Origin of the sequence: Rhodosalinus halophilus, assembly GCF_003298775.1 — a bacterium.
Classification (GTDB): Bacteria; Pseudomonadota; Alphaproteobacteria; order Rhodobacterales; family Rhodobacteraceae; genus Rhodosalinus; species Rhodosalinus halophilus.
Genome location: NZ_QNTQ01000009.1, coordinates 1 through 46,718, shown reverse-complemented (window position 1 = coordinate 46,718; position 46,718 = coordinate 1). Strand labels below are relative to the sequence as shown.

The 46,718-nt window shown below is 68.6% G+C and carries 44 protein-coding genes; 31 read left to right on the top strand and 13 right to left on the bottom strand.

The genetic code is table 11. The annotated features are described in order from the left end of the window. The 6 genes from DRV85_RS11215 to DRV85_RS11190 form a co-directional block, all read left to right on the top strand. On the top strand, window positions 1–854 hold an 854-nt coding region (locus DRV85_RS11215; protein WP_113289563.1), incomplete at its 5' end, for an aminotransferase class III-fold pyridoxal phosphate-dependent enzyme. A gap of 180 nt (window positions 855–1,034) precedes the next feature. Beyond that, complete coding sequence (locus DRV85_RS11210) at window positions 1,035–2,135, top strand: ABC transporter ATP-binding protein (protein ID WP_233495479.1); 1,101 nt, start codon at window positions 1,035–1,037, stop codon at window positions 2,133–2,135. Window positions 2,136–2,277: 142 nt separating this feature from the next. Next, on the top strand, window positions 2,278–3,417 hold the full coding sequence (locus DRV85_RS11205; protein WP_113289558.1) for an extracellular solute-binding protein: 1,140 nt from the start codon (window positions 2,278–2,280) through the stop codon (window positions 3,415–3,417). Between the two features lie 220 nt (window positions 3,418–3,637). Then, complete coding sequence (locus DRV85_RS11200; protein ID WP_113289557.1) at window positions 3,638–5,476, top strand: ABC transporter permease; 1,839 nt, start codon at window positions 3,638–3,640, stop codon at window positions 5,474–5,476. Window positions 5,477–5,479: 3 nt separating this feature from the next. Further along, window positions 5,480–6,673 carry an ABC transporter permease gene (locus DRV85_RS11195; protein WP_113289556.1) on the top strand — a complete coding sequence of 398 codons (1,194 nt, stop codon included), beginning with the start codon at window positions 5,480–5,482 and terminating at the stop codon, window positions 6,671–6,673. A gap of 4 nt (window positions 6,674–6,677) precedes the next feature. Further along, window positions 6,678–7,274, top strand: a complete 597-nt coding sequence (locus tag DRV85_RS11190; RefSeq protein ID WP_113289555.1) for a 2-hydroxychromene-2-carboxylate isomerase — start codon at window positions 6,678–6,680, stop codon at window positions 7,272–7,274. Between the two features lie 79 nt (window positions 7,275–7,353). Here the strand turns inward: DRV85_RS11190 and DRV85_RS11185 are convergent, their stop codons facing one another. Next, window positions 7,354–7,731, bottom strand: a complete 378-nt coding sequence (locus DRV85_RS11185) for a hypothetical protein (RefSeq protein ID WP_113289554.1) — start codon at window positions 7,729–7,731, stop codon at window positions 7,354–7,356. Window positions 7,732–7,829: 98 nt separating this feature from the next. Here DRV85_RS11185 and hemF point away from each other — a divergent pair, with 98 nt between their 5' ends. Continuing rightward, a complete protein-coding gene (gene hemF, locus DRV85_RS11180) occupies window positions 7,830–8,720 on the top strand; it encodes an oxygen-dependent coproporphyrinogen oxidase (RefSeq protein WP_113289553.1) in 891 nt (296 codons plus the stop codon). Window positions 8,721–8,724: 4 nt separating this feature from the next. Here hemF and DRV85_RS11175 read toward each other — a convergent pair whose 3' ends face one another. Both DRV85_RS11175 and DRV85_RS11170 read right to left on the bottom strand, forming a co-directional pair. Next, entirely contained in the window at window positions 8,725–9,336 is a 612-nt protein-coding gene (locus tag DRV85_RS11175; RefSeq protein WP_113289552.1) for an exopolysaccharide biosynthesis protein, read from the bottom strand. A 75-nt stretch (window positions 9,337–9,411) separates the two neighbouring features. Further along, window positions 9,412–10,584, bottom strand: coding sequence for a lytic murein transglycosylase (locus tag DRV85_RS11170; RefSeq protein ID WP_113289551.1), 1,173 nt, complete (start codon window positions 10,582–10,584; stop codon window positions 9,412–9,414). A 223-nt stretch (window positions 10,585–10,807) separates the two neighbouring features. Here DRV85_RS11170 and DRV85_RS11165 point away from each other — a divergent pair, with 223 nt between their 5' ends. Beyond that, entirely contained in the window at window positions 10,808–11,176 is a 369-nt protein-coding gene (locus tag DRV85_RS11165) for a response regulator (protein WP_113289550.1), read from the top strand. A gap of 4 nt (window positions 11,177–11,180) precedes the next feature. On the opposite strand, the gene DRV85_RS11160 is transcribed toward DRV85_RS11165, so the two are convergent. Then, window positions 11,181–12,155 carry a glutathione S-transferase family protein gene (locus DRV85_RS11160; protein WP_113289549.1) on the bottom strand — a complete coding sequence of 325 codons (975 nt, stop codon included), beginning with the start codon at window positions 12,153–12,155 and terminating at the stop codon, window positions 11,181–11,183. Between the two features lie 231 nt (window positions 12,156–12,386). On the opposite strand from DRV85_RS11160, the gene DRV85_RS11155 reads away from it, so the two are divergent. Beyond that, window positions 12,387–12,734: a hypothetical protein gene (locus DRV85_RS11155; protein WP_113289548.1), complete on the top strand. Its 348-nt coding sequence runs from the start codon at window positions 12,387–12,389 to the stop codon at window positions 12,732–12,734. Between the two features lie 12 nt (window positions 12,735–12,746). Here DRV85_RS11155 and DRV85_RS11150 read toward each other — a convergent pair whose 3' ends face one another. Then, window positions 12,747–13,928 (bottom strand): MalY/PatB family protein, encoded by a 1,182-nt coding sequence (locus DRV85_RS11150; RefSeq protein WP_113289547.1) that lies wholly within the window; start codon window positions 13,926–13,928, stop codon window positions 12,747–12,749. A gap of 222 nt (window positions 13,929–14,150) precedes the next feature. Between DRV85_RS11150 and DRV85_RS11145 the strand changes: the two genes are divergently transcribed. From DRV85_RS11145 to DRV85_RS18995, 6 genes are all read left to right on the top strand, one after another. Continuing rightward, window positions 14,151–14,675 (top strand): DUF1643 domain-containing protein, encoded by a 525-nt coding sequence (locus DRV85_RS11145; protein ID WP_113289562.1) that lies wholly within the window; start codon window positions 14,151–14,153, stop codon window positions 14,673–14,675. Next, window positions 14,668–14,979 carry a DUF5665 domain-containing protein gene (locus tag DRV85_RS11140; RefSeq protein ID WP_113289546.1) on the top strand — a complete coding sequence of 104 codons (312 nt, stop codon included), beginning with the start codon at window positions 14,668–14,670 and terminating at the stop codon, window positions 14,977–14,979. Before DRV85_RS11145 ends, DRV85_RS11140 begins: the two co-directional genes overlap by 8 nt. Before the next feature lie 80 nt (window positions 14,980–15,059). After that, complete coding sequence (locus tag DRV85_RS11135) at window positions 15,060–16,205, top strand: calcium-binding protein (protein ID WP_113289545.1); 1,146 nt, start codon at window positions 15,060–15,062, stop codon at window positions 16,203–16,205. A gap of 144 nt (window positions 16,206–16,349) precedes the next feature. After that, window positions 16,350–16,619, top strand: a complete 270-nt coding sequence (gene rpsO / locus DRV85_RS11130) for a 30S ribosomal protein S15 (protein WP_113289544.1) — start codon at window positions 16,350–16,352, stop codon at window positions 16,617–16,619. 196 nt (window positions 16,620–16,815) lie between these two features. Then, the gene (pnp, locus tag DRV85_RS11125) at window positions 16,816–18,951 is read left to right on the top strand and encodes a polyribonucleotide nucleotidyltransferase (RefSeq protein ID WP_113289543.1); all 2,136 of its coding nucleotides are present in this window, start codon (window positions 16,816–16,818) and stop codon (window positions 18,949–18,951) included. 137 nt (window positions 18,952–19,088) lie between these two features. Further along, on the top strand, window positions 19,089–20,057 hold the full coding sequence (locus DRV85_RS18995; RefSeq protein ID WP_147238832.1) for a hypothetical protein: 969 nt from the start codon (window positions 19,089–19,091) through the stop codon (window positions 20,055–20,057). A 97-nt stretch (window positions 20,058–20,154) separates the two neighbouring features. Here the strand turns inward: DRV85_RS18995 and DRV85_RS11120 are convergent, their stop codons facing one another. The 4 genes from DRV85_RS11120 to DRV85_RS11105 all read right to left on the bottom strand — a co-directional run bounded on the left by DRV85_RS11120 (window position 20,155) and on the right by DRV85_RS11105 (window position 24,716). Further along, window positions 20,155–20,943, bottom strand: a complete 789-nt coding sequence (locus DRV85_RS11120) for an exodeoxyribonuclease III (protein ID WP_113289542.1) — start codon at window positions 20,941–20,943, stop codon at window positions 20,155–20,157. Between the two features lie 30 nt (window positions 20,944–20,973). Further along, complete coding sequence (locus tag DRV85_RS11115) at window positions 20,974–21,759, bottom strand: inositol monophosphatase family protein (RefSeq protein ID WP_113289541.1); 786 nt, start codon at window positions 21,757–21,759, stop codon at window positions 20,974–20,976. Next, the gene (locus tag DRV85_RS11110; protein ID WP_113289540.1) at window positions 21,746–23,095 is read right to left on the bottom strand and encodes a TldD/PmbA family protein; all 1,350 of its coding nucleotides are present in this window, start codon (window positions 23,093–23,095) and stop codon (window positions 21,746–21,748) included. Before DRV85_RS11110 ends, DRV85_RS11115 begins: the two co-directional genes overlap by 14 nt. A gap of 97 nt (window positions 23,096–23,192) precedes the next feature. Further along, complete coding sequence (locus DRV85_RS11105) at window positions 23,193–24,716, bottom strand: DUF2125 domain-containing protein (RefSeq protein ID WP_147238831.1); 1,524 nt, start codon at window positions 24,714–24,716, stop codon at window positions 23,193–23,195. Window positions 24,717–24,850: 134 nt separating this feature from the next. Between DRV85_RS11105 and DRV85_RS11100 the strand changes: the two genes are divergently transcribed. From DRV85_RS11100 to DRV85_RS11090, 3 genes are read left to right on the top strand one after another with little or no spacing between them, the layout of a single operon-like run. After that, on the top strand, window positions 24,851–25,600 hold the full coding sequence (locus tag DRV85_RS11100) for an SDR family oxidoreductase (RefSeq protein ID WP_113289538.1): 750 nt from the start codon (window positions 24,851–24,853) through the stop codon (window positions 25,598–25,600). Beyond that, window positions 25,600–26,214: an enoyl-CoA hydratase/isomerase family protein gene (locus tag DRV85_RS11095; protein ID WP_113289537.1), complete on the top strand. Its 615-nt coding sequence runs from the start codon at window positions 25,600–25,602 to the stop codon at window positions 26,212–26,214. Before DRV85_RS11100 ends, DRV85_RS11095 begins: the two co-directional genes overlap by 1 nt. Before the next feature lie 13 nt (window positions 26,215–26,227). Continuing rightward, a complete protein-coding gene (locus tag DRV85_RS11090) occupies window positions 26,228–26,923 on the top strand; it encodes a cysteine hydrolase family protein (RefSeq protein WP_158540146.1) in 696 nt (231 codons plus the stop codon). On the opposite strand, the gene DRV85_RS11085 is transcribed toward DRV85_RS11090, so the two are convergent. Beyond that, complete coding sequence (locus DRV85_RS11085; protein WP_113289535.1) at window positions 26,920–27,225, bottom strand: HNH endonuclease family protein; 306 nt, start codon at window positions 27,223–27,225, stop codon at window positions 26,920–26,922. The genes DRV85_RS11090 and DRV85_RS11085 overlap by 4 nt on opposite strands. A 41-nt stretch (window positions 27,226–27,266) precedes the next feature. Here DRV85_RS11085 and DRV85_RS11080 point away from each other — a divergent pair, with 41 nt between their 5' ends. Then, window positions 27,267–28,469 (top strand): TIGR03862 family flavoprotein, encoded by a 1,203-nt coding sequence (locus DRV85_RS11080; protein WP_113289534.1) that lies wholly within the window; start codon window positions 27,267–27,269, stop codon window positions 28,467–28,469. Window positions 28,470–28,488: 19 nt separating this feature from the next. Further along, window positions 28,489–28,944 carry a GAF domain-containing protein gene (locus tag DRV85_RS11075; RefSeq protein ID WP_113289533.1) on the top strand — a complete coding sequence of 152 codons (456 nt, stop codon included), beginning with the start codon at window positions 28,489–28,491 and terminating at the stop codon, window positions 28,942–28,944. A 78-nt stretch (window positions 28,945–29,022) separates the two neighbouring features. On the opposite strand, the gene DRV85_RS11070 is transcribed toward DRV85_RS11075, so the two are convergent. Then, the gene (locus DRV85_RS11070; RefSeq protein ID WP_113289561.1) at window positions 29,023–29,775 is read right to left on the bottom strand and encodes a phosphate ABC transporter ATP-binding protein; all 753 of its coding nucleotides are present in this window, start codon (window positions 29,773–29,775) and stop codon (window positions 29,023–29,025) included. 215 nt (window positions 29,776–29,990) lie between these two features. Further along, window positions 29,991–30,809 (bottom strand): sulfotransferase family protein, encoded by an 819-nt coding sequence (locus DRV85_RS11065; protein WP_113289532.1) that lies wholly within the window; start codon window positions 30,807–30,809, stop codon window positions 29,991–29,993. Between the two features lie 170 nt (window positions 30,810–30,979). On the opposite strand from DRV85_RS11065, the gene DRV85_RS11060 reads away from it, so the two are divergent. Continuing rightward, the gene (locus DRV85_RS11060; protein WP_113289531.1) at window positions 30,980–32,557 is read left to right on the top strand and encodes a DUF5928 domain-containing protein; all 1,578 of its coding nucleotides are present in this window, start codon (window positions 30,980–30,982) and stop codon (window positions 32,555–32,557) included. An 11-nt stretch (window positions 32,558–32,568) separates the two neighbouring features. Further along, on the top strand, window positions 32,569–32,952 hold the full coding sequence (locus DRV85_RS11055; RefSeq protein WP_113289530.1) for a histidine triad nucleotide-binding protein: 384 nt from the start codon (window positions 32,569–32,571) through the stop codon (window positions 32,950–32,952). 425 nt (window positions 32,953–33,377) lie between these two features. Here DRV85_RS11055 and DRV85_RS11050 read toward each other — a convergent pair whose 3' ends face one another. Beyond that, entirely contained in the window at window positions 33,378–35,000 is a 1,623-nt protein-coding gene (locus DRV85_RS11050) for an ABC transporter substrate-binding protein (protein ID WP_113289529.1), read from the bottom strand. Window positions 35,001–35,181: 181 nt separating this feature from the next. Between DRV85_RS11050 and DRV85_RS11045 the strand changes: the two genes are divergently transcribed. The 9 genes from DRV85_RS11045 to msrQ all read left to right on the top strand — a co-directional run bounded on the left by DRV85_RS11045 (window position 35,182) and on the right by msrQ (window position 46,455). Then, window positions 35,182–37,590, top strand: a complete 2,409-nt coding sequence (locus tag DRV85_RS11045; RefSeq protein ID WP_113289528.1) for a GcvT family protein — start codon at window positions 35,182–35,184, stop codon at window positions 37,588–37,590. Continuing rightward, window positions 37,587–39,140 carry a trimethylamine methyltransferase family protein gene (locus tag DRV85_RS11040; protein ID WP_113289527.1) on the top strand — a complete coding sequence of 518 codons (1,554 nt, stop codon included), beginning with the start codon at window positions 37,587–37,589 and terminating at the stop codon, window positions 39,138–39,140. The genes DRV85_RS11045 and DRV85_RS11040 overlap by 4 nt, the downstream gene beginning before the upstream one ends. Before the next feature lies 1 nt (window position 39,141). Next, window positions 39,142–39,810: a TetR/AcrR family transcriptional regulator gene (locus DRV85_RS11035; protein ID WP_113289526.1), complete on the top strand. Its 669-nt coding sequence runs from the start codon at window positions 39,142–39,144 to the stop codon at window positions 39,808–39,810. Further along, complete coding sequence (locus DRV85_RS11030; protein ID WP_199525902.1) at window positions 39,810–41,060, top strand: sarcosine oxidase subunit beta family protein; 1,251 nt, start codon at window positions 39,810–39,812, stop codon at window positions 41,058–41,060. Before DRV85_RS11035 ends, DRV85_RS11030 begins: the two co-directional genes overlap by 1 nt. A 12-nt stretch (window positions 41,061–41,072) precedes the next feature. Then, window positions 41,073–41,339, top strand: a complete 267-nt coding sequence (locus DRV85_RS11025) for a sarcosine oxidase subunit delta (RefSeq protein WP_113289525.1) — start codon at window positions 41,073–41,075, stop codon at window positions 41,337–41,339. A gap of 25 nt (window positions 41,340–41,364) precedes the next feature. Then, complete coding sequence (locus DRV85_RS11020; RefSeq protein WP_113289524.1) at window positions 41,365–44,205, top strand: 2Fe-2S iron-sulfur cluster-binding protein; 2,841 nt, start codon at window positions 41,365–41,367, stop codon at window positions 44,203–44,205. Next, window positions 44,198–44,722: a hypothetical protein gene (locus DRV85_RS11015; RefSeq protein WP_147238830.1), complete on the top strand. Its 525-nt coding sequence runs from the start codon at window positions 44,198–44,200 to the stop codon at window positions 44,720–44,722. Before DRV85_RS11020 ends, DRV85_RS11015 begins: the two co-directional genes overlap by 8 nt. Before the next feature lie 228 nt (window positions 44,723–44,950). Next, on the top strand, window positions 44,951–45,853 hold the full coding sequence (gene msrP, locus DRV85_RS11010) for a protein-methionine-sulfoxide reductase catalytic subunit MsrP (protein WP_113289522.1): 903 nt from the start codon (window positions 44,951–44,953) through the stop codon (window positions 45,851–45,853). After that, a complete protein-coding gene (gene msrQ / locus DRV85_RS11005) occupies window positions 45,853–46,455 on the top strand; it encodes a protein-methionine-sulfoxide reductase heme-binding subunit MsrQ (RefSeq protein ID WP_113289521.1) in 603 nt (200 codons plus the stop codon). The genes msrP and msrQ overlap by 1 nt, the downstream gene beginning before the upstream one ends. Window positions 46,456–46,718 lie beyond the last annotated feature (263 nt).

Here is a 46,718-nt window from a genome sequence, read left to right as displayed (position 1 = left end):
ACCTGCCATTGGTGCAGGTGCTGCACACCGAGGCGCCCTACTACTACCGCCGCTCCGACGTCTCGATGAGCGAGGAGCAGTTCGTCGCGCACTGCGCCGCAGAGCTCGAGGCGCTGATCGAGCGCGAGGGCGCGGACACCATCGCCGCCTTCTGGGCCGAGCCGGTGCTGGGCACCGGAGGGATCGTGCCGCCGCCCAAAGGCTACTGGGAGGCGATCCAGCCCATCCTCAAGAAGCACGACATCCTCCTGGTGGCCGACGAGGTGGTGACCGGCTTCGGCCGGCTCGGCACCATGTTCGGCTCGACCCATTACGGGCTGGAGCCCGATCTCATCACCATCGCAAAGGGGCTGACCTCGGCCTATGCGCCCCTTTCTGGCTCGATCGTATCGGAGGGCGTCTGGAAGGTGCTGGAGCAGGGGACCGACGCGCTGGGCCCCATCGGGCATGGCTGGACCTATTCCGCGCATCCCGTCGGCGCCGCCGCAGGCATCGCCAACCTCGAGCTCATCGACAAGCTCGCGCTGGTCAAGGCGGCGGGCGAGACGGGCGCCTACTTCAACAAGGTTCTGGGCGAGGCGCTGGCCGGGCATCCGCATGTCGGCGAAGTTCGGGGCGAGGGGATGCTGGCCGCCGTCGAGTTCGTCGAGGACCGCGAGACGCGGACCTTCTTCGACCCCGCCCGCAAGGTGGGGCCGGCGATCGCGGCGGCGCTGCTGGAGCGCGGCGTGATCGGGCGCGCCATGCCGCAGGGCGACATCCTGGGCTTCGCGCCGCCCTTCTGCCTGACGCGGTCAGAGGCCGACGAGATCGCGGCCAGGACGGCCGATGCGGTCGCCGCCGTGCTCGATTGACCCCGCAACAGCCGGGCCGGCTGCGTGAGGCAAGGTGAAATTTGCCTTCGCTTTCAGCCGACTTAGGTCTTGATTGAACCTGATCTGGGCGTTTCTGTTGCAACGAGCCGCCGGAACGGCTTTAGTCGGGGGCGAAATAAAAGCGGGAAAAGACCCGCGTCGATGAACAGGGAGCCTGATTTGGCTGCAACGGACACGCAGGAAGCGTTCGTCGCGTTCGAGCGCGTTCAGAAGAGCTACGACGGCGAGACGCTCGTCGTCAAAGACCTCAACCTCGACATGCCGAAGGGCGAGTTCCTGACGATGCTCGGCCCGTCCGGCTCTGGCAAGACCACCTGCCTGATGATGCTCGCCGGCTTCGAGACCGCGACGCACGGCGAGATCAAGCTCGGCGGCAAGCCGATCAACAACATCCCTCCGCACAAGCGTGGCATCGGGATGGTCTTCCAGAACTACGCGCTCTTCCCGCACATGACCGTGGCGGAGAACCTGTCCTTCCCGCTGGAGGTGCGCAAGATCTCCAAGTCGGAGCGCGAGGAGAAGATCCGCCGCGCGCTCGACATGGTCCAGATGGGCGAGTTCGGCGGCCGCCGTCCCGCGCAGCTTTCGGGCGGCCAGCAGCAGCGCATCGCGCTCGCCCGCGCGCTGGTGTTCGAGCCCGAGCTGGTGCTGATGGACGAGCCGCTCGGTGCGCTCGACAAGCAGCTGCGCGAGCATATGCAGTTCGAGATCACCAATCTCGCGCATGAGCTCGGCATCACGGTGGTCTACGTCACGCACGACCAGACCGAAGCGCTGACCATGTCCGACCGTGTCGCCGTGTTCAACGACGGCAAGATCCAGCAGCTCGCGGCGCCGGACGTGCTCTACGAAAGCCCGGAAAACAGCTTCGTCGCCCAGTTCATCGGCGAGAACAACACGCTGCTCGGCACCATCAAGGAGATCCGCAACGAATACGCGGTGGTGGAGCTGGACGACGGCGAGTTGATCGACTGCAAGCCGGTGAACGTGAGCAAGCCGGGGGAGCGCACGCTGATCTCGATCCGCCCCGAGCGGGTCGAGTTCAACAAGGAGCGCCTGCAGGAGGGCGCGCACACCCTCAAGGCCGAAGTGCTCGAGTTCATCTACATGGGCGACATCTTCCGGACACGACTGCGCGTGGCGGGCAAGGACGACTTCATCATCAAGACGCGCAACGCCCCGGACCAGCGTCGCCTCAAGCCCGGGGAGCAGATCGAGATCGGCTGGCTCCCCGACGATTGCCGCGCGCTCGACGCCTGAGCCGCGCACGAATCCGGCTGTCCTGCCTGCGGTGGGGCTGTCGTATCGCGCCGGGTCTGGCGCGGACAACAAGAGGGCCGGGCCGTTCCGCCCGTGACACCGGCCCCTTTCGATCAGGACGGGCGTGACAAGGGAGTATGACATGAACCTTGCCAAGACCCTTCTGGCCTCGACGGCGCTGACCGTCGCCGCCGGCGCCGTCGCCGCGCAGGACATGGAGAGCCCGGTCGCCGGCGAGCCGATGGCCGACAGCATGACGCTGGTGTCCTGGGGCGGTGCCTACCAGGCGTCCCAGCAGAATGCCTACGTCGAGCCCTATCTCGAGATGAACCCCGGCGTCTCGGCGACCTGGGACGAGAGCTCGAACGAGGCCGTCGCCAAGCTGCGCGCCATGAACGAGGCCGGCAACATCACCTGGGATCTCGTGGACGTGGTGGCCGCCGACGCCATCCGCCTCTGCGACGAGGGCCTGGCGATGGAAGTGGATCACGACGAGATCCTCAAGCCCGCGCCCGACGGCACCGACGCCTCCGACGACTTCGGCGATCTGATCGTCTCCGACTGCTACATCCCGCAAATCGTCTACTCCACGACCTTCGGCTACCGCACCGACATGGTGCCCGAGGGTGTGAGCGCGCCCGATGACGTCTGTGACGTCTGGGATCTGGAGACCTATCCCGGCAAGCGCAGCCTCGAGCGTCGCCCGATCAACAACATGGAGTGGGCGCTCTACTGCGACGGCGTGGCCAAGGACGAGATCTACGACGTTCTCGCCACCGAGGAAGGCCAGGACCGCGCGCTCGCCAAGCTGGACGAGATCAAGGACGAGGTGATCTGGTGGTCGGCCGGCGCCGACACGCCGCAGCTTCTGGCGGACGGCGAGATCTTCATGGGCTCGACCTACAACGGCCGCCTCTTCTCGGTCATCGAGGAGCAGGACCAGCCGGTGGGCATGATGTGGGACATGCAGGTCTTCGACCTTGACGGCTGGATCATTCCGGAAGGTCTGGAGGAGGAAGAGCTGAACCGCGTGCTCGACTTCCTTTGGTTCGCAACGGACACCCAGCGCCTCGCCGATCAGGCGAAGTACATCTCCTACGGCCCGGCGCGCGAGTCCTCGGCGCCGCTCGTGGACAAGCATGCCGAGCTGGGCATCGAGATGGGGCCGCACATGCCGACCGATCCGGATAACGCCGAGAACACTCTGCTGTACAACTACGAGTTCTGGGCGGACTACCGCGACGACATCGACGCCAAGTTCCAGGCTTGGCTGGCGCAGTAATCGCGCTGCACGGCGGGCGGGCTTCGGCCTGTCCCGCCGACGGACCGGCAGGGCGGGCGCGCCTCGCCCTGCCGCCCATGACGGGAGCACCGCGCCATGCCGGAGGCCCGGACTGCATGCCGCAAACCAGTGCCGCGCCCGATGAGGCTGCGCGGCGCGAACGGACCCGGCATCGACCCTCGCGCGCTGCCCGCAGCACCAGCCTCGTGGAGATTACCGCATGAGCAGGCTCAGTAGTTCCGGACCGCAGACCGCGGACGCGCCGACGCCGGAGGACGCGTTTCACGAAACTGCGGCCCTCTCGGACCGCGATCGCGAACCGCGGCACGGTGCGGCCGCCGACGGGCCGATGCTGGCCGCCGACGGCACGCCGCTGAAGAAGAGCCTCGCCCGGGCGCTGCGCGCGCAAAAGCTCCGGGCGCTCGCGCTCATCGCGCCTCTGCTGATCTTCGTGCTGGTCACCTTCATCGCGCCGATCGCGGACATGCTGTTCCGCTCGATCGAGAACCAGATCGTCCAGGACACGCTGCCCCGGACCACCGCGGTGGTTCAGGACTGGAACCCCGATACCGGCGAGCCGCCTTCCGAGGCGGTCTACGAGGCGCTCTACCGCGATCTCTTCCTCGCGGCCGAGGCCCGCCGCCACACGCGCCTGGGCCAGCGCCTGAACTACGAGGAAACGGGCATGTCCTCGCTCTTCCGCGGCACGGGGCGGGACGTTGACGACTTCGGCGAGGCCAATGTCGAGACGCTCGAGGATCTGGACGACCGCTGGGAGGAGGCGGCGTTCTGGGTCGAGCTGACGTCGGGCGAAGGTGGTGAAGGCGTGGTGGACGCCGCCCGCGAGCGCTACATGCGGCTCGCCGATCTGTCCTCGCGGAGTCCGCTGGGCGACGTCTGGTGCGCCGTCAAGGGCGTCTTCGCCGAAACCTGCGACGTGGCGCCGGAGGACGTCGACCTTGGCTTCTCGCTGTCGGGCACCTTCGCCGAGACCTTCCCGCGCACTGCCGAGGCCTACGCCGAGTTCGCCGTATTCATGGCGCTCGAAGAAGGCGAGACCGTCGCCGACGACGAGCCCTGGGAAGCCGTCTACGTCGCGCTCGATCAGGATCTGCGCGCCCTTTCGCCCGAAGAGCTCGCGGCCTACGACGGCCCGAATGCAGACGCGCTGCGCGCCGCACAGGAGGCGCTGGCCGAGGTGCCGCCCGTCGATTTCCGGGCCGCGTTCCTGAACTCTGACGAGGACTGGGCCGATATCGACAACTGGCGCACGATCCAGACCTACTCGCCGCCCTACACCACGGGGTATTTCCTCAACGCGGTGGACATGCAGAAGACGCCCGAAGGCCCGGCGCTGCGCGACGCGGACGAGCGCATCTACGGGCTGCTCTTCCAGCGCACCATGTTCATGAGCCTGGTGATCACCTTCTCCTGCATCCTGCTGGGCTATCCGGTCGCCTGGATTCTGGCGAACCTGCCGATGCGGCAAGCCAACCTGCTGCTGATTCTCGTTCTGCTGCCGTTCTGGACGTCGCTTCTGGTCCGAACAAGCGCCTGGAAGGTGATGCTGCAGCAACAGGGGGTGATCAACGACGTGCTCGTATGGCTAGGGCTGGTGGCCGACGAGTCCAGACTCATCATGATCAACAACCAGTTCGGCACCATCGTAGCGATGACGCATATCCTGTTGCCCTTCATGATCCTGCCGCTCTACTCGGTGATGCAGACCATCCCGCCGAGTTACCTGCGGGCGGCGAAATCGCTGGGCGCCACGAACTGGACGGCCTTCTGGCGGGTCTATTTCCCGCAGACGGTGCCAGGCATCGGGGCGGGCTCGATCCTCGTCTTCATCCTCGCCATCGGCTACTACATCACGCCAGAGATCGTCGGCGGGACCACGGGCACCTTCATCTCGAACCGGATCGCCTATCACATATCCAGTTCGCTCAACTGGGGCCTCGCCGCCGCCTTGGGGACGATCCTGCTGGTCGTGGTGCTGGTGCTCTACTGGGCCTACGACAAGATCGTCGGCATCGACAACGTGAAGCTGGGGGGCTGAGGCATGTCCGACGCGGTCGTCATCACCGAGACCAAGACCCTCCCCTTTTCCTTCACGCTGCCGGTCGTCGCTGCGGCCGGGGCGTTCTTCGGGCTCTTCGTGGGCACGGCGCAGGGTTCCACCCTGCTCGGCATCGTCGGCGGCGCGGTGATCTGCGCCGCGCTCGCCTACGTGGCGCTCGCCATGGCGGGCGTGGACCAGGAGCGGACCTTCAAGTGGGCCGTGATCGCGCTGTTCATCGTTGCGGGCTTCGTCGTGGGCCGGATCGCCGGTGCCGTCGTGGGCGGGCTCTTCGGCTGGTTCCTGGGCTGGTTCATCTACTGGATCGGGCGTGGCCGCTACCGCATGTTCCTGCCCCCCTACCTGACCTCGGGCCAGGTGCTCTGGCACTACACCTTCCGGGTGATCTGCGGCGCGGTCTTCGTCTTTCTCATCACCCCGATCCTCGTGGTGATGCCGCTCAGCTTCAACGCCGAGAATTTCTTCACCTTCACGCCCGAGATGCTGTCCTTCGACCCCGAGGGCTACAGCCTCAAGCACTACCGCGACTTCTTCACCTCCGCCGACTGGCAGCAGGCGCTTCGCAACTCGGTCCTGATCGCGCCAGTGGCGACGCTGCTGGCGGTAAGCTTCGGCACCCTCGCCGCGATCGGCCTGTCGTCCGAACACGTGCCGTTCCGGCAGGCGATCATGGCGATCCTGATCTCGCCGATGATCGTGCCGCTCATCATCTCGGCGGCCGGGATGTACTTCTTCTATTCGCGGATCGGGCTTCAGGGCACCTATCTGGGCGTGGTGCTCGCGCATGCCGCCTTGGGCATCCCCTTCGTCATCATCACCGTGACCGCGACGCTCGTGGGCTTCGACCGCTCGCTGACCCGCGCGTCGGCGAACCTCGGCGCGAACCCGGTGACCACCTTCATGCGCGTGCAGATGCCGCTAATCCTGCCCGGCGTGATCTCGGGCGGGCTCTTCGCCTTCATCACCAGCTTCGACGAGGTGGTCGTGGTGATCTTCGTGGGCTCGGCCAATCAGCAGACGCTGCCCTGGCAGATGTTCACCGGCCTGCGTGAACAGATCTCGCCCACCATCCTCGCCGTCGCGACGATCCTCGTGTGCATCTCCATCGCGCTGCTGACCACGGTCGAACTGCTGCGCCGCCGTTCCGAGCGGCTGCGCGGCATGTCGCCGGGCTGAGCCGATGCCCCCGCTCGAGGTCTGGCTCGGTGTCGGCAGCACCTACAGCTATCTGACGGTGATGCGCGCGCCCGCGCTGGCGGCAAAGGCGGGCGTGACACTCGACTGGCGCCCCTTCAGCGTCCGCGCCATCATGCAGGAGATGGACAACATCCCCTTCGCCACCAAGCCGGTGAAGGCCGCCTACATGTGGCGCGACATCGAGCGCCGCGCCGCGGGCTTCGACCTCCCGGTGCGGGTGCCCGCGCCTTATCCGCTGCACGATTTCGACCGCGCGAACCGCATCGCCGTCGCCGCGCGGAGCGAAGGGTGGTGCGAGGACTACCTTCGCGAAAGCTATCGGCTATGGTTTCAGGAGGGCGTGCCGGCCGGGTCGGACGACAGCCTGACTCGTGTCCTGCCGGCATGCGGGCAGGACATTGGCCGCGTGCTGTCCGTCGCCGGCAGCGCGGAGACGCAAGAGGCCTACGATGCAGCGACAGACGCCGCCCGCGGGCGGGGCATCTTCGGCGCGCCCAGCTTCGTGACGAGCGACGGCGAACTCTTCTGGGGCGACGATCGCCTCGAAGAAGCGATAGCCTGGCACAAGACCGCCGGCTAAGCCCGCGGCCCGTCATGCCGAACGCCGGAAAAGGTCGCACGCCACCGCGCAGCGGCAGACACTCTGCCGCGCGCGGGTCTCAGCGTGAGGGATAGCGCGCCTCGCAGGCGCGGATGCGCGCGGCGGCGCGCTGCGCCTCTTCCGCGCGCCGCGCCTCGAGCTGCGCGAGCTTGCGGCGCTCCTCCGCGATGTCGACGGTGACGGGCCGCCGTTCGGTCCGCGTGACCGTGATCCAGCAGGGGCGCTGGTTGCCTTCTGAATCGCGGCAGCGGGTGAAAACCTCGTCCGGCACCGTGCGCTCCTCGATCGCGTAGCCGCGCGCGATCGTTGAGCGCGTCTCGGCGATCAGCGCATCGAGCGTGCGCAGCTCGGCGCGGGCCTGCGAGATGCACAGGTCGCGGGCCGAACAAGCCGAGAGCGCGACGAGCGCGAGAAGGGCCAGGGTGCGGAGGGGCATGGCGGAGCTCCGGTCTTCTGCGCCAGTCTAGCGCGGCTTCTGGTCAAGGCGAAAGCCGGTTGCTACCAATCTTCCGACATCGGAGGGAAGGCCCGGCCATGACCGAAATGCTGCAAGAGGAACGCGCCCGCGCCGCCGACTGGTTCCGCGCCCTGCGGGACGAGATCGTCGCCGCCTTCGAAGCGCTCGAGGATGCGCAGACCGAGGGGCCGCTCGCAGACCGCGCGCCGGGCCGCTTCGAAGTGACCGAGACCAAGCGTTCCTCCGATGACGGCTCGGACGCGGGCGGCGGGCTGATGAGCGTGATGCGCGGCGGGCGCGTCTTCGAGAAGGTGGGCGTCAACGTCTCGACCGTCTACGGCACGCTGGGCGAGGCCGCGCAGAAGGCCATGGCGCAGCGCGGCGTGCCGGGGATGGACAGCGATCCGCGCTTCTGGGCCTCCGGCATCAGCCTTGTCGCGCACATGCAGAACCCGCATGTCCCGGCCGTGCACATGAACACGCGGATGTTCTGGACGCCGAACGCCTGGTGGTTCGGCGGCGGCTCCGACCTCAATCCCTGCATCGAATACGAGGACGACACCGCGCATTTCCACGCCACGCAGAAGGCGCATCTCGACCCGCACGGCCCGGACCTCTACCCCGAGCTGAAGGCTTGGGCGGACGAGTATTTCTACATCCCGCACCGCAAGCGGGCGCGCGGGGTGGGCGGCATCTTCATGGACGATCGCAACACCGGCGACTGGGAGGCGGATTTCGCGCTGACACAGGACATCGGCCGCGCCTTCCTGCCGGCCTTCGTGCCGCTCGTGGAGCGGCGGCGGCAGACACCCTGGACCGAGGCCGACAGGGACGTCCAGCTCATCCATCGCGGCATCTACGCGGAATATAACCTCGTCTACGACCGCGGCACGAAGTTCGGTCTCGCCACGGGGCACGACCCCGACGCGGTTCTGATGAGCCTGCCGCCGCTGGCGAAGTGGGTCTGACGGCTCAGACCAGTCCCATCCAGATCAGCAGCGGAATCATCGGCGCGACAGCGAAGACGCCGAGTCCGGCCAGGGCGTAGAGCCCGTCGCGCGTCAGGAAAGCCGAAGAGATCAGCACCACCGAAAGCCCGAGGATCGAGGAGGAGAACGGCACCAGCTCTAGGAAAGGCATCGCGAGGCCGGCGCAGAGGCAGACCAGGGTGAAGAGGCTCGCCATCGGCTGGGCTGTCAGCAGGTGCAGCCGGTTGCCGGTGTTGCGGTCGATCCAGTGGCCGGCGCGCGCCATGTGCGAGAGCCCGGCTTGCAGTCGCGGCCCGCTCAGTCCCCGCTCCCGCAGCACGCTCGGCAGCCAGATATGCCGCCGGCGCACCAGCATCTGCGCGGAGACGGCCGCGATGGTCAGTCCGCAGATCGACGAGAAAAGCGGAATGCCCGAGAGCGGCGAGAACACCAGCAGCCCGGGCAGCATCAGCGCCGGCACGAAGCTCGCCTGCCCGAAGCTCGCAAGGATGTCGCCTAGCGTGACGTGCTCGCGGTCCGAGAGCGCTTCGAGGCGCGCAATGATCTCGCTGATGGTGACCGGACCGGGGTCCGGCGAAGGCTCGGGGTCAGCCATGCGGCCTCTGGAAAGAACGCGCCCATGCGAACGCAACAGTGAGATAGGAAGCGCGTTGCGCAGCGGCAATCCACTTCAGAGGCGATTCAGCAAGCCCGGCGTGGGCCAGCCGTCGGGCGGGAGGCCGAACTCTTCCTGCACGGCGCGGACAGCCGCGCGCGTCTTGGCGCCGAGGATGCCGTCGATACCACCAACATCATGGCCCATGTCGGCGAGACGCTGTTGCAGCCTCTTCATCTGCGCGTCGGAAAGACCCGGCTCCGGGTCGCCCGCGTCGAAGACCGGCGCGCCCTCGAGACGGGTGCCGAAATAGGCCGCCGTCATCACGTAGACGAAGCTCTGGTTCCACTCGAAGAGCACGCGGAAATTGGGATAGACGAGAAAGGTCGGCCCAAGGTGCCCCTGCGGCGCCACCACCGAGGCGGACAACTCCGCCGGCCCTAGGTCGCCGCTGCGCGCGGTCACGCCCAGCGCGGCCCAGTCTGCAACGGGCTTCTCCACCGGCAGGCCGGACAGCGACCAGTCGAAATCCGCCGGCACGTCGATCTCGGTCATCCAGGGCTCGTTCGCGCGCCAGCCCAGATCGACCAGCATCTTGGCCCCTGACATGAGCGCGTCGGGCGGGGAGGTCTTCAGCGAGACATGCCCGTCCCCGTCGCCGTCCACGCCGTTGGTCAGGATGTCCTCCGGCAGCATCTGCACCATGCCGATCTCGCCCGCCCAGGCGCCGGTCGTGGTCTGCGGGTCGAGATCGCCCCGCGCGTGCAGCTCGATCGCGGCGAAGACCTGCGGGCGGAAGATCTCGGGGCGGCGGCAGTCATGCGCGAGCGTCACCAGCGCGTCGCGTGTGTTGTAGTCGCCCTGCACCGCGCCGTAGTCGGTCTCGAAGGCCCAGAAGGATAGCAGGATCCCGCGCGAGACGCCGTATTCCGCCTCGATCCGGTCGAAGACGGAGTCCCAGCGCTCGGCGTTGCGGCGGCCGTTGCGGATGCGGTTTTCGCTGATGAGCCGGCGGGCGAAGTCCACGAAGGGCAACTGAAAGACTCCCTGACGGCGATCCGCCCGCAGCACGCTCTGGTCCTGCCGCACGCCTCGAAAGAAGCTTTCGACGACCGAGGGCGCATGCCCGCGCGCGAGCGCCTCCTCCCGAAGATCGGCGACGAAGCCTCCGAAACTGCCGCCGCAGGGCGTGCTGGGAGCCGCCGGTGTCGCCGCCGCAAGGAGGCAAATCAGGGTGAATTCGCGCATGAGCTCTCCGTCCGCTTCGCGTGGGTTCGTCGCAGGCTAGACTCGCGACGCGCGGATACAAGGGCGATCCCATCGGCGGAGGGCCGCTCATGATTGGCGGCAGATTGCCGAACAACCGGGGGTTATGACCGCGGCTGCGGTTTCTTGTCGCGTCGCAGGGACAAGTACCGTATCCTCTCCGTGCATGCGGTTCGCCGTGTGGCCTTGCGATGCCCCGGATCCGATGCGTGTTCTGATCGTCGAAAGCAAACGCGAACTGGCCGAGCTATGGCAGCGGCACCTCGAGCGCGTGGGCGCCGAGGTGAGGCTGGCGTTCGTCCAGGAGCAGGCGGCGCGCGAAATCCTCATGGGATCGTTCGAGGTAATCGTGATGAATGCGGTTCTCGAGAACGGCAGCGCCTTCGCGATCGCGGATCTCGCCGGCTATCGCCGGCCCGAGGCGCGGGTGATCTTCGTCTCGGGCACGCAGTTCTTCTCGAACGGCTCGCTCTTCGATATCTGCCCCAATGCCTGCGCTATCGTGCAGCCAAGCGTGCCGCCCGAGGATCTGGTCGCGCTCGTGCAGTACCACGGGCAGGCGCTGGAAACCTGACCCCTCAATCCCGCCCGTGCGGCGCGTCGAGGTCCAACGCGGGGCCGATCGGCACGATCCTGTAGGGATTTATGCTCTCGTGGCTGTAGTGATAGTGGCGGCGGATGTGCTCGAGGTCCACGGTCTCGCGCACGCCGGGCCACTGATAGAGTTCGCGGGTGTAGCCCCAGAGGTTCGGGTAATCGACGATCCGGCGCCGGTTGCACTTGAAATGGCCGTGATAGACGGTGTCGAAGCGGATCAGCGTGGTGAAGAGCCGCCAGTCGGCCTCCGTGATCCGGTCGCCCGTCAGGTAGCGGTTTTCCGACAGGCGCGCTTCGACCCAGTCGAGCGTTTCGAAGAGTGGCCGCACCGCCTGCTCGTAGGCCGCCTGCGTGGTGGCGAAGCCGGACTTGTAGACGCCATTGTTGACGGTGTCGTAGATGCGCGCGTTCACAGGTTCGATCGTCTCGCGCAGCTCCTTCGGCCAGTAGTCGTCTGTATTGCCGGTAATCCCGTCGAAGGCGGAGTTGAACATGCGGATGATTTCGGCGCTTTCGTTCGAGACGATCGTCTCGCGTTCGCGGTCCCAGAGCACCGGCACCGTCACGCGCGTCGTGGCCGAGGGCTCGGCCTTGATATAGATGTCGCGCATGAAGGGCAGGCCGTAGAGCCTGTCGCCCGTCGCGCCGGGAAAATCGGTATCGAAGGTCCAGCCGTCAGACAGCATGTCGGGATGCACGACGGAGACGCCGACATGGTCCTCGAGCCCCTTGAGGCGACGGAAGATCAGCGTGCGGTGCGCCCAGGGGCAGGCGAGGCTGACGTAGAGGTGATAGCGCCCGCTTTCCGCGGCGAAGCCGCCCTCGCCGCTCGGGCCGGGCGCACCGTCCGGCGTCACCCAGTTGCGGAACACCGATTCGGCGCGCTGGAAGGCGCCGTCGTCCGAAGTGTCCACCAGCGCCCGGTCACGCCATTCGCCGTCGATCAGCAGTCCCATGTCGAGCTCCCTTCGATTCGACACTTGACCTAGGCGCCGCGCGGCATGTGCGAAACCGTTGCCGGCGCGCAACGCGCCCTGCACCTGCGCACATCCCGGTTGGGGGCACGCGGCTGGCGGCCGCTAGATATGGATGCCCGCGCTTTCCGCGAAAGATGACGGCCGGAGAATCGCTTGCTTTCAGGAGCGTTGCAGGCAGTTTGGCCTCGGGGGTCTGCAAGGAAACGGCCGATGTCTACCTACCTTCCGCCCGATCTGCAGGCCGGGCTCGCGTCGCGCGGAGATGCGCCGCGCCGACGCTCGGGTCTGCGGCTGGTGGCCGACGGCACGAGCCACCCCGTTCTGCGGCTGTGGAGCGACGGCTTCGCCATGTCCCGCGACGAGCCCCGCCTGCGGGGCTTCGTGGATCTGTACGATGGCGCGCGCCATATCGGGCGCTGCCTCGTGATCGCCACTGCCGAGGAGGAAGACGAGCGCCGATTCGAGTTCAAGCGCGCGCCGAGATCCGGCCTCGCGCCGCCGGCCGATTACGCGCCCGACCCCGAGACGCCGGCGACCCCGACTGACGCCGCGGACTGAGGCGCCACGTTCCTACTGCAGGTCCGAAAAGGCCTCGGCCAGTCGCGCCACGGCCGCTACCACCCGCGCACGCGGCGTGGCGATGTTGAACCGCAGCCAGCTCTCGCCGCCCTTGCCGAAGGTCGGCCCGTGGTTGACCGCGATCTTCGCATCGCGCTCGACGCGGGCCGTGAATTCCGCGCGCGACATGCCCGTGCCGGAGAAATCCACCCAGGAGAGGTAGGTCGCCTCGAGCGGCATGGAGCGCAGGCCGGGAATCGCCGCGATGCCCGCGTCGAAGACCCGCCGGTTTTCCTCGAGATAGGCCATCAGCGCATCGACCCAGGCTGCCCCCTCGGGCGAATAGGCCGCTGTCGCCATGTGCATCCCGAAGGCGTTGGGGCTGATCCCCATCGCCAGCATGCGCTGCGCGAAGTCGGCGCGCAGCCGCTCGTCCGGCACGACGACGTTGCCCAGATGCGCGCCCGCGATGTTGAAGGTCTTGGTGGTCGCGTTCATCACCACCATGCGGTCAAGCGCCTCCGGCGCGGCCAGCGGCAGCGGAACGTGCCGCGGGCCGCCCGGAAAGACGAGATCCTGATGGATCTCGTCCGAGACGAGCAAGAGGTCGTGACGCTCGGCGAAGGCCGCCACGCCGCGCAGCTCCTCCCGCGTCCAGACCCGGCCGCCGGGGTTGTGCGGCGAGCACAGGATTACCATGCGCTCGCGGCCGGTCATCTGCGCATCCCAGGTCTCGAAGTCGAGCGTGTGGCGACCGTCCACCACCGGCATCTCGCATTCGACGACCTCGCGCCCGGCGGCGCGGATCACCTTGGCGAAGGCGTGATAGACCGGCGTGAAGAGCACCACGCCGTCGCCCGGCCGGGTCCATGTGTCCACGCACATGCCCGTCCCGTTGACCAGCCCGTGCGTGGTGAAGATCCACTCCGGCGCGACCTCCCAGCCGTGGCGTTCGGCCAGCCACCAGCGGATCGCGTCGAGATAGGCGGCGTCGTCGCCGAAGTAGCCGTAGATGCCGTGGTCTGCCATCCGCCGCAGCGCCTCGGTCACGCAGGGCGGTGCGCGGAAGTCCATGTCCGCCACCCACATCGCCAGACCATCCTCGGCGGGGACGCCGTAGAGCGTCTCCATCTTGTCCCACTTCATGCAGTGGCTGCCGCGGCGGTCGATGATCTCGTCGAAGTCGAATTGCATGCTGTCCCTCCGGTCGGCATCCGACCTGCCCTCAACGGCGGCCGGGCGCAAGGGCCTTGCCTCTGGCGTTCCGCCATGCGCCTCGCCGGGGACTTGGACCCGTTGCTTCTTCTTGGCAGGTTACTCGCACCGGGGGCGCTCCCAGTGCTAAGGCATGCCGTGCATGGGCGTGCGCCGACGGCGCTCCGTTGGAGGAGAGGCGGCATGATCGACGAGCCGGGCCTGGTGACGCGCAGGCACATGAAGGGCGACGCCGCCTCCGTCGCCGTCTATTCGCCCTGTCTGCGCTACCGCTATTTGCTCGACCGCGTCTGGGACGCCCGCGGGCGGCGGGTGCATTTCCTGATGCTCAATCCCTCCACGGCGACCGAGGTGCAGAACGACCCCACGGTCGAGCGCTGCGAGCGCCGCGCCCGGGCGCTTGGCTTCGGCGCCTTCACCGTGACCAACATCTTCGCCTGGCGCGAGACCGACCCCAAGGCGATGCGCCGCGCCGAGGATCCCGTGGGCCCCGAGAACGACCGCGCGATCCGCGATGCGGCGGGCGCCGCCGACAAGACGGTGGCGGCGTGGGGCACGCATGGCGCGTTTCTGGGCCGCGGTCCCGCGGTGGCCCGGATGCTTGCTCAGGCCGGCGTAACCGTCCACCATCTCGGTCTGACGCGCGATGGGCATCCGCGACACCCGCTCTATGTGGCCTATGCCAAGGCGCCCGAACCCTGGCTGGAGATGACGGCCGATGGCTGACCGCCCGCGCGACCCGCTCGATCGGCAGACGGCACAACGTCTCGCCCGCGCTCTTGAAGAGATCGTGGCCCACAGGATCGTGCGGATCCACGATTCGCTCATCAAGGTGGTCTTCTTTCAGTTCCTGCGCGGGCTGGCCTTCGGGTTCGGCACCGTGATCGGCGCCTCGATCCTCGTCTCGGTGCTCGTCGCGGTGCTCGCCCGGATCGAGTTCGTGCCGCTCCTCGGGGATCTGGCGACGCAGGTGATCGATCAGATCGAGGCGGCGCAGGGCAGCGAACAACCGGCCGGTCCCCCGCGTTAACCATCTGATTCGGAAAGACTTGGCGCGCGCGGCGATTTCGTGGAGCATCTGCTGCGGGGGTGTGTCTGTGGATCGGTGGGATGCTGCTTCTGGCGGGACTGATGGGGGCGGCCCTTCTCGGGTCGATGGTGGTGCTCGGCGCTGACGAGGCGGATGGAGAAATGCCGGAGGCCGAGCCGGACGAGCCCGGGGCTCCCGAGGAGCAGCCGGGGTCCGACCCGAACGACGGGCTTGCCGCTCTGCTGGATCAGGACGAGGCGCTCTTTGGCCCAGACGCGACCGCGGGGGCGGGCGAAGCCGACGGTGGCGCAGGCGTGGAAGCGGACGTGTCGTCGGAGAACCCGGCGTCTTCAGCACTGCCCGAGGGCTTCGACACCGCCGAGACATGGCGCATCGGCGGCATCATGAGCGAGCCCGATCTCGCCGGCACGTCCGGTGAGGACACGCTTTCCGGCGGTAGCGCGGGAGAGGGCATCGCCGGCGGGGACGGCGACGACTGGATCAACGGCTATGGCGGCGCGGACACCGTCGCCGGCGAGGCGGGCGACGACCACCTGCGCGGCGGTAGCGGCGACGACACGCTCGACGGTGGCTCCGGCGACGACCTGCTCGACGGCGACGCGGGCGAGGATGTCCTCTTCGGCGGCGCGGGGGCGGACAGCCTGTTCGGCCATGTCGGCGACGACACGCTGGGCGGCGGAAGCGGGGATGATTCGCTGCAGGGCGGAGGCGGGGACGACGTGCTCGACGGCGGCGCGGGCGCTGATGCGGCGCACGGTCACGACGGCGACGACAGGCTGCATGGCGGCGCGGGCGCCGACACGCTGTTCGGCGGCGATGGCGACGATCTGGTCTCCGGTATCGTTCCGGGCGCCGCCACGGCGGATGCGGACGCGCCGGACTTCCTCAACGGCGGCTCGGGCGACGATACCGTCCTTGCCGGGCGCGGCGATGTCGTGACCGGCGGTGCGGGGGCCGACACCGTGCTTGCCGGCGAATGGTTGCACGGCGCTGGCGCCACGGTGACAGATTTCGCCCCGGACGAGGATCGCCTCATTGTCTTCTACGATGGCGCCGGCGCGCCGCCCGAGGTCGATCTCGTGCCGGATCCGGACGATCCGCAGATCGTGCATCTGCTGCTCGACGGCGCAGAGATCGCGACCGTCTCGGGAAAAGGCGCGCTTTCGCCCGATCACATCGCGCTGATGCCGCACGGGTCCGCCTGAGATCGGGCGAGGCCGCCCTTCCCTTCGCGCCCGATTTCCCCTATATGCGCACGGCCGGCGCACCCTTGGGCGCGCGGCACGTTCTCCATTGGCCCTGCTGGACGACATCCCGGCTTGCGCCGCAACAATCGGAAGGAGACCCCGATGTCGATCACTGCCGAGAAGAAGGCCGAGGTCATCCGCGACTACGGCACCAAGGAGGGCGACACCGGCTCGCCCGAGGTGCAGGTGGCGATCCTCACCAAGCGGATCGAGGCGCTCACCGAGCACTTCAAGACGCACAAGAAGGACAACCATTCCCGCCGCGGGCTGCTCAAGCTCGTGGCGCAGCGGCGCAAGCTGCTCGACTACCTCAAGGGCAAGGACGAGGGGCGCTACCGGACGCTGATCCAGCGTCTCGGCATCCGCCGCTAGGACAAGACGAGGGGCGCGGGCAGGTCCGCGCCCTTTTCGCATCCGGCGAACCGCGCCGGAGCACAAGCCGCAGACCGCGCCGCCGGCTCCCACGGCGCGGCAGGACCGCAAGACGGGAGCCGGGCCGCCCAGGGGGGCTGTCCGACGCGAAACGGCCCGAGGGGATGCGCCCCGAAAGGCCAGTCAAGGATACGAGATGTTCGACGTAACGACGAAATCGATGAAGTGGGGGGAAGAGACCCTCACGCTGGAAACGGGCAAGTTCGCCCGTCAGGCCGACGGCACCGTGATCGCCACGCTGGGCGAGACGACCGTGATGGCCAATGTGACCTTCGCCAAGGAGGCGAAGCCGGGGCAGGACTTCTTCCCGCTCACGGTCCATTATCAGGAGAAATATTATGCCGCCGGCAAGGTGCCGGGCGGTTTCTTCAAGCGCGAGGCCCGGCCGACCGAGAAGGAGACGCTGACCGCGCGGCTCATCGACCGGCCGATCCGGCCGCTCTTCGTGCCCGGCTTCAAGAACGAGGTGCTCGTGATGTGCACCGTTCTGAGCCATGACCTTGTCAACGATCCCGACATCGTGGCGATGATCGCCGCCTCGGCCGCGCTGACCATCTCCGGGGTGCCCTTCATGGGGCCGATCGCGGGATGCCGCGTGGGCTACGTGGACGGCGAATACGTCCTCAACCCCGATGTCGAGGACATGCAGGACCTGCGCCTCGATCCCGAGCAGCGGCTCGATCTGGTCGTCGCCGGCACCCGCGACGCGGTGATGATGGTCGAATCAGAGGCCTACGAGCTCTCCGAAGAGGAGATGCTGGGCGCGGTGCAGTTCGGCCACGAGCAGCTCAAGCCGGTGGTCGATCTGATCGTCGAGCTGGCCGAGTCGGCGGCCAAGGAGCCCTTCGACTTCCAGCCGCCCGACTACACCGACCTTGCCAAGCGCGTGCGCGAGCTGGGCGAGGAGAAGATGCGCGCCGCCTTCGCGATCTCCGACAAGCAGGAGCGCACGACCGCCATCGCCGAAGCCCGGCAGGCGGTGAAGGAGCAGCTCACGGAGGAGGAACTCGCCCACGAGAACCTGGGCGACGCCTTCAAGAAGCTGGAGTCCTCGATCCTGCGCGGCGACATCATCGGCGGCGGCGCCCGCATCGACGGCCGCGACCGCGAGACGGTGCGCCCGATCGTGAGCGAGGTGGGCCTCCTGCCGCGCACGCACGGCTCGGCGCTCTTCACCCGCGGCGAGACGCAGGCGCTGGCGGTGACCACGCTGGGCACCGGCGACGACGAACAGATCATCGACGCGCTGCACGGCAACTTCCGCGCCAGCTTCCTGCTGCACTACAACTTCCCGCCCTACTCGGTCGGCGAAGTGGGGCGCGTCGGCCCCCCGGGACGGCGCGAGATCGGCCACGGCAAGCTCGCCTGGCGGGCGCTGCAGGCGGTGCTGCCCGCGCCGACGGAGTTCCCCTACACGATCCGCGTGGTCTCGGAGATCACCGAGTCGAACGGGTCGTCCTCGATGGCCACGGTCTGCGGGGCGTCGCTCAGCATGATGGACGCGGGCGTGCCGCTGCGCGCACCGGTCGCGGGCGTGGCCATGGGCCTGATCCTCGAAGAGGACGGGCGCTTCGCCGTGCTGACCGACATCCTGGGCGACGAGGATCACCTCGGCGACATGGACTTCAAGGTGGCCGGCACCGAGAAGGGCATCACCTCGCTGCAGATGGACATCAAGGTGGCCGGCATCACCGCCGACATCATGCGGCAGGCCCTGTCGCAGGCCAAGGACGGCCGGATGCACATCCTGGGCGAGATGAACAAGGCGCTGTCGTCGGCGGGCGAGTTCAGCGTGCACGCGCCCCGGATCGAGACGATGCAGATCCCCGTGGACAAGATCCGCGAGGTCATCGGCTCGGGCGGCAAGGTCATCCGCGAGATCGTGGAGACCTCGGGCGCCAAGGTCGACATCAACGACGACGGCGTCATCAAGATCGCCTCGCCGAACGGAGAGGCCATCCAGCGCGCCTACGACATGATCCACTCGATCGTGGCCGAGCCCGAGGAAGGCAAGATCTACAAGGGCAAGGTCGTCAAGCTGGTGGACTTCGGCGCCTTCGTGAACTTCTTCGGCAAGCGCGACGGGCTGGTGCACGTCAGCCAGATCGCCAACAAGCGGCTCAACCACCCCTCCGACGAGCTGAAAGAGGGGCAGGAAGTCTGGGTCAAGCTGCTGGGCTTCGACGACCGCGGCAAGGTGCGCCTGTCGATGAAGGTCGTGGACCAGGAGACCGGCGAAGAGATCAAGCAGCCGGAGAAGGCGGAGGGCTGAGGCTTTCCGTCACCGCTGGTGAGATTGAGCGGGCGTCCCGGCAGGGGCGCCCTTTTGTCATTGCGTGCTTTGTCGTACAAGGCAAATTGTACTAGTTAGCGATGGCTATGGCTTCCCCTTCAAGGCAGGCGTATTAAATGGCTAGCGGAAAGAAATCCAACAGAAACCACCATTGGTGGCCTGTTGGCCTGCAAAGTTATTGGTCAGACAGGGCCGGGGACGTTTCATGGATTGAGCCGGACGGAAAGATTGAAAAGAAGCGATCCACTAGAAGGAAGATTGGCCTCAAAATCCATGGCCACACGATATTTCGCGGTAGCATTTGGGAAGACAATTTTGAAGATGAATTTGAAATAGACAGTGACGTGCACGAAATCATTTCCGCCCTTTATGGATTAAAGCCCTTTGGGGGAACGCCGGCAGAATTTGTCTCGCTGATTTGGCTGCTGCGAAAAAAGGACAGATCACTTCGAGACATGTGCAAATTATATCGTCTGGATGAAGAGCTTCAGCGCAAACTACTTTTGCTTGTTTATTCCCTTCTGATCCGCAGCCCTGGAAACCGCAATCGATACGAGGGATACCCCAAAATCTTTGGCCGAGATCCCGATGAGGAGGTCGGCAAAGGCAATATGGCCCAAAATTATCGGAGCGCCAAGAGGCTCTGCCAAAAGGCTTCAATCTCAAATCAGTATTTTGTTCTGATGCACTCACCGCTAAAGAATTTTATCTTTGGCGATGGTAGCCTAGACTGGCTCACCCACGCCTTGGTTGCGAATCGAATCAACGGCAAAGCTCTACTTCCGCTGACGCCGAATCTGTGCATCTATTTCTGCACGCCCATGTGCATGTGGCCCACCCATAACTGCGCATCTCTCATCGCGGCGCCTTGGATGGTGGATTGGGTGAACGAAATTACTCAAATATACGCAAGAGATAAGCTCTTCTTTCTGGGTCGGCCGCCGAAGATCGCAGAAGCTTTTCGCCAACGTCGCTTCCTTGAACACAAGGAGAAGACAGACCCACTTATTGATATGCTGGACGAGATTGCAGGTATTGAGAGATGCTGGGAGATCAAAGGTCTTGGGGCGAGTTCTCCGCTTTAGTTTTGGTTTCCAAAGTGCGCTGTGAAAGAGAATTGAAGGAAGTGGAGCTTAGGCAACACAAATGCTAATTTGTGTAGTGGGCTTAAGCGAAGTCCCCCTACAAATCAAACTCCGCGAACACCGGCGCGTGGTCGGACGGCTTCTCCCAGCCCCGGCAGGCGCGCAGGATCCGGCTGCCGTGCGCCGCGCCGGCGATGTCGGGGGTGGCCCAGATGTGGTCGAGCCGGCGGCCGCGGTCGGCGGCGTCCCAGTCCTTCGCGCGGTAGGACCACCAGGAATAGAGCCGCCCCGCGGGGATGTCGCGGCGGGTGACGTCCACGAAGCGGCCGGCCTCCTGCGCGCTGCCAAGGTGCTCCACCTCCACCGGCGTGTGGCTGACCACCTTGAGCATCTTCTTGTGGTCCCAGACGTCCTCTTCCAGCGGCGCGATGTTCAGGTCGCCCACGAGGATCGACTTCCCCGGCTTCTCCCCGTGGAGCCAGTCGCGCAGGTCGGTCAGGTAGTCGAGCTTCTGCCCGAACTTCACGTTGGCCTCGCGGTCCGGCACGTCGCCGCCCGCGGGGACGTAGAAGTTGTGCACCACCACGCCGTTCTCGAGCCGCGCCGCGACGTGGCGCGCGTGGCCGAGCCCCGCGAAGTCGAGGGTGCCCGCCTCCTCGATCGGCAGCTTCGACAGGATCGCCACGCCGTTGTAGCCCTTCTCCCCCCGCGCGACCATGTGGGGGTATCCCAGCGCCGCGAAGGCCTCGCGCGGGATCTTCTCCACCGGGCTCTTGCACTCCTGCAGGCAGAGGATGTCCGGCGCCTCTTCGGTCAGCAGACGCTCGACGAGGCCCTGGCGCAGGCGGACGGAGTTGATGTTCCAGGTGGCGAGGGTGAAGGGCATGGGCAGGCTCCGGTTGCGGGAGCGCGGAGACTAGCCGCGCGGGCGCATGGCCGCAATCAGCCCGGCGTGCACCGCGGGGCCGCCGGCGACGACGCCGCGGGTCTTGGCGGGCTCGGTGTTGAAGCGGGGCGCATTGCCCTCGCGGTCGGTCACCACCGCGCCGGCCTCGCGGCAGATCAGCAGCCCCGCGGCGATGTCCCAGTCCCAGCTGTCGCGCAGGGTGAGCATGCCGTCGAAGCGCCCCTCGGCGACCAGTGCGAGGCGGTAGGCGAGGGACGGCCGGTGGTGGCGCTTGAAGCCCGGCACGCCGCCGGGCCAGTGCTTCGGCTCCATCGCGTAGCGGGTCGCGAGCACCTGCGCCCCCTCGACGCTCTCCCGGGCAGCGGCGCGGATCGGTTGGCCGTCCAGCGTCGCGCCTTCGCCTGCGGCTGCGGCGTAGAGCTTGCCCTCGTCCGCGGGCAGGTGGACGACCGCTGCCGAGATCTCTCCCTCCGTCACGATGGCGAGCGAGAGCGACCAGCTCGACGAGCCCTCGATGAAGCCGCTGGTGCCGTCGATCGGGTCGAGCAGGAAGATGCGCGGGCGGCCAAGGCGCTCGGGCGTGTCGGCGTCCTCTTCCGAGAGCCAGCCGTAGTCGGGGCGCGCGTCCAGCAACACCGCCTTCAGCGCCTCGTTCACGGCCAGATCGGCCTCGGTCACCGGGCCGGCGCCGCCGGGCTTGTCCCAGCGCTTCGCGGTGGGGCCGTGGTAGCGTAGCGCGACCTCGCCCGCCGCGCGCGCCGCACGGATCAGGAGCGCAAGATCACTCTCCGGCAATCGTCAGCCCCTCGACCAGCAGCGAGGGCACGACGCGGCTGACCCAGGGCCGCGCGTCGTTCGCCGGCCGGATCGTCGCCAGCATCTCGCGCAGGTTGCCCGCAACGGTGCATTCGTTGACGGGCCACGCGATCTGCCCGTTCTCGACCCAGAAGCCCGAGGCGCCGCGCGAATAGTCGCCGGTGTTGGGGTTGATCGTGGCCCCGATCATCGAGGTCACCAGCAGCCCCGTGCCCATCTCGCGCAGCAGATCCTCTTGCGAGAGCTCCGACTGGGTGAGCGCCACGTTCCAGTTCGAGGGCGATGGCGGCGAGGAGAGGCCGCGCGCGGCGTTGCCCGTGGGCGTCCTGTCCAGCTTGCGGGCGGTGGCGAGGTCGAGGGTGAAGCCCGTGAGCGTTCCGTTCTCGACGATGGCGCGGCGGGCGGTCGGCAACCCCTCGGCGTCGAAGGGGCGGGTGCCCTGCACGCGCGGGCGGTGCGGATCCTCGATCAGCGACAGGTCGGCGGGCAGCACGGCCGCGCCTTCCGCGTCGCGCAGCCACGAGGCGCCGCGCGCCACAGCCCTGCCATTGGCCGCCGACAGCAGGTGCCCGATCAGCGAGGATGCGATGCGCTCGTCGAAGAGCACCGGATAGGCGCCGGTCTTCGGGCGGCGGGCGTTCAGCCGCTCGACCGCGCGGCGGCCGGCGCGCGCGCCGATCTCCTCGGCGCTGCGCAGGTCGGCGCCGTAGATGCGCCCGTCGGCGTCGTAGTCGCGCTCCATCTTCAGCCCTTCGCCGGCGATGGCGACGCAGGACAGGCTGTGGTCCGTGCGCGCATAGCCGCCCGAGAAGCCGTTGGTCGCGGCAAGGTGCATGACGCGCTGCCCGTAGGCGGCGGAGGCCGACTGCACCTGGCTCACCCCCTCGACGGCAAGCGCCGCCGCCTCGGCGCGCGCGGCCGCGTCCTGAAGCGCTTCCGGCGCGGGCTCGTCCGCGGGGTCGGCAAGCTCCAGCCCCTCGGCGTCGCGGCGATCGCCCAGCTGCGCGGGCTCGGCGAGGCCGGCGTAGGGATCCTCCGGCGCCTCGCGCGCCATGGCGACGGCGCGTTCGGCCATCGCCGCCAACGTCTCGTCCCGCGGGTCGGAGGCAGAGACGCAGGCCTGCCGCCGCCCCATGAGCACCCTGAGCCCCAGGTCCGTGGATTCCGCGCGTTCCGCCTGTTCCAGTGCGCCGCCCCGGATGTCGATGCTCACCGAGCGATCGGCGACGACCAGCGCATCGGCCGCCTCGGCGCCCGCGCGCCGCGCGGCGTCCAGCAGGGCATGGGCGAGACGTTCGGGTGTCGGCGTGGTCATCGCGCGCTCCTTCCACCGGGGGCCGCCGTCGCGGCACCCGGGGGAGGTAGACCGCCCGCCCGCCGCGCGCAAGGCAGCGGCGCGCGGGCGGGGCGCGTCACTGGATGCGCTGCCCGTTGGCGAGCACCTGGCCCTGCTCGTTGATCTCGATGGTCGACTCGAGCACGTCCTCGCCGGCCGGCACGGCGAACATCCCCATCATCATGCGTGCGCCCATGGCCTGTTCCTCGGGCAGCAGGCCCATCTGCATGAGCGTGTCGAGAAGCGCATTCGCGCCCTCGAGCCGCAGCGACAGGGTGCCCTCGGGCCGGGGCATGCCGTCGAAGGTCTCGAGATCCTGATTGTCGAAGGTGAAGGCCCCCTCGCCGGTCAGCCCCGCGCCCAGCGCGCTGACCAGCAGGCGCGACAGATCGAGCGCGTGCAGCTCCGCCGGCACCTCCTCGTTCATCGCCATCGACTGCATCGCCTGCGGGTCGAAGATGTCGCCCATGGTTCGGGCCATGCCCGAGAGATCGAGCACGACGGTCGCCGGCTCGCGCGGCAGCATCTGGCCCGGGTCGAACATCGCCCAGAGCGGCTCGCCCATGGTGAAGTCGCGCATCGCGAGGCTGAGGCCGAAGGGTTGCGGCTCGTCCGTGGAGCCGACCGGGGCGGAGATCTCGAAGCCGGTCTCGCCGATCGCCGCCTCGACGGGGAAGGGCAGATCGGGAGTCTCCATCCGGACTTCGGTGCCTGCGCCCGAGGCGCCGTAGCTGAGCCGCTCGGCGTTCATCGCGGCGCGAAACTCGGTGCGGTCCGAGCGCGTGGTGCCCTGCACCGTCTGCCCCTCCTCCTCGAACAGGAACTCGCTGCGCCCGTCGCTGTAGCCGAAGCGCCCGTCGAAGGCGTAACCGGCCGCGAAGGCGGCGGAGAGGTTCTCCATGTCCATGTCCTCGGGGATGCGTCCCATGCCCTCGAACGACAGCGCCTGCATCGATCCGTTGAAGTCCGCGCGGCCCGCGCCGTCCTCGGGCGGGATGACCGTGACGTCATAGGTCACTTCGGCCACGGTCAGCGTCTGGTCGAGCGCGCGGATGTCGCCCGGCACCACGACCGACTCACCCGACATGTCGCGCGCCGACACGCTCACATCGACGTTCTCGCGCGGGACAGGGTCGCCCTCGACCACGAGTTCTGCCAGCGTGACGCCGAGTCGCTCGGCGACGTAGTCGTAGACCATTCGCGTGTCGTCGCCCGAGACCAGAACCTCGAGCCCCGACTGGGTGAGGTCGAGGGTCATGTCCACCGCCTCGGCGTCGGGCGGCCGCGCTTCGATCCGGATTTCGGTGATCTCCGGGTAGGTGACCGTGACCGTGCCGTCGCCATTCTCCGTGAAGGTCAGCGCGGGGATCTCCAGCGCGACGCTGCCGCCGTCCTCGGGCAGAGCCATGCTCATGGTCACGTCGCGCGCCGTGAGCGTGTCGCCCGACATCGAGTCGGTGGCCGTGATCTCGTAGCCGAAAGAGCCAAGATAGCCGCGCATGTCGTCCCAGACCTGGCGAGCCGTGACATCGGCGGCCGTCTGCCCCGCCAGCGTCCCGGCGACGAGCGCCAGAACGGCGGTGGATGTGTGAAATCGCATGATGAACCCCTTCGGCATTGAATGCTCCGCCATCAGGTTCCCCACATGGGCCGCGGGAGGTCAAGGCCCGAGGGGTGGACCGGCGGAGACCGGCGGCGTATCACGGGCCCCGCAGGCGGCACGAGGAGAGGGCGATGACGGAGCTGACCGGCAAGGCGGTGATGATCACGGGCGCGAGCCGCGGCATCGGCGCGGCGGCGGCGCGCGCCTTCGCCGAGGCGGGGGCGCAGGTGGCGCTGCTCGCCCGATCCGGGCCGGAGATCGCCGACCTTGCGGGCGAGATCGGGCAAAGCGCGATCGCCGTGCCCTGCAACGTCGCCCGCTTCACCGATGTCGAGGCGGCTGTGCGCGCCTGCCTGCAGGCCTTCGGGCGGCTCGACGTTCTGGTGAACAACGCCGGCGTGATCGAGCCGATCGCCGGCATGGCCGAGGCCGATCCCGACGCCTGGGCGACGGCCATCGACGTCAACCTCAAGGGCGTCTTCCACGGCATGCGCGCGGTTATGCCGGTCATGGCGGAGCGGGGCGGGGGCACGATCCTGACGGTGAGCTCGGGCGCGGCGCATCATCCGCTCGAGGGTTGGAGCGCCTACTGCGCCTCCAAGGCCGGCGCGGCCATGCTGACGCGCTCCTGCGATCTGGAGGGGCGCGCGCAGGGCATCCGCGCCATCGGCCTCAGCCCCGGCACCGTGGCCACCGACATGCAGCGCGAGATCAAGGCCTCCGGCGTCAATCCGGTCAGTCAGCTCGACTGGTCCGATCACATCCCGCCCGAGGCCCCGGCGAAGGCGCTGGTGTGGATGTGCGGGCCAGAAGCCGAAGACTGGCTTGGCCAGGAGATCTCGCTGCGCGAGCCGCAGATCCGCCAAAAGGTGGGCCTCTGATGATCCGGGTCTCGCGGGACGGCGGGCTGTGGTCCGCCGTGATCGACCGCCCGGACAAGGCCAATTCGCTCACCCTCGAGATGCTGCAGGATCTCGCCGACTTCGCCGAGACCGCGACGCGCGACGGCGCCCAGGCCCTGATCCTGACAGGCGCGGGCAAGGTCTTTTCCGCGGGCGCGGATCTCGAGGCCGCGCGCGCCGGGCTGGCCACCTCGCCGGTCTGGGAGCGTCTGTCGGGGGCGATCGCGGCCTTTCCGGGCCTGTCGATCGCGGCGCTCAACGGCACGGTCGCGGGGGGCGCCATGGGCATGGCGCTCGCCTGCGACCTGCGGCTGGCGGTGCCGGGGGCGAAGTTCTTCTACCCGGTGATGAAGCTGGGTTTCCTGCCGCAGCCGTCCGATCCGGGCCGGCTCGTCGCGCTGGTGGGGCCGGCGCGGGCCAAGCTGATGCTGATGGGCGGGGTGAAGATCGAGGCCGAGGAGGCGCTCGCCTGGGGCCTCGCCGACCGGATCGTGGCGCCCGAGGCGCTCGCGGACGAGGCGCGCGCGCTCGCGGCCGACACGCTCGCCGCCACGCCCGAGCATGCCCGCGCGATCAAGGCGCTCTGCCGCTGACGGAGGGGCGCTCATGCATCCGACGCAACTGCCGCAATGGGCGATCGACCGGGTGATCGCCCGCCACGGTCGCCGCTTCATCTTCGATCGGATCGAGCCCGCGCGCACCGCGCTGGTCGTCATCGACATGCAGCAGTTCTTCACCCAGTCCGACTCCGCTCTCGCCATGCCCGAGGCGCGCGAGATCATCCCGACCATCAACCGCGCGGCGGAAGGTCTGCGCGCCGCGGGCGGCACGGTGGCCTGGGTCGTCACGCATCTCTCGGAAGGCGCGCGCGAATGGCGGACGCTGACCTCGGTCGCCCATCCGGGCGAGAGGGCGGACGTGGTGCGCGCCGGACTTTCCGCCGCGAGCCCCATGGGCGAGCTCGACCCGGCCCTCGACCGGCGCGCGGGCGATCTCTTCGCCGTCAAGGATCGGTTCTCCGCCTTCCTGCCCGGGGCTTCGCCGCTGCCGGAGATGCTGCGCGCGCGGGGCATCGACACCGTCCTGATCGCGGGCACGCTCACCAACGTCTGCTGCGAGAGCTCGGCGCGCGACGCGATGATGGCAAACTACGGCGTGGTCATGCTCTCCGATGCCAATGCGACGCGCACGGACGCGGAGCATCTCGCCGCGCTGGCGGGTTTTCTCGCCACCTTCGGAGACGTCCAGACGGTGGACGAGGCGTTGTCGCATCTGGCCGTGCCGGCCGGCGCCGGGCGCTAGCGCTTTCGCCGCGGGCCGGGAGAGCGGGAATGGAAGCCGGGCGGCCGCTTCGCCACCCATGCGGCGAATTTCGCCAGCCGCGGATGGGTGCGCAGCGCCTCGGGCGTGGCGTAGTCGCGCGCGAGTTCGGCCTCGGTCAGCGTCGCGTGGACCTCGTTGTGGCAGATCTGGTGCATCAGCACCGTAGGCCCGCCCTTGCCGCCCTTCAGCTTGGGTATCAGGTGATGCAGGCTCTGCGGGACGCCCGGCGGGATCGGGCGGCCGCAGAGCGGACAGATCGGATCGGGCGCGTCCTCGGACATCGGGCGGCAGCATGACGCGAAACAGCGGGGAAACAAGGGCAATGGAGCGGCCCGAGGCGCTGGTCATCGGCGCGGGCCCCGCGGGGCTGATGGCCGCCGAAGAGATGGCGCGCGCCGGTCTGCAGGTTTGCGTGGCCGAGGCGAAGCCCAGTTTGGCGCGCAAGCTGCTGATGGCGGGCAAGTCCGGGCTGAACCTGACCACGCAGGAGGACGCCGAGGCCTTTCTCGCGGCCTACGGCGCGGCCGAGTCGCGACTTCGCCCGATACTCGCGGATTTCGGACCCGAGCAGGTGCGGCGCTGGGCGGAAGGACTGGATCAGCCGCTTTTCACCGGATCGTCGGGGCGGGTCTTTCCTATCGCGATGAAGGCCTCGCCGCTCCTGCGGGCCTGGCTCGCTCGGCTGGCGGGGCTGGGTGTCGAGATGCGCCCGCGCTGGCGCTGGCAGGGCTGGTCGGGGGCCGCGCTCGCCTTCGCGACGCCGGAAGGGGAGCGGTGCATTGCGCCCGGCGTCGTGGTGCTGGCGCTGGGTGGGGCGAGCTGGGCCCGGCTGGGATCCGACGGAGCCTGGGCCGATCTGCTTGCGGCGAAGGGTGTTCCGCTCGCCCCCTTCGCACCGTCGAATGCCGCGCTCTCGGTGGATTGGTCGGCGCATATGGCGCGCCACTTCGGCCAGCCCGTGAAGCCTCTCGCGCTGACGGCCGGTGGGCAGCGTGTGCGCGGCGAGCTCGTGGTCTCCGCGAAGGGTCTCGAGGGCGGGGGGCTCTACCCGCTCACGCCCGCGTTGCGCAAAGATGCGACGCTCACGCTGGATCTCGCGCCGGATCTCGCCGAGGCGGCAGTGGCCGAGCGGCTGGCGCAACCGCGCGGCAAGCGCTCGCAGGCGAACCATTTGCGGCGCACCCTGCGCCTCGACCCGGTGCGGCTCGCGGTGCTCAACGAGTTCGCGCGCCCGCTGCCGCCGGCGCCTCAGACGCTGGCGGCGCGCATCAAGGCGCTGCCGGTCGCCCACGCCGGGCTGCGCCCGCTTGACGAGGCGATATCGACCGCCGGCGGAGTGCGCTGGGACGGTCTGACCGATGAGCTGGAGCTGAGGGCGTTGCCCGGCGTCTTCGCCGCGGGAGAAATGCTGGACTGGGAGGCGCCCACCGGCGGCTATCTGCTGACCGCCTGCCTGGCGACAGGGCGCTTCGCCGGGCGCGCGGCCGCGGCGCGCTTGCGTTCCGGCCCGGCCGGAGGCACCTGAACCGGGAAAGGAAAACGTCATGCCCACCGACTACGCAGCGTTGCACCGCCGCATCGCGGCACTGACCGAAGGCGAGACCGACGTGATTGCGCTGATGGCGACCGTGGCCTGCGAGCTTCACCATGCCGACGCGCGGTTCGACTGGACCGGGTTCTATCGCGTGACCGCGCCCGAGCTGCTCAAGATCGGCCCTTATCAGGGCGGGCACGGTTGCCTGACGATCCCCTTCGCGCGCGGGGTCTGCGGCGCGGCGGCGCGCACGGGCGAGGTGCAGATCGTGGATGATGTGGAGGCGTTTCCCGGCCACATCGCCTGCTCCGCCTCGACCCGGTCCGAGATCGTGCTGCCGGTGCGCGACGGGGCCGGGCGGCTGATCGGCGTGCTCGACATCGACAGCGACCGGCCCGCCGCCTTCGGCCCCGACGATGCGGCGGCGCTGGACGCGATCCTTGGCGACGTCTTCGGACGGCTCTGAGGCGCTCGTCCCTCCCGCCGGTCGGTCCTCGCGCGCGCGGGCGAGGAGGGACCGCAAGGGACCGACGAGCGCCCCGGCTCAGCCGAACTTGCCGCGGATGAAGGCGCGTGCCTCCGGATCCCGGGCTGCGTTGAAGATCAGCTCCGTCGGTCCGACTTCGCGCAGCTCGCCCAGGTGGAAATAGGCCACCCGGTCGGCCACCCGCCGCGCCTGCATCATCGAGTGCGTGACCAGCACGATCGACAGGCGGTGCTTGAGCTCCATCGCCAGTTCCTCGACCGCCGCCGTGGCGATGGGGTCGATGGAGCCGGTGGGCTCGTCCATCAGCAGCACGTCCGGCTCGGTCGAGAGCGCGCGGGCGATGCACAGCCTCTGCTGCTGGCCGCCGGAAAGGTCGGTACCTTCCAGATCGTGCAGATGGTCCTTGACCTCGTCCCACAGATGCGCCCGGCGCAGGCAGTCCTCGACGTGATCGGCCAGTTCCTCGCGCGTGCGTTTCAGCCCGTGGATGCGGGGGCCGTAGGCCACGTTCTCCCAGATCGAGAGGGGAAAGGGGTTGGGCTTCTGCGCGACCCAGCCGAACTGGCGGCGATGCATGGGCGGATCGACGTGCCGCGCATAGACGTCCTCGCCGTGCATGAGCACGCGGCCCTCGATCCGCACCCCGTGATCGTTGTCGTGCATCCGGTTGAGCACCTTGAGCGCGGTGGACTTGCCGCAGCCCGAGGGGCCGATGAAGGCGAGGATCTCCCGCGGGTAGAGATCGAAGGTCACGTCCCGCAGGGCATGCGTGCCGTCGCCGTACCAAAGGTTGAGTTCCTCGACCGTCATCACCGGCGCGGCATTGTCGCCGCCCGGTCCGGGCCCGTCTGCGGGCGCGGCGCCGCCGTGTGCGGCGGGATCGCGGGTGTCGAACATGATGAACCTCCATTCGCGCTGTCACGCGAAAGGATGGCGCCGGTCCCCGGCGGGAAGCTTGATCTGCATCATGCCGCGCAAGATTTCACGAAAGCTTCACAAAACCGTCGCGCCGGTCGCGCCCCGGCTCAGTCGCCCAGCTTGGCGTGCACTTCGTCCAGGTCGATTTCGCCAGTGGGCATCCGGTTGGCCGGGTTCTCGAAGTCGTACCGGAACAGCTCGAAGTCGCGCTTGTAGATCTCGTAGACGAGATGCATCGACAGGTCGTCGAAATAGTCCTCGACAGGATGCGCCCGCTTCGGACCGTGCCCGGCACTTTCGTTGAAGCGCGGGATCTGCGCCAGATCGATCCGATGGCGCGTCTCGATCGAGTCGAGCACCCTCTGCATGCCCTCGTCGAATTTCTCGGTCCAGAAGATGTGGTCGTAGCGGCCGCCGTTGACGATGAAGGTCGAGACATGGCCCGCGACCGAGGACCAGTGGATGTCCGCCTCCATCGGCCGCTTCCAGCGGATCGTGTCGCGCGCGAAGAGCAGGAAGCGGCGGAAACTTCGGATCTGGTCGAACTCTTCCTTGCCCTCGGGCCCGCCGACCTCGATGCCGTATTTCTGGATCAGCAGCGGCACGAGGTTACCGCGGTAGCGCTTGCCGTTGCGCTGTATGCCGCAGATCTTGTCGAAGAAGCTCGACAGGATGCGCGAATACGGGTTGCGCACCGCGGTGAAGGCGAAGGCGCTGTGCGTCTTGACGTTCGCGGTGATGAGCGGCTTGCTCTCGTCGCGCGCCCATTTGTGCAGGCCCTCGCTGGCGTCGTGGATGTCGCCGTCGAAAAAGCGGCCGTGATCGGAGTAGTAGAGGATCTGCCCGATGGTCGAGCAGGCGCATTTGGGCACGACGCGATAGACCGTGCTCTCGCTCTCGGTCATCCAGGTGCCCGGAAAGCCCATGTCGCTGCCCTGCCTGTGGCTGCCGGCCCTCGTGCGGTTGCGCGGGCCGGTTCTGCTTGGTCAACATATAGTCAGAGGGTAAAGACCAAGAAAAGGCCGATTTTAAGGCGGCCGTGACGTCCCACGGGGCAGAATCGTCGGCGAGGACCGGAGAGCAGACCGCACAGCGCATGGCCAGGATCGCCTTCATACTTCTCTGCCACAAGGATCCCGAGGCGGTGATCAAGCAGGCGCAGCGCCTGACGACGGCCGGCGACTACATGGCGATCCATCTCGACGCCCGCGCCGATCCGGCGCATTACAGGCGGATCCGCTCCGAGCTCGACCCCAATCCCAACGTGACCTTTGTCCGCCGACGCGTGAAATGCGGATGGGGGGAATGGTCGCTCGTCTCGGCCACGCTGGAGGCGGTGCGCGCGGCCGTCGCGGCCTTTCCCGAGGCCACGCATTTCTACCTGCTCTCGGGCGACTGCATGGCGATCAAGTCGGCCGAATACGCACATGCCTTCCTCGACGCGCAGGATCGCGATTACATCGAGAGCTTCGATTTCTTCGCCTCGGACTGGATCAAGACGGGGCTGAGGGAAGAGCGGCTGATCTACCGGCACTTCTTCAACGAACGGCGGCGAAAGGCGTGGTTCTACGCGTCGCTCGAGTGGCAGAAGCGACTGGGGCTCGAGCGCGAGATCCCGCGCGACCTCCAGGTGATGATCGGCAGCCAGTGGTGGTGTCTGCGCCGCCGCACCATCGAGATGATCCTCGATTTCATCGCGGAGCGGCCCGATGTGGTGCGATTCTTCCGCACGACCTGGATCCCCGACGAGACGTTCTTCCAGACGCTCGTGCGCCATCTGGTCCCCGAGACCGAGATCGAGAACCGGACGCTGACCTTCCTGCTGTTCTCGGACTACGGGATGCCGGTCGTCTTCTACAACGACCACTACGACCTGCTGCTCAGCCAGGACGCGCTCTTCGCCCGCAAGGTCAGCCCCGAGGCGCAGGATCTCAAGCGCCGGCTGGGCCTGCTCTATGCCTCGCAGGGCACGCAGTTCCAGATATCGAACGAAGGGGCGAGCCTCTATCACTTCCTGACGGAGCGGGGCCGGATCGGTCGCCGCTTCGCGCCGCGCTTCTGGGAGACGGAAAGCTCGCTCGGACGCGAGCGCGAACTGCTGATCGTCGTCTGCAAGAAGTGGCATGTGGCGAAGCGGCTGCTGGAGCGCATCCGTCAGATGACGAACATTCCCTGCGTCGAGTATCTCTTCAACGAGAAAGCGACGGAGCTGCCCGACCTGGGCGGCATCGAGGCCACCATGGGCAAGCGCCACCGCCACCGTCGCGCGCTCTTGCGCATGCTTTTCGAGCATTTCGGGGCCGACCGGATGGTGATCTGCCTCGATCCCGCCAACCTCGACCTTCTGCAGGACTTCTGCGGCGACCGCTCCGTCACGCGGCTTTTGGAGATCGAGTGCCAGTTCACCGACGAATACCTGATCGGCCACGCGATGCGGGTGGGCCTCGCCGGGGCGCGGACGCCGCCGGAGACGCTCGCGCGCCTGCTGCCGACGATCCGTAACGAGATGGCGCTGGAGAGCGACCGCATCCGCGACGCAGGCTTCGCCAACCACCTGCGCCTGCGCGAGATCGACTCGCCCGAGGCCAACGCTGCGCCGCTCGCCGAATTCCTTGGCCTCGGCCCGGACAAGGCGCTAGAGATCGCGCAGACCGACCATCTCTTCGCCGATTGAGGGAGCGCCGGATGGGCTACAGCTACGACGATCAAAATGTCTTCGCCAGGATTTTGCGGGGCGAGATCCCCAACAAGACCGTGATGGAGACAGAGCACAGCCTCGCCTTCGAGGACATCAATCCGCAGGCGCCGGTGCATGTGCTGGTGATTCCCAAGGGCGCCTACGTCAACTACGACCATTTCGCCACCGAAGCCTCCGACGCGGAGATCGTCGATTTCACCCGCACGGTGGGCGAGGTCTGCCGCAAGCTGGGGGTGGCGCCGGGCGCCGAGGGGGCGGGCTACCGGCTGCTGGCGAACGCCGGGGCCGACGCCAACCAGGAGGTGCCCCATCTGCATGTCCACATCTTCGCCGGTGGGCGGCTCGGGCCGATGATCATGCGGCGGGGCTGACCCGCCGCGCCCTCCTCCGGCGGAACACTGTCGAGCGAAAGAATATCCGCGCGGGCAGGGGACGGCGCGGAGCGGTTCAAGTGTGTCCTCGCGCTCCGTTGGTTGCGGGTGCAGGAGTGCCGGAAGCCAATGCCTGCATGCCGGGCGATGGGCGGCCATTGCGCATCACAGCCTAAATGGGGCGGTGCCGGGCTAAGGTAGCCCCTGCCGGGAGACGGCGTTGGCTGTCGGTATCTCTTGCCGCGGGCCGCAAGGCCCCCGGCGCCGGCTGATCGACAGAACCGGCATCAAGGCCGGGCGGGAAAGGGAGCGTGTCGCGCCGAAGCGCCAACTGGCGGCGGAGCCGGACAACGGGCCATTACCCGACCTCCGCCGCCGCCTTGCTGGCGCTGCCGGTGCTGGTGGATGCTCGGCCGGCGCGACGCTCACCCCTTCAGGTGTATGTCGTGCAGGTCGAGTTGATAGAAGGGGTGAATCTCGACATTCGCGAACTTGCCGTTCGAGTGGTTGAATACCGACCGCCAGTAGGCTTGGATCATCACCCCCTCGTCCTGAAGGATTTCTTGGAGCCTGGCCATGATCTCGCGGCGCCGGTCCGCGTCGGCGATGGCCATCGCCTCGTCGAGCAGGCTGTCGAACTCCGCGTTGGCGAAGGCCGTCTCGTTCCACGGAACGCCGGACTTGTAGGCCAGCGCCAGCACCTGGACACCCAGCGGGCGCGGCCCCCACTCGGTGGCCGAGAAGGGATACTTCGTCCAGTCGTTCCAGAAGGTCGCGCCCGGAAGGATGGTGCGCTTGACGTCTACCCCCGCGTCGCGCAGTTGCGCCGCCACCGCGTCACAGGTGTTCTTCTGCCACTCGGTGTCGAGCGAGATGAGTTCGAACTCGGTGTCCGCGTGGCCCGCGGCCTCGAGCATCTCGGCGGTGCGCGCCGGCTCGTGCGGGGGCGACGGCAACTCGGCGTATTCCGGGTGGATCGGGCAGACATGGTGGTTCTCGCCCACGAGGCCCAGGCCGCCGATCGCCAGTTCGAGCACGTTGTCGTTGCTCACCGCCATCTGAAAGGCCCGGCGCACCTCCCGATTGTCGTAGGGCGCGGCCGCCTGGTGGAAGCGCACGACGAGGGTGTTCGCCGTGACGACCTCGGACGACTGCCAGCCGATCGCGTCGAGCGCATCGACGAAATCGCCGTCCGTGCGGTAGGTCAGATCGATCTCGCCGCCGTCCGCCGCCGCGAGGACGGCGGCCTGATCGGTGCCAAGGTCGATGAACTCGATCCGGTCGAGCCAGCCGCCCTCGCGCCAATAGTCGTGGTCGGGATTGCGCACCAGAACCTGACGGACGCCCACCTCGTTGACCTCTGGCAGATAGGCGCCGGTGCCGATCGGATTCTCGCTGGGGTCGCCGCCGGTGTAGCTTCGATGCATGACGGCGGCCGGGTAGTCCGACAGTGCCGCCATCAGCGCGATGTCGGAATTGGACAGGCGCAGCCGCAGGGTGTGGTCGTCGAGGATCTCGACGGCACCGTCGCGGAGTTGCTTCGTCTCGGGATCCTGCAGCGCGGCCACGCGGGTCGCCATTGAGTTGCCGTCGAGCGTGCCGTCCGCCCAGAGCGCGAAGTTGTGTGCCACATCCTCGGCGGTGAAGGCATCGCCGTTGTTCCAGGTGACGCCGCGGCGCAGGTTCAGGACGTATTCGGTGGCGTCGTCGTTGGCCTCCCAGCTTTCGCAAAGCACGCCGGTCACCGTGCCGTCGCGGTTGAAGTTGGTGAGATAGTCGAGCCAGCCGCGACAAAAGTTGGCGTATTCCGTCCAGTCCCAGGTCCGCGGATCCTTGAGCGCCTTGGTCTCCATGTTCAGGCGTAGGGTGCCGCCGCGCACCGGCTGGGCGCGGGCCGGCGTGGGCATCGTCAGGCCGATCATGGAATAGGCGGCGCCGGCCGAAACCCCCAGCATGGTCGCGCGCGACAGGAACTCGCGCCGGCCGATCAGCCCGGCCCTGTATTCGCGCGCGAAGAGCTTCGCGCCCGGATGAAGTCGTCTGGTCATGGTGGTCCTCCCCGTGTGCCGCCCGGTCCTTCCGGACGTGTATTGGACATTATTGCCCAATGATTCCCGATGCCGTCTGTTGCGTCAATCCCGTCACGGTCGTCGCTCTGGACAGAAATGTTCAATACTCCTACGCTGCGGCGCACGGGGGGCGAACCGGCGGATTTGAGGGAGGAACAGCATGAAATCGCATTACCGCGTCGTGGTTATCGGGGGCGGGGTCGTCGGCGCCTCGGTGCTCTACCACCTCGCCAAGTTCGGCTGGACGGACGTCTGCCTCATCGAGCGCAGCGTGCTGACGGCCGGGTCGAGCTGGCACGCGGCGGGCGGTTTCCATGCGCTCAACGCCGATCCGAACATCGCCGCGCTGCAGGCCTATACCATCGATCTGCTCTCCGAGATCGAGGCCGAGTCCGGCCAGTCGGTCGGCATGCACATGACCGGCGGCATGACGCTGGCAGGGACGCCGGACCGGTGGGAGTGGCTGCAGTCGGCCTATCGCGTGTTCCAGTCCATCGGGATCGAGGATGTCCATCTCATCACGCCGGAGGAGGCGGGCGCGCTGTGCCCGGTGATGTCCACGCACGGCATCCTCGGCGGCATGTGGGCCGAGCGCGAGGGCTACGTCGATACCACCGGGACGGTGCATGCCTATGCCGGTGCGGCGAAGAAGCGTGGCGCCGAAGTGATCGAGCACAACCGCGTGCTGGAGCTCAACCAGACGCCGGACGGCTGGGAGGTGGTCACCGAGAAGGGCACGATCCGGGCCGAACACGTGGTCAACGCCGCCGGGCTCTGGGCCAAGCAGGTGGGCCGCATGGCCGGGATCGAGCTGCCCGTCTCGCCGCTGGCGCACCATTACCTGCTCACCGAGACGATTCCGGAGATCGCCGCGCTCGACAAGGAGCTGCCGCTCGTCGTGGACCTCGAGGGCTTCACCTACATGCGGCAGGACCAGAAGGGCATGCTGCTGGGCATCTACGAGATCGACCACAAGCACTGGATGATGGACGGCGCACCCTGGAGCTACGGGGTCGAGCTGTTGCAGGAAGAACCCGACCGCATCGAGAACGAACTGACGCTAGGCTTCGAACGCTATCCGGTCCTGCAGACCGCGGGCGTGCGCAACTGGGTCAACGGGGCCTTTACCTTCTCGCCCGACGGCAATCCGCTGGTCGGGCCGGTGCGCGGCAAGCCCGGTTACTGGTGCGCCTGCGCTGTGATGGCGGGCTTCCTGCAGGGCGGCGGCGTGGGCAAGAGCCTCGCCGAATGGATGATCCACGGCGAGCCGGAGGCCGACGTCTTCGGCATGGATGTCGCGCGTTACGGCGACTATGCCGCCAACAAACGTTACATCCGCGAGACGACGGGGCAATTCTACACCCGCCGCTTCGTGATGACCTATCCGAACGAACAGCTCCCCGCCGGGCGCCCGCTGAAGATGGCGCCGGCGCATGACGCAATGACCGCCGCGGGCGCGCGATGGGGCGCGAGCTACGGGCTGGAACTGCCGCTCTATTTCGCGCCGTCACCCGGATTCGAGGAGAAGCCGACGCTCAAGCGGTCCAACGCCTTCCCGATCGTGGGCGAGGAGTGCCGCGCGGTGCGCGAGGCGGCGGGGCTTCTGGACATCACCGGGTTCTCGCGCTTCGAGATCACGGGCCCCGGCGCGGAAGCCTGGCTCGACCGCTTGCTCGCGTCGCGGCTTCCGGCGCCGGGGCGCGCAAGACTCGCGCCGATGCTGGCGCCCGATGGCCGGCTCAAGGGGGATCTGACCGTATTCAACTGGGGCGACGGCACCTGGTGGATCATGGGCAGCTACTACCTGCGCGAATGGCACATGCGCTGGTTTCACGACCACCTGGAGGATGGGGTCACCGTGCGCGACCTGTCGGACCGGATCGTCGGCTTCTCCGTTTCGGGGCCGCGCGCGCGCGACATCGTGCAGCGCACCACCGACGGGGACGTGGCCGCGCTGCCCTTCATGGGCTGCGGAACCTTCGACATCGGGCTCACGCGGGCGAAGGTGGGGCGGCTCTCGGTCGCGGGCGAACTGGGCTACGAGATGCATGTCAGCGCAGCGGAGCATGTCGCGCTGCGCCGCACGCTTCTGGAGGCGGGCGCCGAGCTGGGCCTGCGCGAGGTGGGCTTCAACGCGATGCTCTCGCTGCGGCTCGAGAAGAGTTTCGGCATATGGTCGGCGGAATTCACGCAAGGCTATACGCCGGCGATGACCGGGCTCGACCGATGGATCGACTGGGACAAGGGCGACTTTATCGGCCGCGCGGCGGCGCTGTGCGAGCGCGAAGCCGGCGGGCCCGCGCAGGTGATCGCAACGATCGAGGTGGACGCGGAGGATGCCGACGCCAGCGGGTTCGAGCCCGTGTGGCACGACGGGCGCCGGGTGGGGTTCGTCACCTCCGGCGGTTATGGCCATACCGTCGGCAAGTCGCTGGCGATGGCGATGCTCGATCGCGGACTTGCGGTGCCGGGCACGGAGCTGACGACGCATGTCGTTGGGGCGGAGCGTGCCGCGCGCGTCATCCCGCCCTCTCCCTACGACCCCGAAGGAAAGGCCATGCGCGCATGACGAAGGCAGAGCGCAGCAAGCGCCCGCGGCGGCGCCGGGGCGCCGCGCAGGACACGGGCGCGGACCCCGCCGCGCGGCGGCCCGATTACACGCGTCTGCGCAACCCCTTTCCGCCAATGCCCGCGTTTTCCGACGACCGCATCGCCGCGATGCACGAGGCCGCCCTGCGGGTGCTCGAGGAACAGGGGGTGCGCATCCTGCTGCCCGAGGCCCGCGCGCTCTTCCGCACGGCTGGTGCCCGTGTCGACGACGACTCGCAGATGGTCTTCATCGGGCGCGAGATCGTGGCCGAAGCGCTGGCGACAGCGCCCGCATCCATTCCGCTCCGCGCGGGTGCGCGCCACCGTGACCTGGTGATGGAGCCGGGCGCGATGATCTTCCAGCCCGGCGCCGGCGCGCCGCACGCCACCGACCTCGAGCGCGGCCGCCGCCCGGCCACCGCCGCCGACTTTCGCGAACTCGTCCAGCTGACGCAGGCCTTCGACGTACTGCACATCCTGCCGCCGCTGGTCGAACCGCAGGATGTGCCGGTCCACCTGCGCCACTACTTCACGATGGAGGCGCAACTCACGCTGTCGGACAAGCTGCCCTTCGTCTTTTCCCGCGGCCGCGGGCAGGTGCTCGACAGCTTCGAGATGCTGGCGGGCTTCCGCGGCCTGTCGGACGAGGCGTTCCGCGCCGAAAGCCACTGCTTCACCATCATCAACACCAACTCGCCCCGCCAGATCGACGTGCCGATGGCACAGGGGTTGATCGACTTCGCCCGCGCGGGGCAGGTGGCGATCGTGACGCCGTTCACTCTCATGGGTGCAATGGCGCCGATCACCGTGGCCGGCGCAGTCACCCTCTCGCACGCCGAGGCGCTGGCGGCCATCGCGCTCAGCCAGCTCGCCAATCCCGGCGCGCCGGTGGCCTACGGCACCTTCACCTCGAACGTCGATATGAAATCCGGCGCTCCGGCCTTCGGGACGCCGGAGCACTTCAAGGCCTCGCTCGCCGCGGGGCAGATGGCCCGCCTGATCGGACTGCCCTGGCGCTGCGCGAGCGGGTCGGCCGCGAACGTCAACGACGCGCAGGCCGCGCACGAGACACAGTTCGCGCTGTGGGGTTGCCTTCTGGCGGGCGCCACGGTCAGTCTGCATGTCGCAGGCTGGCTGGAGGGTGGACTGACCGTGTCTTACGAAAAGCTGATCACTGATCTGGAGCCGCTTCAGATGGTGGCCGAGCTTTGCGCAGCGACTCCCGCGGACGAGGCCGAGATCGCGCTCGACGCGCTGGCCGAGATCGGACCCGGTGGCCATTTCTTCGGCGCGTCGCACACGATGGAGCGCTATCGAACCGCCTTCTACCAGCCGCTCGTCGCCGACTGGTCGAACTTCGGCACCTGGCAGGAGCGGGGGGCGCAGGGCGCGAGCGAACGCGCCACCACCATCTGGAAGCGCGTGCTCGAGGAGGATGCGCGCCCGACGATCGATCCTGACCGCGCCGAGGGGCTTGCGGCATTCATCGCGCGCCGCAGCGAAGAGGGCGGCGCCCAGCCGCTGAACTGACATGGCCGAACGCGCGACACCGCTGCTGCACCGCGACGACCCCGAGAAGGCGCCGCTCGTCGGTCACGTCAAGGTCACGCGCGAGGACTGGCTGAACGTGGCGCGCGACATCCTTGTGAGCGACGGGGTGTCAGAGGTCAAGGTGCTGGCCATCGGCGCGCGGCTCGAGGTCTCGCGCTCGAGCTTCTACTGGTATTTCAAGAGCCGCAAGGATCTGCTGAATGCTCTGCTCGATGACTGGGAGGCCCGGAACACGGCGGTGATCCTGCGCCACTGCGCGATGCCGGCCGACTCGATCACCCAGGCGGTCTGCAACTTCTTCCGCTGCTTCGTGGACGAGCGGCTCTTCGATCAGGGGCTCGACTTCGCGGTGCGGGAGTGGGCGCGCCGCGACGGCGCGGTGCGCAAGCGCATCGATCTCGCGGACCAGAAGCGCCTGGGCGCGGTGACGGCGATGTTCGAGCGGCACGGCTATACCCCCTACGACGCGGATGCGCGGGCGCGCATCCTTTACTTCATGCAGTTGGGCTACCACGCGCTCGACCAGACCGAACCGATGGAGGAGCGGCTCAAGCGGCTGGAGGGCTACCTCGAGGGCTTCACCGGCGTCCGGCCGGCACCCGAGGAATGCGCTGCCTTCCGCGCGCATGTCGCGGGCCGGGAGGGCTGATGCACGACTATTCCGCCTTCGCGCTCCTGCGCCGCGGGCTGACCGGGCACCGCGGCTGGCGGCCGGCCTGGCGCAAGGCGCGGCCGAAGCCCGCCTATGACGCGGTGATCGTGGGCGGCGGCGGGCACGGTCTGGCGACCGCCTATTACCTTGCGCGGCGCCACGGCATGCGGCGCATCGCGGTGCTGGAGAAGGGCTGGCTCGGCGGCGGCAACACGGGGCGCAACACCACCGCCGTGCGCTCGAACTACTTCTATCCCGAAAGCGTCGCGCTCTACGACCTCGCGCTGCGACTCTACGAGGGCCTGTCGCGCGAGCTCAACTACAACGTCATGCTCAGCCAGAGGGGGATGCTGATCGCCGCGCACACGCCCGCGCAGATGGAGATCTGCGCGCGCATCGCCAACGCGATGCGGCTCAACAGCGTCGATGGCGAGCTGATGTCGGGCGAGGCCGCGGTCCGCCGCATCCCGCTGCTCAACCAGGAGGCGGGCGCGCGCTATCGCTGCCTCGGCGGCATCTGGCAGGGGCGTGCGGGCGTGGCGCGCCACGACGCCGTGGCCTGGGGCTATGCGCGCGCGGCCTCCGATCTCGGCGTCGATATCGTCGAGGGCTGCACCGTCACCGACCTCTTGACCGAAGGCGGGCGGGTGACCGGCGTGGAGACCGACATGGGCACCATCCGCGCCGAGCGCGTGGGCCTCGCCGCCGCGGGGGCGACGCCCGCGCTCGCGGCCAAGGCGGGCGTGCGGCTGCCGATCCACACCTACGCGCTGCAGGCCTTCGTCTCGGAGCCGGTGAAGCCCTGCCTCGACACGGTGCTACTTTACCTCGGAACGGGCACCTACCTGTCGCAGTCGGACAAGGGCGAACTGGTGATCGGGGGCGGTCTCGACCGGGTGCCGACGCATGGCCAGCGCGGCAACCTGCCGGCGCAGGAGACGGTGCTCTCGGGCCTTCTCGAGATGTTCCCGCCCTTCGGTCAGCTCCGGCTGCTCCGGCAGTGGGCCGGCGTGGTGGACGTGGTGCCCGACAGCTCGCCGGTGATCGGGCCGGCCGGGCCGGAGGGCCTTTACCTCAACTGCGGCTGGGGCACCGGCGGGTTCAAGGCGATCCCGGCTGGCGGCTGGCTGCTGGCGCATCTGATGGCCACCGGCACGCATCACGAGATCAGCCGTCCCTTCGACTTGGGCCGCTTCGCCGAGGGGCGGCTGATCGACGAAGCCGCCGGCGCCGGCATCGCGCACTGAGGAGGCCAGCCGATGCAGATCTTCACCTGCCCCTTCTGCGGCCCGCGCGAGGAGACGGAATTCCACTTCGGCGCCGAGGCCGGCAAGGCGCGCCCCGAGCCCGCGCCGGAGATCTCCGACGCCGCCTGGGCCGACTATCTCTACATGAACGAGGCGCCGCGCGGACGGGCGCGTGAGATCTGGGTTCACCTGACCTGCGGCGAGTTCTTCGTGATGGAGCGCGACACGGTGACCCGCGAGGTGCTGACGGTCGCGGCGCTGCCCGGGAGAGAGGCATGAGGATGCGCGGCGGCAGGAGGCGCGGATGAGCGGCTGGCGGCTGCCCTCCGGCGGCGCGATCGACCGCGCCCGCCCCCTTGGGTTCACCTTCGACGGAAGGCAGTTCGAGGGCTTCGCGGGCGACACGCTGGCCTCGGCGCTGCTCGCCTCGGGCACGCGGATCCTCGGGCGCAGCTTCAAGTATCACCGGCCCCGCGGGCTGTGGGGCATGGGCGGCGAAGAGCCCAACGCCATCATCGACGTGACCGACGCGGGCGTCACCACGCCCAACCTGCGCGCGACGCTGGTGCCCCTTCGCGCAGGGCTCGAGGCGCGCTCGGTCAACGCATCGCCCACGGCCGAGCGTGACTGCTGGGCGGTGCTCGACCTGCTGCACCGCTTCCTGCCGGCGGGCTTCTACTACAAGACCTTCATGGCGCCCGACTGGATGCGGTGGGAGCCGTCGATCCGCCGGATGGCGGGACTGGGCCGGCTGGATCCGGGCAACCGGCCGCCGGCCGACGCGGTGCCGATGAACGCGCGCGCCGATCTGCTGGTCATCGGCGCCGGACCCGCGGGGCTCGCCGCGGCGCGCGCCGCGGCACGCAACGGGCGGGCGGTGTGGCTCGTGGAAGAAGCACCCGCGATCGGCGGCGCGCTGCGCTGGCGCGGCGGCGCGATCGAGGGTGCGGACTGGGAGGCCTTCGCGGCCGACACCGCGCAGACCGTCGAGGCGGCAGGCGGCCGGGTGATGACCGACACCACGCTCTGGGGCGCCTTCGACCACGGGCTCTACGCCGCGTGGGAGCGGCGCGCGGGCCGCGGCGACCGGCACTGGCGGATCCGCGCGGGCGAGGTCGTGCTCGCCGCAGGCGCGCTGGAACGGCCGCTGTGGTTTGCCAACAACGATCTGCCCGGGGTCATGTCCGCGGAAGCCGGGCTTCACTACCTGTCGCTCTACGGCGTGGCGGCCGGGCGGCGCGTGCTGGTCGCCTGTGCCAATGACGCACCTTACGCGGTCGCCGGGGCGCTGGCCGAGGCCGGCGCGCAGGTCACGCTGGCCGACGCGCGCGCGGACACCCCCGAGGCGCCGGAGGGCGTGCGCCTGCTGCGCGGCGCCCGGATCAGCCGGGCGCGCGGCACGCGCGAGGTGGGCGCGGCCGATGTCGACGGCGCGCATCTCGACGTGGACACGATCCTCTGCTCGGGCGGCTGGACGCCCACGGTGCATCTGTTCTGCCAGGCGGGCGGCAAGCTGGATCTGGATGCGCGCCGGGACGCGCTCGTTCCCAGGCCGGGAACCGCTCCGATGCAGGTCGCCGGGGCAGCGAATGGCGCCTTCGGCCTTCAGGCGGCGCTTGACGAAGGGCATCGCGCCGGTGGCGGCACGGGGCCTGCGCCCCGCGCGGCGGCGGCGGCCGACTGGGCCGTGATGCCCATGCGGCCCGATCCCGCGTCTGGCGGGCGGCAGTGGATCGACCTGCAGAACGACGTCACGTTCAAGGACGTGAAGCTCGCCGCGCAGGAGGGCTTCCGCTCGGTCGAGCACCTCAAGCGCTACACGACGCTGGGCATGGCCACGGATCAGGGCCGGACCGCCAACTTCGCGGGTCTCGCCGCACTGGCGGCCGTCACCGGCCGCAGCGTGGAAGAGACCGGGACCACGACCTATCGCCCGCCCTTCGCGCCGGTGCCCTTCCCGGTCATCGCGGGACCGCGGCGCGGAGAGCTTTTCAACCCGCCGCGTCGCCTGCCGCTCGAGCCCGCGCATCGCGACCTCGGCGCGCGCTGGCGCGACTACGGCGGCTGGCTGCGACCTGCCACCTACGGCGAGGGCGACGAGGCGGCGCTGGCGCAGGCCGAGGCGTTGGAGGCCCGGCAGGCGGCAGGGCTCTACGACGCATCGTCGCTGGGCAAGATCGAGGTGATCGGGCCGGGGGCGGCCGCGCTCGTCGATTTCTGCAACTACGTCCGGATGTCCACGCTTGAGCCGGGGCGCGCGCGCTACGGCTTCATGCTGTCGGAGAGCGGGGTCGTTCACGACGACGGCGTGGTGCTGCGGCTGGCCGAGGATCGCTTCCTCGTCTCGGCCTCCTCCTCGCACACCGCGAGCGTGCGCCTGATGCTGGAGGAGGCACGCCAGGACAGGTTCGACCCTCGCCAGGTCTTCGTGCACGATGTGACCGCGCATTGGACGACGCTCACCGTCACGGGGCCAGGGGCGCGCGAGCTGATCCTCGGGGCCGGCATCGCCGAAGAAGTCGCGGCGCTGCGCTTCATGCGCGTCGCCGAAACCGCGTGGCGCGGGGTGCCGCTGCGCGCCGCGCGCGTCAGCTTCACCGGCGATCTCAGCTATGAGCTTTCCGTCCCGGCGCGGCATGGGGGGATGCTGATGCAGGCGCTCGATGGCGCCCGCGCGGCGGTCGGCGCGTGCTGGATCGGACTCGAGGCGCTGATGATCCTGCGCGCCGAAAAGGGCTTCGTCCTCGTCGGCAAGGACACCGACGGCGTGACGATGCCGCAGGATCTGGGATGGACCGGCCCCCGCGAGAAGCGGACCGACGAGTATCTCGGCCGGCGCGCGCTCTTCACGCCCGAGGCGCGGCGCGCGGATCGCCGCCAGCTCGTCGGGCTCGAAGCGGAAGGCGAGGCGTTGCCGGTCGGCGCGCATGCCGTGCCGCTCGAGGGGCAGCGCCGCTCGCTGGGCTTCGTGACCTCGAGCCACATGAGCCCGGTGCTGGGCCGGCCCATAGCCCTGGCGCTGGTCGAGGCCGGGAACGACCGGCTGGGCCAGGAGGTGGGCATCTTCCACCTGGGCGAGACCCGGCGCGCGCGGATCGTTCCGGCCTGCAGCTACGATCCGGAGGGCACGCGGCGTGATGGCTGAGCGGGACGCGATGGACGAACGGGAGTGGACGAATCCGACCCCCGAGCCGGGCGACCGGATCGAGGCCGACGGGGTCACGGTCACCTGCGAGGCGTCGGGCGGCGCGGCGCTGGTCTCCGGCGACCTGCAGGCGGCGCTGGCCGAGCTCGCTCCCGGCGCGCCGCTGCTGGGTCTGGGGGCGGAGGAGCCCGACCCGCCCGCCGCACTGCGCCTCGCGCGCGACCGCGCGCTGGTGATCTCCGGCGCGCCGCTTGAGCTGCGCGCCGGCTGGCACGCCGGCTACGCGGTCAGCCCCGCGGACGACCTGCACGTAATCGTCCGCCTCGAAGGGCCGCGCGCCGAAGAGGTCTGCCGCTCGGGCATCGCCACGCCTCTCGACGGGGGCTCGCCCTGCGCGGCCGTCCTCCTCGCCGGGCGCCCTGTCATCGCCACACGGCACGCCGGCGCCATTCGCCTCAGGATCGAGCGCCCCGATGCGGCCTGGCTCTGGTCGCTGCTCGGGCAACTGACCCGCTGATTGAAGAGAACCGGTGCCGGTCTGCTCCAGGCTCCTTCGACGCGCTGCCGGCGGTCCCGTCTGGCTATCGACTTGCGATATAGAAGGACACGCCTCCGGCGGGGGTATTCATGGCAGGAGGAAGCGGGGGCGCGGCGCTCAGGGGCACGCAGTCGTGACGTGCCGTGCATTTGGCCCGTGTCCCGGTGGCGCTATGGTGTCAGTCGCCGGAAGAGGACGGAGGGCGGCATGGCCTATCGCTGGAAGACGGATCTGACCGAGCGGGATGTGACGCCCGAGGGCGCCTGGCTGACCCGGCGGGGGCTGATGGCCGGAATCGCGGGCGCCGGCATCGCCACGCTGGCCGGCAGGGGGCGCGCGGCCGAAGCGCTGGAGCCCAACACCTGGGAAGAGATCACCACCTACAACAACTTCTACGAGTTCGGCACCGACAAGACCGACCCCGCACGCCATGCCGGCGCGATGACGATCGCGCCGTGGTCGGTGCGGATCGACGGGTTGGTGGACCGGCCCGCGGATTATGCGCTGGAGGACATCCTGTCGCGCATGACCATCGAGGAGCGCATCTATCGCTTCCGCTGCGTCGAGGCCTGGTCGCGGGTCGTGCCGTGGAACGGGTTCGAGCTGGCCGACCTCTTGGAGATGGCGGGCGTGCAGAGCGGCGCGCGCTACGTCGCCTTCGAGACATATCTCAACCGGGACGAGATGCCGGGCGTGCGCTTCCCGGTGCTCGACTGGCCCTATGTCGAGGGGCTGCGGCTCGACGAGGCGATGCATCCGCTGACGATCATGGCGACGGGCATCTACGGCCGCGACCTGCCCAAGCAGAACGGCGCGCCGCTGCGGCTCGTGGTGCCGTGGAAATACGGCTTCAAGTCGATCAAGTCGGTGGTGCGCATCACGCTGACGGCAGAGCAGCCGCCCACCAGCTGGAACAAGGCCAATCCGCGCGAATACGGCTTCTATTCCAACGTGAACCCTGAAGTGGACCACCCGCGCTGGAGCCAGGCCACCGAGCGGCGGATCGGCGCGGGCCTCTTCGCGCGGCGCGAGCCCACGCAGATGTTCAACGGCTACGCCGAGGAGGTCGCGGGGCTCTACGAGGGCATGGATCTGACGAAGTTCTATTGATGCCGCTCGGCCCTGCGATCAATGGCGCCGCGCGCCGCGTCCCGGTCTGGGCCGTCTGGATCGCCGGGCTCGCGCCGGCCGCCTGGCTTTTCTGGCAGGCAGCGACCGGCGGGCTCGGGGTCGAGCCGGTCGAGGCGCTCGAGCACAGGCTGGGCGAGCTGGCGCTGCAACTGCTGATCGCCGGTCTCGCCGTCACGCCGCTGCGCCGGCATCTCGGCGTGAACCTTATGCGGTTCCGCCGCGCGCTGGGGCTTCTGGCGTTCACTTACGTCTGCCTGCATCTCGCTGTCTGGCTGCTGCTCGATGTCCAGACGCTCGCCCGCGTCTGGGAGGATGTCCTGAAGCGGCCCTACATCACGGTCGGCATGGCGGGCTTCCTGCTGCTGATTCCCCTCGCGGTCACCTCGAACGACTGGTCGGTGCGCCGACTCGGTTCGCGTTGGCGGCGCCTGCACCGGCTGAGCTATCTCGCGGCTGTCCTGGGCGGGCTGCATTTCCTGCTGCTCGCCAAGGGATTCCAGCTCGAGCCGCTGCTCTACGCGGGCGCGATTCTCGGGCTTCTTGCCCTTCGGCTGCGTCTTCCGCGCCGGCAGGCTGCCTGAGCACGACAAGTTGTTGCGGGCCACCTGCCGACCGCGAAAGGATCGTGCGCGGACGGTGACATGCGGCGCGGATCGGGGCGGCAGGACGAGAATTTCACGGTTCTGGCGAAATTTCCTCTTGAAGACCTCGCGGCGCGGGCGTAGATAGCCCCTCACCGACGGCGACGGGCTGTTGCCGGCGGGATCTCTTGAGGTGGTTCGGGCGGTGCGGCGCCGGTGATCTGGCGCACACGGTCTGTTTCGTCTCCGCGCTCTTTGACATT

Coding starts and splice junctions, on each gene's coding strand:
- DRV85_RS11195 (WP_113289556.1), top strand. CDS start 5,480: ATGTCCGACGCGGTCGTCATCACCGAGACCAAGACCCTCCCCTTTTCC.
- DRV85_RS11190 (WP_113289555.1), top strand. CDS start 6,678: ATGCCCCCGCTCGAGGTCTGGCTCGGTGTCGGCAGCACCTACAGCTAT.
- DRV85_RS11045 (WP_113289528.1), top strand. CDS start 35,182: ATGAAATCGCATTACCGCGTCGTGGTTATCGGGGGCGGGGTCGTCGGC.
- DRV85_RS11080 (WP_113289534.1), top strand. CDS start 27,267: ATGGAGCGGCCCGAGGCGCTGGTCATCGGCGCGGGCCCCGCGGGGCTG.
- DRV85_RS11175 (WP_113289552.1), bottom strand. CDS start 9,336: ATGGCTGACCCCGAGCCTTCGCCGGACCCCGGTCCGGTCACCATCAGC.
- pnp (WP_113289543.1), top strand. CDS start 16,816: ATGTTCGACGTAACGACGAAATCGATGAAGTGGGGGGAAGAGACCCTC.
- DRV85_RS11150 (WP_113289547.1), bottom strand. CDS start 13,928: ATGCAATTCGACTTCGACGAGATCATCGACCGCCGCGGCAGCCACTGC.
- DRV85_RS11205 (WP_113289558.1), top strand. CDS start 2,278: ATGAACCTTGCCAAGACCCTTCTGGCCTCGACGGCGCTGACCGTCGCC.
- DRV85_RS11035 (WP_113289526.1), top strand. CDS start 39,142: ATGGCCGAACGCGCGACACCGCTGCTGCACCGCGACGACCCCGAGAAG.
- DRV85_RS11050 (WP_113289529.1), bottom strand. CDS start 35,000: ATGACCAGACGACTTCATCCGGGCGCGAAGCTCTTCGCGCGCGAATAC.
- hemF (WP_113289553.1), top strand. CDS start 7,830: ATGACCGAAATGCTGCAAGAGGAACGCGCCCGCGCCGCCGACTGGTTC.
- DRV85_RS11020 (WP_113289524.1), top strand. CDS start 41,365: ATGAGCGGCTGGCGGCTGCCCTCCGGCGGCGCGATCGACCGCGCCCGC.
- DRV85_RS11200 (WP_113289557.1), top strand. CDS start 3,638: ATGAGCAGGCTCAGTAGTTCCGGACCGCAGACCGCGGACGCGCCGACG.
- DRV85_RS11105 (WP_147238831.1), bottom strand. CDS start 24,716: ATGCGATTTCACACATCCACCGCCGTTCTGGCGCTCGTCGCCGGGACG.
- DRV85_RS11185 (WP_113289554.1), bottom strand. CDS start 7,731: ATGCCCCTCCGCACCCTGGCCCTTCTCGCGCTCGTCGCGCTCTCGGCT.
- rpsO (WP_113289544.1), top strand. CDS start 16,350: ATGTCGATCACTGCCGAGAAGAAGGCCGAGGTCATCCGCGACTACGGC.
- DRV85_RS11025 (WP_113289525.1), top strand. CDS start 41,073: ATGCAGATCTTCACCTGCCCCTTCTGCGGCCCGCGCGAGGAGACGGAA.
- DRV85_RS11060 (WP_113289531.1), top strand. CDS start 30,980: ATGGCCAGGATCGCCTTCATACTTCTCTGCCACAAGGATCCCGAGGCG.
- DRV85_RS11170 (WP_113289551.1), bottom strand. CDS start 10,584: ATGCGCGAATTCACCCTGATTTGCCTCCTTGCGGCGGCGACACCGGCG.
- msrQ (WP_113289521.1), top strand. CDS start 45,853: ATGCCGCTCGGCCCTGCGATCAATGGCGCCGCGCGCCGCGTCCCGGTC.
- DRV85_RS11055 (WP_113289530.1), top strand. CDS start 32,569: ATGGGCTACAGCTACGACGATCAAAATGTCTTCGCCAGGATTTTGCGG.
- msrP (WP_113289522.1), top strand. CDS start 44,951: ATGGCCTATCGCTGGAAGACGGATCTGACCGAGCGGGATGTGACGCCC.
- DRV85_RS11140 (WP_113289546.1), top strand. CDS start 14,668: ATGGCTGACCGCCCGCGCGACCCGCTCGATCGGCAGACGGCACAACGT.
- DRV85_RS11040 (WP_113289527.1), top strand. CDS start 37,587: ATGACGAAGGCAGAGCGCAGCAAGCGCCCGCGGCGGCGCCGGGGCGCC.
- DRV85_RS11135 (WP_113289545.1), top strand. CDS start 15,060: ATGCTGCTTCTGGCGGGACTGATGGGGGCGGCCCTTCTCGGGTCGATG.
- DRV85_RS11120 (WP_113289542.1), bottom strand. CDS start 20,943: ATGCCCTTCACCCTCGCCACCTGGAACATCAACTCCGTCCGCCTGCGC.
- DRV85_RS11160 (WP_113289549.1), bottom strand. CDS start 12,155: ATGGGACTGCTGATCGACGGCGAATGGCGTGACCGGGCGCTGGTGGAC.
- DRV85_RS11085 (WP_113289535.1), bottom strand. CDS start 27,225: ATGTCCGAGGACGCGCCCGATCCGATCTGTCCGCTCTGCGGCCGCCCG.
- DRV85_RS11065 (WP_113289532.1), bottom strand. CDS start 30,809: ATGGGCTTTCCGGGCACCTGGATGACCGAGAGCGAGAGCACGGTCTAT.
- DRV85_RS11015 (WP_147238830.1), top strand. CDS start 44,198: ATGGCTGAGCGGGACGCGATGGACGAACGGGAGTGGACGAATCCGACC.
- DRV85_RS11075 (WP_113289533.1), top strand. CDS start 28,489: ATGCCCACCGACTACGCAGCGTTGCACCGCCGCATCGCGGCACTGACC.
- DRV85_RS18995 (WP_147238832.1), top strand. CDS start 19,089: ATGGCTAGCGGAAAGAAATCCAACAGAAACCACCATTGGTGGCCTGTT.
- DRV85_RS11165 (WP_113289550.1), top strand. CDS start 10,808: ATGCGTGTTCTGATCGTCGAAAGCAAACGCGAACTGGCCGAGCTATGG.
- DRV85_RS11090 (WP_158540146.1), top strand. CDS start 26,228: ATGCATCCGACGCAACTGCCGCAATGGGCGATCGACCGGGTGATCGCC.
- DRV85_RS11100 (WP_113289538.1), top strand. CDS start 24,851: ATGACGGAGCTGACCGGCAAGGCGGTGATGATCACGGGCGCGAGCCGC.
- DRV85_RS11110 (WP_113289540.1), bottom strand. CDS start 23,095: ATGACCACGCCGACACCCGAACGTCTCGCCCATGCCCTGCTGGACGCC.
- DRV85_RS11030 (WP_199525902.1), top strand. CDS start 39,810: ATGCACGACTATTCCGCCTTCGCGCTCCTGCGCCGCGGGCTGACCGGG.
- DRV85_RS11155 (WP_113289548.1), top strand. CDS start 12,387: ATGTCTACCTACCTTCCGCCCGATCTGCAGGCCGGGCTCGCGTCGCGC.
- DRV85_RS11095 (WP_113289537.1), top strand. CDS start 25,600: ATGATCCGGGTCTCGCGGGACGGCGGGCTGTGGTCCGCCGTGATCGAC.
- DRV85_RS11070 (WP_113289561.1), bottom strand. CDS start 29,775: ATGACGGTCGAGGAACTCAACCTTTGGTACGGCGACGGCACGCATGCC.